Below are 57,671 nucleotides of genomic sequence, written 5' to 3' on the forward strand. Positions count from 1 at the left end.
GTAAAAATCCACACAAGTTGTTCTTCATAATCTCTTAATGATCTTCTTGCTGATTCGTCACCAGCAAGCTAGGTCGGCTATATTACACTGAATTTCTAAAGTGTCAATCCGTAATTCAAATTAATTTAAACTTATCAAACAAAACCCAATCTTAACACTTCGTGCTAAGTTACTGTTTTATCAGAAGTTTTAATCTTCATTACTGCCGATGGATGTGCATTCTACAGGATTTCACACCCAACACAACCCCTTTTTTTAAATAATTCAGCAAAAAACCAACGACTGTTTATTTATTCTACAAAAAGTGCAGGTTTTTCTATTTTTTGATCATAAAACATACACTCCAAGGAGGTTTATAGTGTTTATTTACTTATAAAAGCTATTTCTGGTGGATTTCAGATTTATATTTTAATTTATCTTTTCTTTAGCAAGAAAAATATAGATATCAAGACTGATAAATTATTTATATTTCCCTTTTATATAAATGCTGAGGAACGCATACACTTCACCAAAATAAAATAATACGAAAATGAGAATGCCTCAATATTCCTCCACCCTTAAACGCATCATAATCCTTCTTCAGCAAAAGACATAAAATAAAAAACCCATCTCACCTGCATAAGCTATATTGAGTGAAAAATAAATTGATATAGAGATACAAGTGATTACATAAACAATTATCAAAAAGGCGACTATAAATAATATTGTGTATTTTTTATACTTATTAAATTTTAGGCATAAAAAAACCGCTTAACGCGGTATCTTTTATCTCGACCATCTTTAAGGAGATGGTCGGAGCAGTAGGATTCGAACCTACGACCCCCTGGTCCCAAACCAGGTGCACTACCAGGCTGTGCTATGCTCCGATTTCAACTTTAAAAGTTGGGGTGAATGACGGGATTCGAACCCGCGACAACTGGAATCACAATCCAGGGCTCTACCAACTGAGCTACATCCACCATCATTTTGATTCTTAACATCAAGCGACCAAATGGCGCGCCTGACAGGATTCGAACCTGTGACCATCCGCTTAGAAGGCGGATGCTCTATCCAACTGAGCTACAAGCGCGTTACTGATGCAAACATCATTTGCCTTGAAGAATTGGTCGGAGCAGTAGGATTCGAACCTACGACCCCCTGGTCCCAAACCAGGTGCACTACCAGGCTGTGCTATGCTCCGATTCATCTCAGCTTTCGTATCGAACATCGTTCGGTACGGTGTGCATTCTAGGCGTGACGCCCGGAGACGTCAACACCTATCTTAAAAAAAAACCTAAAAAACGCGCCAAGCGTTTATTTATCAAGCGCTTCAGACATTTTTTATACAAATTTTAACGTTTTAGTCCGGCACTAAAATTCAACATGCGATCTAGAGGCAGTTTTGCGCGTTCAGCCAGTACAGGATCGACATGTACTTCCTGATCCTTATGCTGTAATACATGCAAAATACCATCCAGCTCATTCATTGCCATCCACGGACAATGCGCACAAGAACGACAGGTTGCCCCTTCCCCCGCAGTTGGTGCCTCAATCAGGATTTTATCGGGAACTGCTTGCTGCATTTTATAGAAGATACCACGATCCGTAGCCACAATTAAACGCTGATGTGGCAAAGTCTGTGCGGCTTTAATCAGTTGCGAGGTACTGCCTACTGCATCGGCAATCTCGACTACAGACATGGGGGATTCCGGATGTACCAACACCGCAGCATCGGGATAGAGTGCTTTCATATTGACAATACCGCGTGAACGGAATTCTTCATGCACGATACAGGCACCATCCCAGAGCAACATTTCTGCACCGGTTTTGCTTTGGATATATCGGCCCAAGTGCTGATCCGGCGCCCAGATAATTTTTTCACCGAGACTATCCAGATGTTCAATAATTTCCACTGCACAGCTAGAAGTCACCACCCAATCGGCACGCGCTTTCACCGCTGCGGAAGTATTGGCATACACCACCACGGTATGATCGGGGTGCGCATCGCAAAAAGCTGTAAATTCATCAACCGGACAACCAAGATCCAGTGAACAGGTTGCTTCCAGGGTTGGCATCAGCACGGTTTTATCTGGAGATAAAATTTTTGAGGTTTCACCCATAAATTTCACTCCTGCCACCACCAACGTAGAGGCTGGATGATCGCGACCAAAACGTGCCATTTCCAGAGAATCCGAAACACAACCACCGGTCAACTCAGCCAGTTCTTGCACTTCAGGATCGCAATAATAATGCGCCACCAAAACGGCATCCTGTTTTTCCAGCTCAGCCTTGATTTGTGCAAATTTGTCTAATTTTTCCTGCTGGCTCATTTGATGTTCTTGAGGAACGCCTAAACGATCTAAATGCGCCTGCACAATCGACTTTGCTTCATTGGCTATTAATTTGGTCGCACTATTCATAACAACTCTTACTCTACCCTAATTATCCGTTATGACACGGACATTTACCCTACACCCTAATCACAATTGGCAAAATGCCATTTTTGACCAGTCATTAAAAATCATAAGATATAAAAAAAGCCCCACAACGGAGGCTTTAGAAACGATCTGAATTATGAACGATAATCTGCATTAATCTTGACGTAATCATAAGACAGGTCACAGGTATAGACCGTGTCTTTCGCTGTACCACGTCCAAGATCAACACGAATCGTCATTTCAGCTTGGGCCATCACACCTGCACCAGCTGCTTCAGTATAGTCTGCCGCCGCACCACCATCTTTACAGATTTGTACATCATCTAACCAAACCTGAATTTTTGCAACGTCTAAATTCGGCACACCAGCATAACCAATCGCTGCCAGAATACGCCCCCAGTTTGGATCAGAAGCAAAAATCGCAGTTTTAACCAATGGCGAATGTGCAATGCTATAAGCCACATCACAGCATTCCTGAATATTAGCACCACCTTCTACCGCAACTGTAATAAATTTGGTGGCACCTTCACCATCACGCACAATCAGTTGCGCCAAGCGTTTCATGGTACGCATTAACACATCAAGCACGACTGCATAACGTGGATCTTCAGTCGAAGTAATTTCAGCCCCCCCGCCTTGACCTGTGGCAATCAAGATGCAGGAATCATTGGTTGAAGTATCACCATCGATGGTAATGCGGTTAAACGACACATTTACTGTTTCTGTTAATAACTGCTGAACCAGTTCACGGCTGATTGGAGCATCGGTTGCCACATAACCCAGCATAGTCGCCATATTTGGACGAATCATGCCGGCACCCTTGGAAATACCGGTCATGGTATAGGTGGCACCATCCAGCTCGAACTGCTCTGAAGCGCCTTTCGGTGTAGTATCTGTGGTCATGATTCCCGTTGCAGCATCGACCCAGGCATCATCACGCAATGAGTCTAGCGCAGGTTGTAAACCGCTGAGCAAACGCTCCATTGGCAATTGCTCGCCAATGACACCCGTAGAGAATGGTAAAACTTCAGCAGCCTGTACCCCTGCCAGTTCAGCCAGCTTGGCACAGGTAGCTTCTGCATTTGCCATGCCTGTAGGGCCGGTTCCTGCATTGGCATTGCCGGTATTGATCACCAGGTAACGCGGATTCCCTACCTGTAAATGCGCTTTAGATACATGCACAGGGGCTGCACAGAAGGCATTTTGAGTAAATACCCCTGCAACATTGGAGCCTGCAGCCAGTTCAAATATCACCAGGTCACGTCGGTTCTGATAGCGCACATAGGCTTCAGCCGAACCAATTTTAACCCCTTTCACCACATGCATCTGTGGCATAGATACGTCACCAACTGCCATTTTAAAGTCCAATATTGAAGTTTCGGAAAAATACAGCTTAGTTGATCTGCAACAAAAAATCGAGCCAAAGCCTGAGTCAGCTTGAGATTTATGATGGATTTTCACAATAAAAAACCAGTCATCAAGACTGGTTTCTGCATTTTAAAAAATCGGAGATTTTAATTTTTCGCAAGTTGCCCTGCTTCATTTAATAAAGCCTGCTTCGCTTGCTGCTGACTCGCGGCAGAAAGTGCCGGATTAGATGCCACAATACGATCTGCATTGGCCGCATTGGCCGGTGCGATCGCAGCGGTCTGCAACACAATCGGGCGATTCTGATTGGCAAAGGTATAACGAATCCCGGTACGCGGGCTGGCCACGGTCACTTGTTCATCTGTACGTTGTACTTGAGCTGTAGTAGAACCCACTGCTTGCTGAACTTTATCAAGTGTCGTGGTGGCTGCAGTTTCTGCAAAACTTAAAGCAGGCATGGCCAAAGCGGCAATCATGAGCGTTTTTAATACTTTTTTCATTCAGGTTATTCCACTTTTCGGTGTTGAATGAGCCATTAAATACCATTTAATCCGCAGGACTGCAAATAGTATTCAGTTTCTGAAAAATCTTTATACATAAAAAATCAGAGCCATGTGGCTCTGATTTTCAATATCGCTTAGATTCTGCCATGACACTGTTTATATTTCAGGCCTGAACCACATGGACAAGGTGCATTACGGCTTGCCGGCGCTTCAAAGACTGGCGCTACCGGATTTGCCTCAGCATTTTGTTCAGTCGTATTTTCATGTTCATCTGCCAGTAAACCGTCGAACTCATCATGAGATAACTGCAAACGCATTGCCTCAGCCTGTGCCAGCTGCTGCGCTTCCATTTCAGCCAGCTCTTCAGGTGTTGGAACATGAATACGCGATAAATCTGTAACGACATCCGATTTGATGACACCCAGCATATTCACAAACAGGTTATAGGCTTCTTTTTTATATTCCTGCTCTGGATTTTTCTGTGCATAGCCACGTAAATGGATGCCCTGACGCAAGTAATCCATCGCTGCCAGATGTTCTTTCCAGTAACGATCCAGAGAATTCAGCATAAAGTGACGTTCAAGCGATGCTGCAGATTCCGCACCCATTTGTTCACGACGTGAACGGTAACGATTCAGTACTTCATCGCTAATACGCACCACCAATGCCTCTTCATCGAGACGACGGTCCTGTTCCAGCCATTGTGCGATAGGAAGATCCAGTGACATGTCTTCACGCAAGGCCAATTCCAGACCTTCAATATCCCACTGGTCATGAATCGACTCAGGCGGAATATAATTGGCAATTACACCCTGCATCACTTCACGGATCATTTCTTCAATATAATCTTGCAGCGAATTTTCTGCCAGAATGTCATCACGCTGACTATAAATAATCTTACGCTGTTCGTTATTCACGTCATCGTATTTCAGCAAGTTCTTACGAATATCGAAGTTACGTGCTTCGACTTTACGCTGTGCATTCTCAATCGAGCGAGACACCATTTTGTGTTCAATCGCTTCATCTTCCTGCAAGCCCATGGCACGCATCATACCCACCACACGGTCACCGGCGAAAATACGCATCAAGTCATCTTCAAGCGACAGGTAGAAACGCGATACACCCGGATCCCCCTGACGGCCTGCACGACCACGCAACTGGTTATCGATACGGCGTGATTCATGACGTTCAGAACCGATAATATGCAAGCCACCCGAATCCAGAACAGATTGATGATTAACATCCCATTCCGCTTTCAGACGCGCTTCGTCATCGCTTGTCGGATTTTCAATTTTGGCCAGCAATGCTTTCCAGTTACCACCCAGCAGAATATCGGTACCACGCCCCGCCATGTTGGTAGCAATGGTTACGGCACGCGGCGCACCAGCTTGCGCAATAATATCCGCTTCACGTTCGTGCTGTTTGGCATTCAGTACTTCGTGGGTAATGCCCGCAGCTTTCAGCTTATCGGATAGAATCTCAGATGCTTCGATGGTTGCCGTACCAATCAAGATTGGCGCAACACCGGCTTCATGCACACGCTGAATTTCTTGAATAATCGCGTTATATTTGCCTTCACGATTTAAATAGATTAAATCGTTCTGGTCATCACGGATCATTGGACGATGGGTCGGAATCAGCACCACATCCAGACCATAAATTTCTTTCATTTCCGCGGCTTCAGTATCAGCAGTACCGGTCATACCCGATAATTTTTTATACAGACGGAAATAGTTCTGGAATGTTGTGGTTGCCAGGGTCTGGTTCTCTGGTTGAATTTCCAGACCTTCTTTGGCTTCTACCGCCTGATGCAAACCTTCAGACCAACGACGGCCCGGCATGGTACGACCGGTATTTTCATCAACGATAATCACTTCACCATCATTGATGATGTATTGCACGTTACGTTGATATAAATAATGGGCACGAATTGCCGCAGTCACATGATGCAACAGATTCAGGTTCGACGCTGAATACAAGCTCTCGCCTTCTGCCAACAAGCCCATTTCAATCAGTTCACTTTCAATGGTTTCAAAACCCACTTCAGTAATTTCAACTGAACGCTGTTTTTCATCAATCCAGAAGTGACCGCCATCCGGCACTTTCTCTTCTTTCTGTGCCTGTAATTTTGGTGGAATATTATTAATGGCTGCATAAAGCTGTGAAGAATCTTCACTTTGACCGGAAATAATCAGCGGAGTACGTGCTTCATCAATCAGGATCGAATCGACCTCATCAATAATCGCATAGGTTAAACCACGCTGCTTTTTCTCAGCCAGCGAGAACACCATGTTGTCACGCAGGTAATCAAAGCCAAATTCGTTATTGGTACCGTAGGTAATATCGGCACGATAAGCTTCCGCTTTTTCCATCGGATTTTGCATGGAATAAATAATCCCGATGCTTAAACCCAAAAATTCAAATAATGGACGGTTGAGCTCGGCATCACGTTGTGCCAGGTAATCGTTCACGGTAATGACATGCACACCCTGACCGCTGATGGCATTCAGGTAACAGGCCAAGGTACCCATCAGGGTTTTACCCTCACCGGTACGCATCTCTGCAATTTTACCTTCGTGCAAGGTAATACCACCGATCAGCTGCACGTCATAATGACGCATGCCCATGACCCGCTTGGCGGCTTCACGACAGACTGCAAATGCTTCAGGCAATAATTTATCGAGGTTTTCACCCTTATTATATCGTTGTTTGAATTCTTCAGTTTTTGCAGATAAGTCTGCATCGCTAAGGGTAGATATCGTCGGCTCGAGCACATTAATCTTGTCTACGATTTTACGCATGCGTTTGAGTTCGCGCTCATTTTTGGTACCGAAGATTCCTCCGATCAGACTTGCCAACATGAATAGACTCTCTAAATCTTGCTTGTCAAATGAATATGTTCTTAGTCGTTATTATGGTGCTAGAAATTTGAACTACAAGGGTTTTGCTATAAAACCGCTGAAAAAAATCTGATCCTGAGTTCTAGCCCCGAGATCTAAGGCAAAGTAATGTAGCAAACTTTAGCTGTGCAATATAGTCAATTAGACGACTGATTTGTTTGATTCTAGATAGATAAAACAAATCACTTATGCTATTTATTCATAAAGAAAGCTAAAAACACTATTTTTAATCATAAAAAAATTAGTTCATATTAAATCTCATCTCTACATTAAAAGACCAATTGAGGCAAAAAGATGAGTTTACGTCTAGGCGACACCGCACCGAATTTTGAACAGCAATCCAGTGAAGGCCTGATTAATTTTTATGATTTTCTGGGCGATAGCTGGGGCATTTTATTTTCACATCCGGCGGACTATACGCCGGTATGTACTACTGAACTTGGTTATACCGCAAAGTTGAAAGATGAATTTGAAAAACGTGGTGTCAAAGCCATTGCCTTATCGGTTGATGATGTTGAATCGCATCATGGCTGGATTAAAGACATCAATGAAACGCAAAATACCACGGTCAATTTTCCGATCATTGCCGATCAGAATCGTAAAGTGTCTGAACTATATGACTTTATTCACCCGAATGCCAGTGAAACGCTCACAGTTCGCTCTTTGGTGGTCATCGATCCAAACAAAAAAGTCCGTTTGATTATTACCTATCCGGCATCGACGGGTCGTAATTTCCATGAAATCTTGCGTGTGGTGGATTCATTGCAACTCACCGACAGCCATAAAGTCGCAACACCTGCCAATTGGCAGCATGGCGATGATGTGGTGATTGTGCCATCGCTAAAAGATGAGACTGAAATTGCACAACGTTTTCCTAAAGGGTATACCGCGGTCACGCCTTACCTGCGCTTAACGCCACATCCTGAGTGAGGATCAGCAAGGCACTGCTTCGCCCTGAGGAATATATTCCGCAAGAAGACGAGAAGCTACGCTTCGAGTGACACAAATTAAAAGGACTCCTTTTTAATTTTGCGCAACACAAGTGAAGTGCGCAGTAATAGATAAGCAGAGCACTGCTCTGTTCATAAAGAATATGTATAAGTACATCCACTCTTAACGTTGATGTATCTATATAAAAAGCAGCAAGATTAAAACTGAATTTCTAACCCGAATGACGTGCCGGTTTCGAAGTTCATCACCAGCCTATCTTTAGATAGGCTTTTTTAATCCTGAGAGTTTTGTCACCTTTTTAATTTTTGCTCCCCAATAAAAATGGATCCAGGCATAACCTGAATCCATTTTAAACCAAAGTACAGTAATACGCTGTCTTAGTTACGCTTATCTAAAGGCACCCAGTCAATCACCCAGGCAGATTTCATATTCAGACTGTCATCTGCAGCGATTTTTTTACGCGAAGCATCAGCAGTTTCCCGATCCTTTGATGGACCGACCATGATACGAATCCCTTTAGAGGTTGGACTCTTGGTCACTTTATAACCCTTGGCACGCAGTTTTGCCGCAACCGCATCTGCATTGGCTTCATTGGCTGCCAGTGCGACCTGCACCATCCACTGCTTGTCACTTTCACCTTCCAGCAATTTACGTGCCTGCTCAGCTTCTGCTTTCTTTTTGGCGTCTTCTGCTGCCTTTTTCTTGGCTTCTTCAGCCTTACGTTTGTCTTCGGCTTTACGTTTTTCTTCGGCGGCTTTACGTTCAGCTTCTTTCTTCTCGGCTGCCTTACGCTCTTCCTCAGCCTTACGTTTTGCCTCAGCCGTCTTACGTTCTGCTTCGGCTTTTTGCTGTTGCTCCAATTTACGTTTTTCTTCAGCCGCTTTGCTTTCAGCGGCTTTACGCTCCGCTTCTTTCTTGGCCGCTTCAGTTGAACTGTTGGCTTTTTGCTGCTCAAGCTTCTGCAGGGCTAGCTTTTTGTCTTGTGCAGCCTTTTCTTCAGCCAAGCGTTTCTGTTTGGCCTGTTCGTCTTCGACCAGTTCTGGTGGAATATTATCCGAGCTTTGCTGTCCCATACGATGCGCATTAAGTGCAGCATATTCTTCAGCCGCTTTACGCGCCGCATCTGCTTCTGCCTGCTGCTGCATCGCTAAAAATTCAGCTGCACGAGCCTCCTGCTCTGCCACAGATTTTTCCCGATCACGGCGTTGCTGTTCAAGTAAACGCTTTTCTGTTTCCACATCGACCGTCAAGGAACCCAGCGAATGATTCACTGCATCCTTCGTTTCCACTTCAGCAACCTGTGCCGGTTTCTGCTGACGGTCCTGCTTGATTTCATCTTGACCTTTCAGGAGTAATGCTGCCAATAAAACACCACCACCGAGTAAAACAACACCGCCCATCCAGCGCTGTTTGTTATTCATTGACATTCTTCCAAATACTCCCATACCGCTTCTAAGGTATGAAATGATCCACATACCAAAATCAGCTGATTATTATCTGTTTGATCCAGTGCTGATTTAAAAGCTAATTTCACATTGTCAAATTGTTCTACCGCCTCACCGCCTAGAGCCTCAGCTAAAACTGTGAGCTCTGCCGCACGTGGGACGGATAATGGTGCAATTTTCCACAATTGAACCGTGTCTTTCAATAACTTGGTGACAGAATTTATATCTTTATCTGCCAACATTGAAAACACACAAACGATATTTTTATAGTTTTGATTGTAATTTAAATAGTTTCGCAACTGTTTCAGCAGAAACTCGACCCCATGCGGATTATGTCCGGCATCAAAAATCACGGTTTTATTCTGGATTTGACAGACTTCAAAACGTCCCGGCAACTTTGCAGTCTGAATCCCTTGTGCAATCGCCTGCTGACTGACCGTTAAACCGCTCAGCAAAATTGCAGCCACAGCGGTGGAAATATTATCCAGCGCCAACGATCCTGTAGGAAGTTTTAAGGTCGTACCCGAAGAGGCAAAGGCCCAAGACTGGCCATCTGCACATGCTTCATAGAAATAATCACGATTCACCGCATATAAGGGCGCGTTGCATTGCTGAGTTTTAGCTAAAATGGCTTGTGGAATCTGTTGCTGTCCACCAAACACCACCGGAATATTCGGCCGGATAATTCCGGCTTTTTCAAAGGCAATTTTCTCGATGCTATCACCGAGCCAATCGGTATGATCCAGACCAATATTGGTAATCACTGCTACATCTGGATTAACCACATTAACCACATCCAGACGACCGCCCAGACCGACTTCCAGCACCCAGACATCACATAACTGATCTTTAAAAATCACAAAAGCTGCCAAAGTGGTCGCTTCAAAGAAAGACAGGCTCAAATCACATTCGCGACGAGCCTGATCCACCTGAACAAAAGCATCCACCAACAACTGATCTTCAACTTCAATGCCGCGCAGTTTTACCCGCTCATTGAAACGGTACACGTGTGGAGATTGATACAGTCCGACCTTGAAGCCTTGTGCATTCAAAATCGCAGCCAGTGTGGTGGTGGTTGAACCCTTACCATTGGTTCCAGCCACCGTCAGCACTTTGGCCGCCGGACGTGTCACACCGAGCTTTTCAGCCACCGGAATAACCCGTTCCAGACCTAAATCAATACCCGTAACGTGAACATGGCTCCAATAATCGAGCCATGTACTTAAAGAATCTGTTGCTAGCGGTGCTGTGTTCAATGCAGGTTCATCAATTTCGTAACAATACGGTAAACTGTATCACGTAATGCGTGACGGTGAACAATCTGATCGATTACCCCATGATCAAGCAAATATTCCGCGCGCTGGAACGGTTCTTCCAGTTTTTCACGGACAGTTTGTTCGATCACTCGTTTACCGGCAAAGCCAATCATCGCCTTCGGTTCAGCCAGATGTACATCACCCAGCATCGCCAATGATGCAGTGACACCACCGTATACCGGATGCGTCAATACCACCACATAAGGCAGGCCTGCTTCTTTTAAACGCTGGATAGCAGCCGAAGTACGTGCCATTTGCATCAAGGACAACATGCCTTCCTGCATACGTGCACCGCCTGAAGCAGCAAAGCAGATCAAGGGCTGACGGGCTTCAATCGCACGCTCTGCCGCCTGAACAAAACGGTCACCGACCACTGTCCCCATAGAGCCGCCCATGAAATCGAATTCAAATGCACAGGCAATCATTGGGACATCTTTTAGCAGGCCTTGAATCACGACCAACGCTTCGGTTTCGCCGGTTTTCTTTTGCGCTTCTGCCATACGCTCTGGATAAGCTTTGCTATCGACAAACTTTAACGGATCTTTAGCCTTAAACTCCTGACCCAGTTCAGTCTGTACCTGGTCAAAGAACCAGTTCAGGCGATCACGGGCTTTCATGCGTAAATGCTCATCACACTGCGGACAAACATAGGCATTGAATGACATCGCGGTACGGGTCACCAAAGCATGACATTCAGGACACTCGACCGTAGGCTCGGTAAATGTCGCTTTATAGATCGTTTGCTCATCAGGTACATGAATGCCTGGAACAATGCGTTCCGTCCATGGGGTCGATGGGCTCAGAATTTTGCCTGATTTCACGGGTTGACTCATACTATAACTCATCGAGCGCTGCTCGAAGCTCCTTGACTTTATTCACCGTCGCAATAACGGCTTGTTCTGGTGCAAGCGTTGCAAACTGCTTTACAAACGCACTTCCCACAATAACTGCATCGGCAGCAACACCCATCGCTTTCGCAGATGCAGCATCGCTGATACCGAAACCTACGCCTACAGGAACATCAGTCACAGCTTTAATCTTTTGAATGCGGGCAGCGGCTTCAGAGACATCTAAAGTTGCTGCACCGGTCACGCCTTTCAAGGATACATAGTAGATAAAGCCAGTGGCCTGTTTCGCTACGTGTTGAATACGTGCATCGGTTGAAGTGGGTGCCAGCAGGAAAATCTGATCCATGTCATATTTTTCCAGTACTTCACCCAGACTTTGTGCTTCCTCTGGCGGTAAGTCCACCAGCAGCACGCCATCTACTCCACATTCGTAAGCATAAGCCACAAACTTTTCATAGCCAATCACTTCGACCGGATTCAGATAACCCATCAGCACCACAGGTGTTTCGCGATCTTTCAAGCGAAATTCTTTCACCATGTGCAGTGCGTCCAAAGTATTGGTACCGCCTGCCAGCGCACGTTCAGCCGCTAAAGCAATTACGGGACCATCTGCCATCGGGTCTGAGAAAGGAAGACCCAGCTCAATCACATCGACACCCGCCTCTACCATTGCATGGAGCAAAGGTACAGTGACCTCTGGATGCGGATCACCAGCCATCACATAAGAAACTAAAGCTTTACGCTGTTGAGATTTAAGTTGTTCAAATCGTGTGGCTAAACGTGACATAGGGCTGAGCTTTCCTTAACGTGTTTCAAACTTGAGGCATTGACTATGTAAAAATACAAGACGTCGCATTGTAACGCTATTTTTTGTCCAATGAACAGTCTGCGATACCGACCTCGAGTATTTCATTTCCTGTACGAAGATTTCAAAACAATTCGGAAGGGTCTATTTACGATTATTTTGATTTTTTTCACAATGATCAAAGATGCCTAATTTTGCTATTAGCTAAAATCCTGAATATTTAGATAAACTTATTTTTATCATGCAAAAATTAATAAAAATGCAGATGTTAGCGCATTCATTTAAAGTTTTCTGAAATTGCAAAACCTGCTTTATACTAGTCCTATTCTCTTACTTTTTTATCTCCTATGCAGACTGATTCTGAGGCTACAGTGCAGGCACGCGCCATTGCACTGCTGCCGCTTATTGTATTTTTAACCCTATTTTTGGGTAGCGGGATCTATCATTCCCTGATTGGAACCGAATTTGCGTTCTATCAGGTGAAAGCGCCTGTTGCTGCCCTGCCTGCGATTATTTTGGCTGCATTGGTGTATCGCGGCAAACTCAATCAGGGCATTGAAGCCTTTCTAAAAGGGGCCAGTCATCCGAACTTAATTTTGATGTTTATGGTGTTTATGCTGGCCGGTGCCTTTGCCAGTGTCAGCAGTGCGATTGGCAGTGTGGATGCCACGGTACAACTGGGCCTGTCGATTATTCCGCCTGAATTTATCTTGCCGATGCTGTTTATCATCTCGGCATTTATTGCCACGGCGATGGGCACCTCCATGGGCACCATTGCAGCTTGTGCCCCGATTGCCTTTGGTTTTACCCAGGTCACCGATATTAATGTGATCTACGCCATTGGTGCAGTCGTAGGCGGTGCCATGTTCGGTGACAACCTTTCCATGATTTCAGATACCACCATTGCAGCCACCACCAGCCAGCGGGTGCAATTACGTGACAAGTTTAAAGTCAATGTCTGGATTGCTGTACCGGCCTCTATCAGCACCATTGTGATTTATATTTTAAGTACAGGCAGCTCCAGCCCCGTAGAATATAAAGATTTTAACTGGTTACTGGTCTTACCTTATATTGCGGTCTTTGTTTTGGCTTTTAGTCGCCTGCATGTCCTCGCAGTACTGACCATTGGTGTTTTGCTTTCGGGTCTGTTCGGTCTGTTTGCGACGCCTGAATTTAACCTGCTCAAGCTGAATACTTCGATTTATGACGGCTTTGTCGGCATGTTTGAAGTGGCATTACTGTCCATGTTTCTGGCGGGTCTGTCAGCGATCATGCAACGTGAAGGTGGTTTACGCTGGCTAATCGAGCGCATTTATAGCCTGACCCGTCTGTTTAAAGTTGGGCAGCAAAGGGCCGGCGAAATCGGGATCAGCTTTCTGGTGGTATTTTCAAATATCTTTGTGGCCAATAATACCGTCGCAATTATTCTGTCGGGTGATATGGCACGTGAAGTCGCCAAAGAATACGGCGTGGATCCCAAGCGTTCTGCAGCACTGATGGATATTTTCTCCTGCGTGGCACAAGGTCTGATTCCTTATGGTGCACAGTTGCTCCTCGCCTGCTCGATTGCAAAAATCTCACCGGTTGAACTGATTGGCGGCTTGTACTATTGCTGGATTCTGGCCATCTTCGCAATTGCTGCGATTGCGTTGAGATTCCCCAACCTTAAAGCAACCGCTTAATCTCTGTATCATCCTCACATCAAAAAGCGATCTGATTGGGTCGCTTTTTTATTGCTGTGCATGCTTTAACTGTTTCTTGCGCTGGAACAAAGTCTGTCCGGTGGCTGCTTTATAGGCGCGGGCCAAGGCCGACTGGTCGGAATAATCCAGCGCTTCAGCAATCTCGCTCAGACTAAGCCCCTGCTGTAACAAAATCTCACAGCGTTTGATGCGCTGCTGTTGCAGCAGTTTTTTAAATGAAGTTTGATATATGCTGAATAAGCGTTGCAAGCTTCGGGTCGACATCCACAACTGCTGGGCAAGCTGCTCAATTTTGATCGCCTGTTGCCTGGTTCGCAACTGTTCGGCAATGATTTGCTGTGCTTGCTGCAAGGTATTTTCAACAGGTGCTTTTGCTGCAATCGCCTGTTCCGCCTGAAGAGTCAGCAACTGCAACAGCATCGGATCTGCCTGCTCAGACCCATGACCTAGCCCCTGTACATCCAGTTCCAGAGCATAATAATCTTGAGAAAACTGAACCTCACAGGCAAAGAATTTTTGATAATGCATTTGTGCCATTTCAGCTGCATGAGCCAGTCGTACACAACGCAATAAAAGTGGCTGCTCTTGCAAAATAACCCGTCCCAGTTGCACCATTGCTGCCATGGTGAGCTCATTTAACAAATTATATTTTCCATCTAAATAGTCCCAATAGAGTTCCATACTGTGTTCATGCTGCTTCAACTGTAAAGGCACGAATTCACTGCCATCAATCACCAGCCGCTGAAAGCGCATGCTATAGCCGATCATTTCCGCGACACTACTGCTACGTGAAACCATATAACCCAGTACACCAAAATGCTCAGGACGAATGACCTGCACGATTTCAAAAATCAGCTGCGGACAGTTCAGATGTTGCCGGGTAGTTAAAATAATATGATTCAACAATTCCAAAGGTACTTGTGTATCAAAAGGCTGATCGATGAGGGTCACAAGCGAGTCATGCACATCTTGCAGAAAGTCGGCAGTTAAGGGTTCAATCCCCAAATCACGCAAATAAGTCGCCCAGAGCTGAAGATAACCATTGGATATTTTTATGTCTTGCATGTGCGATTCTCGCTGGCAGCTATAATCTGACCAGTTTTATTTTCATTTGGCATAAAATGTATAAAAATTGGCAAGCTCTGTCAAAACAATGGCGAGATTCGCCGACATACTGTCAGCATCGTCACAAAAAAGAATCTACAAGATGAACGCCATATTAAAATCCGCCCTACAGCCTGTGGTTCGCACCCAACTTGATTTTAAACTGGATGAAATTCCACGTTACTGGTTCGGCGGCGACCCCTTCATGACGCGCATGTTCGATGCCCTGAGCCTGACCTTTCCAGACGGCGAGCGCTATTTTATTCAGAGTGTCCGCCTGTTCCGCGATCAGATCCAAGACCCGGAGCTGCAACAACGTGTCGCGGATTTTATCCGCCAGGAAGCCCAGCACGGCATCGCGCATGACAAAATGAATCAGTTGATGCGCGAGCAAGGCATGCCTGTAGACCAATTTATTGAACGTTTAAATAAAATTTTCAATTATGATCTGAAGCACCGTTCACCCCAGTTTAATATTGCCATTACCGCTGCGGCAGAGCATTTAACGGCGCTTATGGCAGAAACTTTTTATGGACAAAAACAGACCCTGAAAGATGCCCATCCTTTTGTACGGGCATTATTGGCCTGGCATGCCATTGAGGAAATGGAACACCGCGATGTAGCTTTCGATGTGATGAAAAATGTGGCTAAAACCCCAGAATTTACCCGTCGAGCCACCTTAGTCAGCACGACCATTTTAATGTTTAGTTTTACCGTCTACCGTGCCAATGTCATGCTGAAACATGATGGCTTTAGTCTCTTGCAACGCTTGCAGATGAATCTCAAGAGCTTACCCTGGTTTTTTGGCCCAAAAGGCACATTGACCCGAATGGGCAAACAGTATCGAGACTGGTTTAAAAAAGACTTTCATCCGAGTCAGCACCCAGTGATTGCCCAATACGAGGTCTGGATCAACACCCTAAATGAAACCGGCGATCCGATTCAAGCCGGTGAAGCCTTCTGGCAGGCCGCGAAAGACTAAACGTGAGCATCGCTTAAATCAAAAAACCTTCATTAACTTGAAGGCTTTTTGATTTAAGATGATTTACCATTTGGCATAATGCTGCTCAAGCAAGGCATATTCATTCAGTAAAATAATTTCCTGATCATCCTGCTGAATGGTGCCACAGACTTTGGCCTGCCACTGGCTAAACTGGCTGCCGACCAGACGCAAATTCAGATTTTCATAACGTCGCCAGCCTGTGCTTACAGTCAGATTTAGCTTTTCATCTAGCGATTGAATCGTCCATTGAGTTTCGGATGCCTGCTGAAAGAGCACATCAGCCAATGGATAAATTTTTCCGTTGATCCACAAACAGTTTTCATTACCAAAGCTTTCGTTAACACCGGATGCTAAATTAATTCCAATCCGCTGATTGGTCGCATCCCAAAAGTTACACGACAACCAAAACCAGGCAGTTTCTGGACGTAGAAAACCACAGGTGTCATCCAGCAAGGCAAAAGTTCGTTCGTTAAATTGAATCTTTTGTTTTTGTTTATTTAGAAAATAGCCTTCACAACCTAAGGTCGTGAGCTTTTGCGTATAAGTCCAACCATTAATACCAGTTGGGCTACACATACTTAAAGGATCGGTTCCTGCACAAAAGATTCGTGCACTGAGCTGAATTTCGCCGTATTTACTGACCTTGATATAGCGCACACCGTTGGCATGCTGAATATCGACCTGAAAAGGCGATTTATGAAAATAACTGTGATTGAATAATGGTTGTTCATCCAGCACAGTATGGCGAGACAGGAAATTAATCGCATTCCATTCCAGAACGTCATTGGTCATATGGTTGTAGACATAGACAAAACTGTGCCCTGCCCATGCAATATCGGCAATCGCCAGCCCAATGGTATAATGTTCGTGCTGAATACTACAAAATTTGAATTTCTTATATTTTAGATGCTTACGCCAGCCTGACAGCACCTGACCATAAGGGTTCTTGTATTGATATGCCTGATAGTCAATACTTTTTGGAAGTTCCTTGAAACGTCCATAGTGCGGTTGTCCATTTGCCTGAATTAAATCCATTTAAGATGTTCCATCTCAGTCAAAAGCTGTTTTTCCTTTCCGGTATTATGCAGATTATTGAACTTTGATAAAGATTTTTTTTAAGTCACTCGTCGAATCCTGACACTCAGCCACGCTATAGCCCTATGCTTCAGTTTTAAATCGTGAGATAGGTATTTTCCCAGCGATTCGCACTAAAATGTCCCTCCACCAGCTGTACATATCGGCCATACACCTGATCAATCGCAATGCAATCATCGACATCCAGCACCCGGTCAGTATGCTGTTTTTGCCAGTGCTTGGCGAAATAAGCTTTACCGCGCTGTTTTGCCACCATGGCATTCTGTGCCACCACCAGCACATAACGGTGCAGCTCACCAAATTCACGTGGATCATAACCACCTAAATTAATCAGCCAAAGCTTTTCGGCAGCCTGATTCGGGGCAGCATCGCTAAATTGAACGTGATAATTTTTGCCCTCGAACTCCAGTCCATTAATTTGCGCCCAGGCATCAATATGCAGCCCTTTTTGCTCGGCAAACCAGGCATTTTTCAGTTGAGGATAGGTTTCTTCCAGAGTTTCGCCTACTGCCAGTACCACATCATGAACTTCTGTATTGGCACGGGCATGACGGCCACCAAGCATCACAATAAATAAACTGGGCATTCGATTTCCTTATTTCGCTGCAATTTTAAGAATGATTTGATCAATACTTAGAAGTATATCGCAAAGTAATTCCATGATATTGAGGTGGCGATTCGTCAAGGCAAACTTCCTCAATTGACCCGAAGAAACTGCCCCGAAATAGCATCTGATCACTCAACATTCATTTGTATTTCGGAATCATCACGATCCCGCCCAATGCTCAAAAACTCATCTTCAGTGAATACAATCTGGTAGCATAAAATTTCCTTCCAGCACCACAATGATTTCTAAGCGCAGAAAATTATTTTTTTGTACAAAATACAAACACAGCTAAACCATACAAATCTGTACAAATTTTCGCCCAAATTTCAATCTAAAAGCATATTTCGTTGACTGAAATGCGCTGAAAGACGATACTCTCAATGTTTTTATTTAAGCAAATCGGTTCAATGAGGCTGGACCAAAAGTTCGGCCCTCAGAAACTCAATCCAACGCAAGGGGCTATATATGGCTGGTGGAAAGTCAACTATCATTTACACACTGACCGACGAGGCGCCATTACTGGCGACTTATTCTCTGCTGCCGATCATTGAGACCTTTACTAAGCCAGCTGGCGTTGAGATCGTCAAAAGTGACATCTCTGTAGCTGTGCGCGTGCTCTCTGAATTTACAGATTACCTAAGCGAAGAGCAAAAGGTGCCTGACACTCTAGCTGAGCTAGGTCGTCTTACACAAGATCCAGACACGAACATTATCAAACTCCCAAATATCAGTGCTTCTGTTGGCCAGCTAACAGCGTGTATCAAGGAACTCCAGTCTAAAGGCTATGCCCTTCCTGACTATCCTGAAAACCCGGCCACTGAAGAAGAAAAAGCAATCAAGGCACGTTATAGCAAATGTCTTGGTTCAGCAGTAAACCCGGTACTACGTGAAGGTAACTCAGACCGTCGTGCACCTGCTGCCGTTAAAAACTATGTGAAAAAACACCCGCACTCTATGAGCGAGTGGAAACAGTGGTCTCAAACTCACGTTTCACACATGGACGAAGGCGACTTCTACCATGGCGAAAAGTCGATGACTTTAGACCGTGCACGTAATGTGAAAATGGAATTGATCACCAAGTCTGGTGAAACCATCGTTCTTAAGCCAAAAGTTGCGCTTCAAGATGGCGAAATCATTGATTCAATGTTCATGAGCAAAAAAGCGCTTTGCGATTTCTATGAAAAAGAATTAGATGATTGTAAAGAAGCTGGCATCTTGTTCTCACTTCACGTGAAAGCAACCATGATGAAAGTTTCACACCCGATCGTATTCGGTCACTGTGTGAGAATTTACTACAAAGACGCATTTGAAAAACACGGCAAGTTATTTGATGAGCTTGGCGTGAACGTAAACAACGGTATGGCTGGTCTTTATGAAAAGATCGAAACTCTACCAACCTCTGTACGTGAAGAAATCATTGCAGATCTACATGCTTGCCAAGAACACCGTCCTGCGCTTGCGATGGTTGATTCTGCCAAAGGCATCACGAACTTCCATTCACCAAACGACGTGATTGTAGATGCTTCTATGCCTGCAATGATCCGTGGTGGCGGTAAAATGTGGGGCGCTGATGGCAAACCTTATGACTGTAAAGCCGTCATGCCTGAATCAACATTCGCACGTATTTACCAGGAAATGATCAACTTCTGTAAGTGGAATGGCAATTTTGATCCACGTACAATGGGTACAGTACCGAACGTTGGTTTGATGGCACAAAAAGCGGAAGAATACGGTTCACACGACAAAACTTTCGAGATCTCTGAAGCGGGTATTGCTAACATCGTTGATCTTGAAACTGGCGAAGTGTTGATGTCACAAAACGTGGAAGAAGGCGATATCTGGCGTATGTGTCAGGTGAAAGACGCACCGATCCGCGACTGGGTGAAACTTGCGGTAACTCGCGCGCGTAACTCCGGCATGCCGGCAATCTTCTGGCTTGACCCGTACCGTCCACACGAAAATGAACTGATCAAGAAAGTTGAAAAATACCTGAAAGATCACGACACTGCCGGTCTTGATATCCAGATCATGTCACAAGTACGTGCAATGCGTTATACGCTTGAACGTGTTGCGCGCGGTCTAGATACCATTTCTGTAACAGGTAACATCCTGCGTGACTACCTGACTGACTTGTTCCCGATCATGGAATTGGGTACATCTGCGAAAATGTTGTCAATCGTGCCGTTAATGGCGGGTGGCGGCATGTATGAAACAGGTGCAGGCGGTTCTGCGCCTAAACACGTACAGCAGTTAGTTGAAGAAAACCACTTACGCTGGGATTCACTCGGTGAATTCATGGCGCTTGCAGTTTCTCTAGAAGAAATGGGTATTAAAGAAGGCAATGACAACATCAAGTTACTTGCTAAAACTTTAGACCGTGCAACTGGAAAATTGCTAGATAACGACAAGTCACCTTCTCGTCGTACTGGCGAACTCGACAACCGTGGTAGCCATTTCTACCTGGCGAAGTTCTGGGCTGAAGAACTTGCTGCTCAAGACGAAAATGCTGAATTGAAAGCGAAATTTGCACCACTTGCAAAAACTTTAGCTGAAAATGAAGAAAAAATCGTTACTGAGCTTGCTGAAGTTCAAGGCAAATCAGTAGACATCGGTGGTTACTACGCTGTTGATCAAGAGAAAGTAAATGCAGTGATGCGTCCAAGTGCTACTTTGAATGCAGCACTTGCTACGATCTAAGCTTTTGCAGAACTGACTCAGTCAGTGATGTAGAAAAACCGGCGTCTAGGCGCCGGTTTTTTATGTCTGATTGATGTATCAAAGTTATTCAATTAATCTATTTTTCGCTATAGATATAAATCATCATCTTACTGACAAAACCACTCAAATTCAGTCAAAAACCATTTTAAGAAATGATGAAAATAAATACTTTTAAATATACAGACAATAAAAAACCCCAAGACTGAATGTGCTTGGGGTTTTCTAGAATTTTGGTCCGAGGGTCAGAACCATAAACATGATCTTAGTATTTGATTTTTAATATATTTAAAAATTCAAACACCCAATTATATCTGTATTGGTATCTTTATTTGCAAAGATGCTATACAACTTTGACCTATGGTTAAGTCATTAATCTAACGATAAATTACCAACAACTCAAATGATCAAATTACAACCACTTAAATTCCTGCGCCTTTAAATATCCTTACCATCAATGATGTTCCCCTCATCATCCATATACATCCCATCAGATAGATACATTAAGCCGCCTGGATATTCAGAAGGATCACCAAAGATTTCCAACAATTCTTCGTTGGCTGAAATGGAGTCCATTACAACTTTCAGAGAGAATTCCTTCTCATCAGAGTTAAAACGGTTGTAATCAGCAACCGAATATCCCAGTGCTTCTAGCTCACCATCGGTCACTACCCCCAATTTATGCTTCAAGCGACCTATTGAATGAATCCACTTTCGATCATCTTTAACAAAAACCTCTCCACCGTATGCTTCAGGGTCTTCAAAGGGCTCGTAGCCATTTTCGATTGCACGTTGCTTGCTTAGTTCAAGCCATTCAGGAACATATAGTGCCATTTTACTCTATCTCCAACTTCGGCAAAGACTTCACAATCTTCATGGTTTCAAGGCTGACCGTGATCACACGCAAGAACAGCTCAAGCGGATACGCTGCATTGTTCATCGTTTCGATTGCCCAGTCATTTGCATCGTTGATGATACCGCTGTCTTTGTGCGTAGAAACGCCCTGACGCTCCATTACCCACTCAAGTGCAGGCTTACCATTCACCACGTATTCATACGCCTCTAACGGGATATCCTTGACCGTTACGCGCTTGTTGTAAATGACTGTACCCTTCTCGCCCTTCTTAACGAACTTCATTTTTTCGACATAGAAGTCTTCATCGCTCAGTTGGCTGTACGGCGTGCTGCCGGTGTCTAAAGTGGCTTTGTATGGCTCTACGGTTTCGTAGTTGAGATGCCAATGTGCGAGGTCACGACCTGCTTTAGAGAATGCCCAAAAGTCCTCTGCTTTCTTTACACATGGAATACGTGGTAATTCTTTGCTAAGGTTATCCGCATAACGCTCTCGGTAATCTTCATCATGTAGCAAGCCATAAACATAGTAGAAAATATCCTCCTTTGTGATCTGCTCGTTTGGATACGCCGTTTGGAAGTGCTTTAAGCCTTCGTCACTGATGCCATCTTTGCGTTGGTACTTGGTTTCACTGACAGTTAAATCAAGAGAGTTATCGAATAGATCGCCAGCGCCGACACTTTTTTCTTCCGTTACTTCTTCATAGAGATAAAGAGGGAAACATTGACCATTTGAATGCAACTGGACATCAGGAGTTACATTTGTTATCAAGCATGAAAAGCTTTTTGAAGCTCCCAATCCTGTTAAACTAATGGCTAAGTTATAATCATTTCCTAAAGTAAATAATTCTGGAATCTTATAAGGTCTGTGATTGAGGGTTTTATCAAAATAAAGCCATGATTTGGTGAATGGTCGATATAATGCCTTTCTAACTTTTGATGAATTTAACTCTAACTTATCGGCTCTTACAAACGAATCTATTAGGCTGCTAGACCAACTAATGTATTTAGGATTTTTACCTATAATTTCAACGGCTTTATTGGTTTTTTCTTTCTTATCTAATCCAATTAAACTTATGGAATTTTTATCCAATTCTGAGTTGTAGTAACTTATTGTCTTTTCAACATTATTGAGCAGATGTGCCTTTGATGCGTTATAAACCCATGCATCACGATTCGATTGTAAGCCGCATGAATAATTTTCAAACAATAATATATTTGTTTTGTTTCTTTTGTCCCCTAAGCTAATAAACTCCCCAAAGCTATTATCACGTTTATTCAGCCAATCCCCGTGTTCATCAGGGGTAATCATTGTCCAGCCCTTAGCCGCTGCAATGCCTTGTAGACTCTTAAATTCAGCAACCTTTTCTAACTTTTCTTCACGGCTCAGGTAGTCGCCAATATCGTGAAAATAGATTTGCCCTTGCTGTTCTGCTTTGGGATTCTTCACTAAAAGTGAAATGGCGATAGGCGCACGGCTACCACTGCCAAAAATTTTGCCGCCTTCCTGACGTGATTTTTCGCCGGAAGTACGTTGATTACCGCGTAAATGGAAAATATACAAACTGCTAAATTCTTCAACTAGGCATTTACGCAAGCCATCTGCGGTATTGGCATCCACAAAGCCTGCATTGGTGACAAAGCCAATCACCCCTTGTGTTTCTATACGGTCACTTGCCCAGCGAATTGCACGGATATAGGAGTCATATAAGGCATTCTTATTGGTCGCCACCGAGCGATCAGCATAGGTCTGACGAATCTTGTCATCCAATGCCGGATATTTTACGTTCGCATTATTGTCATTTGCAGAATCTTGCCCTGCTGAGTAAGGTGGATTACCAACAATGACTTGAATAGACAATTCCATCTGACGCTTACGACGCGCACTGTTGTCTACAAGGACTTGATCAACCAAATCTTTCTTTTCGTACATTTGGAAAGTGTCGGTTAAACAAATACCCTCAAATGGCGTGTATTCATCAATAATTTCGCTGTGATATACCGCTTCAATGTTGATGGCTGCAATGTAGTAAGCCAACAATACAAGCTCGTTGGCATGAATCTCATTTTTGTATTTGTAGGTAAGTTGCTTCGGTGGAATTAAGCCACTTTGCAATAAGCGAGTGATAAATGTTCCTGTACCCGTGAATGGGTCGAGTACATGGACACCCTCATCCGCAATACTTTTGCCAAACTCTTGTTGAAGCACATCATTGACGCTGTGTAAGATAAAATCCACCACTTCAACAGGCGTATAGACGATACCTAAACGCTCGGTCATACGTGGGAAAGCGTTACGGAAGAACTTGTCGTAAAGCTCCACAATGATCTTTTGCTTACCTTCCGCGCTTTCAATGCCCGACGCTCGCATTTTCACGCTGTCATAGAAGCGTTGTAATGCTTCGGTTTCGCTATCGAGTTGGTGCTGATCTAAGACATCCAGTACCTTTTGCATTGCAACTGCCATCGGGTTATGTGCGGCAAAGCTGTACTCATCAAACAGCGCATCAAAGACTGGCTTGGTGATGAGATGCTGTGCCAGCATTTCAATGATTTCAGCATCCGATACGGCATTGTTCAAGTCGTCACGGATTTCATTGGCAAACGCTTCAAACACGGCACGTTCGGTTTCGCATTCAGGACGGCCTAAGATATCCGTAATGAGCTTGATATGCGTTTGTGCAATTTTGGAAATGTCATTTGCCCAGTCTTCCCAATGGTGGCGATTACCGACTTTTTGAACAACTTTAGCCACGATGGCGCGCTCAATCTCACCTGATTCAAAACTGAAAGACTGTTGAACATCTTCAACTTCATCTTTTTTCTTCTTGGTTGGTGTACCAATCGTTGTACCGCCTTTACCTGCACCTTTCTTTTTCGCTTTAGCCGCAACTTTGTCCGTGATGGCAATGACTTCCATCTTGGAACGGTCAATGCCCGTTAAGTCCATCTTGTTAATCATGGCATCAAAACGGTCATCGTGTGAGCGTAATGCGTTCAGCACTTGCCACACCACTTTATAGGTCATGTTGTCATCAAGGGCTTTATTCGCGTCCACATTCGGTGGAATCACGACAGGTAAAATCACATAGCCACGCTTCTTATTTGGCGCAAGGCGCATGACACGACCAACCGACTGCACCACATCAACTTGTGAGCTGCGCGGTGTCAGGAATAGCACAGCATCAAGCGCAGGAACATCGACACCCTCAGACAAGCAACGGACGTTACTTAACACTCGGCAAATTGGACGCTCTTGTCCATTTTCATCAAAAACTGGCTCAGGCGTTGCTTTGAGCCAATTCAGTTTTTCTTCTTTCTTATCTGCCCCCATGCCCCCATCGACATGCTGCGCTTCACAGATCAGGCGATGAGAGATTTCATTGCCTTCTTTTGCTTCTGCATCTTGGTAGGCTTCAACAACAGTTTGGAAGATATTTGCGATACGGGTGGAGCTAACTTGGTGTTTGCGCGCTTTCGCCGTTTGGTCAATCACTTGACAGAAAGCCAATGCGCGTTGCATTGGATTAATATCTTCTTCAACGTCCGCATGAATGCCCTGTTTAGACAATGCCTTCCAACAGCCAACAATGCGCGCCGCATCATCGACTAGAATTTCACTGTTCTCCGTGATGGTATTACCAATCTTTTTAATGATTGTGTCTGAATCAACCGTCAATACAATGACTTTATAATCGACCAACAGGCCACGCTTTACCGCTTCCGAGAAGTTGATTGTATAGAGCGTTTCACCGAATAGCTTTTCATTATCCATCGAATACAGTGTGTAATCGGTGGCATTATTCTTCACGTCATCAGAGAAAATACGCGGTGTTGCCGTCATGTAGAGGCGCTTCTTACCGAGGATAAAACCGCCGTCGTGAATTTTCACGAAATTCGAATCCAACTCACTATCATGCGTTGAACCAGTTGTACGGTGGGCTTCGTCACAGATGATGAGATCAAACTCATGCATTTGATGGTCATTCTGAGCATCACTGACCGTCTGAATAGAATGATAGGTCGAGAATACGACTGTCATGTGATCGTCGTCGTGGTGCTTTTTAACATTGTCCGCTAACTTTTGAGCGTCAGTTGTCGCAGGATACTGCAATTCGTGTTGAAGTGTCGTAACTGCATCAATCGCCGTCGCATTTTTCTTCTTACCAACTTCTGTGTCTGAACATACCGCATAGCTATGCAACGGTGTTTTAGACTCTTGCGTCCACTCAGTCAATGTTTGCGACAACAAGGACAAGCTAGGTACAAGGAACAATACGCGCTTGCCTTTTCCTGCGCATTCTTCAGCGATTTTAAGGCTTGTAAAGGTTTTGCCTGTACCGCAAGCCATGATGAGCTTACCGCGCTCTAACTTCTGGTCATACAAGCCTGCTTTCACGTTAACAAGTGCAGCTTTTTGATGGTCACGAAGCTCTTTTTTCGGCTTGAATACAACTTCTTTCTTTTCCGCAAATAGTGTCCAATCAATCGCGCTTTGTTCTAATGTTTCAAGATCAATCTTGGTAACAACTGGGTCTTGGTTCTCTAAAGTCGCTAAAGCATTGTCTGACCATGCGTGTGTCGTACTGACAATGATACGGCGTGCAAAGTAGGTTTTAGATGCCGCCGATAGGAAACTGTCGATTTCTTTTTTAGAAACTGTACGGTCTGCATCATACAGCTTGCATTGAATAGCGTGGAACTCGCCGTCTTTGGTTGTTGCGACAAGGTCAATGCCTGTATCTTTGCCCGACAATCCTTGTTCTTTTGCCCATTCGGTATAGGTCTGTACCGCCGCGAATAGGTCGGCATAGAATGGTTCATTTTCAAAATACTTGATGCAAAGTAACTCGAAATAAGTGCCTTTTTCTCGTTCTGTTTTCGCTGTTGTTCTATAGGTGTTGATTAAATCAAAGAAAGACGACATGACCCAAAGCTCAAAAATGTGCAGTTTGGGTCTTATCTTAGATAAAAACTAATGAAAATCCAAAGACTATTCATTGGAGTCATCTAAAAACCGCTTGATGATTGAGGTTGTTTTCACAAACCGTGCCGAAGCAAGCTCTACATATTGATCATAAAACCATTTTTTATTCTCGCTTAACCAACATCGTCCAGGTATAGAAGGCATGATTTGAATAAACTGTGGCCCATCTTCTATATAAATACTATATTCATCAATGAACTTGATGAAACCTCTACCTGTCGTAAAATCATTTTCAACCCAAACATGAGCATCTAACAATTGCTTTGCAGCCATACTTAACTGCTCTCCAGCTAATGAGAAATCCTGTATCCCCATCACTTGACCATATTCAGTGACTGATATTTCTGCCATTAACTTTAGACCTTCTTCGTTAGCGGCTTCGCTCTGTTGAATATACTTATCAATGTCAATCATACACAGCAGTTTGAATGCCAATTCCGTAATACCTACGTCAAACTTAATCGGGCATTTCTTGCTTTTCATTATTCATCACTCTCAAAAGACCGAAAACTTAGCAAAAGACATTCAAATCAGATATATTTTTTACAAAACAATAACTTACATAAAGTCAGCACTGACTTACTACTGTAGAAAATTTACTGCAACAACCGCACAACTAATATGCGCGTAGAAACGTTAAAATATATAGCTATAGAAGCTCACCATTTGCGTTCTAAGCGCGCCTAAACACCAAACCGACTCGTATTACCACCTTAATTAAAAAACGCCAGAATCGTGTTAAATTAACTTTAAACAAATATTAACTTAGGGTGCTAGGAGATGGACGAAACCGAGTATTTACTAGCAACTCAAGCCAATGCTGAACATTTGAAAAAATCAATCGAACAACTTAATAACAGCAAAACCCAACCGCATGATTTAATCGAAGAGACTGAGGAAACTGACGAAGAGTAATTTCATGATTTGCGGTTCTCAAAAACCTAAAGCATCTATCCTTTGTATAAGGATATTGCTAGGAACCGCCGATCGACAACTGCAACACATAGATTGTTTGTTTTTTCACCTAGGACATCACTCAAATTTTATTCGCTAAAATTATTGGTCACAGTAGTACAGCTCGGAGCTTGATGATCTTGGATTAGGGTGTGAGATTTTGCGAAGCGGTAGCGGAGGCAAAATCGAGCTTGGGTAACAATTAAATATTCGATCAGGGTTTGAGGATGAGGTTTGGCGTAGCGGCAGCGGAGGCAAACCGATTGGTGGAAATTTTCGTAGTTTTTGTAATTGTAGTGGTTAATATTAAGGTAATAGTAATACCTAATGTTATTAGAAGACTTTTATTCTTAAAACTCAGCCCAAACCCTTTGATTTAAAGGGCTTGAACCAAATCACTCACTCACTAAAAATCACCGATTTTTGCGCACTCGGAATTTATCAGCCAAAGCTTTGACCTCTAATCTCTTGCGCTCATTTAGTAATCCATAGCTTTCAATCTCGTCCGATAAAAGACGTTTATGTCTGCTTGAACTTTTAACAAGTGGTTGCTCTTGACCGAATGGCTGAACTAAATCACGATAGTTTTTACGGTAAGCTTCCGTCGCTCTATTGCTCAACTTAGTGAAAGTTAATTGTTTAAAACCATGAGTAATCATCAGAGGTAGATTATCCAAACCGCAATCAATCTTGGCTTTTTCAAAAAACGTTTTACGAAGAGTGACCTCAGCCCTTAAACGATGCTGACTCGATGGCAATGGTGTTCCATTCTTATCAGTTCGCTTAACATACATTCTAGTGCAAAACTCTTCTCCACGATGATCGCCCGTTGCTAAGTTATAGCCATCTTCTAACAGCATATATAACTCATGCGGTGATTCTGGAACTTCTCTTACCGTACCTCTAGTCTTATAAACACGCATTCGATTCACGACTGTTGGGTACTTTAACGACTTATGTAACGCAATTAGTAAGGCTGAATTTCGAGCATCATAGCAATCTAGCGATAATTCAATCGCTTCAATACCCATATCTTCGACTTTACACCCATACTGATTTGTTAGCAGAGTTGTAATGAGCTTTAATGACTTACGATTTTCTACATCATGCAGGCGAATGGTAAATGACGCTCCATCTTGAATTACCTCACTACTCTTAGCCACATAATGTCTAACCCCCGTATGACGTGTGAAGAAGGCTTTGATGTGACGACGAGCACCACCACTCCCGAAATGCTCCCAAACTTTCGGATCAACTGTAAATTTGAGATCCAACCAATCAATGACTGCATCAAACCTTGTCGCAAGGAAGGCTTCAGTATTGATGTCACCATAGATTTTAACTTCTTCTGCTTCAGCCCCCTGAACGGCAGGCGTTAGAGATTTTTGATACTCTTCCAAATTTGCCTTTACCTCATCAAACGATGAGGAAGTAGTCATTTCAAATCCCGTGGCTTTCGGCTTTACAGACTTTGATTCGTCTTTTTCCTTGACGGACTCAGCTAGGCTTTTTTCCAGTTCGAGTGCACCATCGCTTTTGAAAGTTGATTCACAACCGAAAGGATTAGCAATCCAAACAAAACCATTTTCATCATAGAATATTGTGCTGTACTGAAATGATCTTTTAGGTGAATTCGAGAACAAACTTTCATCGAAACCGTAATCAATTGTTGATTCGAGCAAATCATCCATCATCTGCTCTAATTGCTGTTCAACAAGCAATTCGTAGTTAATAGTATTCATCATGTTCTTGATCATCCATGTTGGATAATAAAAAGCCAGCCAAATATCAACTTGGCTTGGCTTTGAATTATCGAATTTGTATTTAAAAAGGGAGTGGTCGCCCCTTGCAATGTATGTCTACAGCTTCATGTCCAACTTGCAGTTGGATATATCGGCTTCCTACGGAGGAATATCCATCGCCCGACTTACATTTTTACCAACGAAGTATCCATACCTCGCCGATGAACCCTCTGTCGAAAGACAGTCAGGTGATTTGGCATTGCGCCACTGAGTGAGATGCTTCATTTCGCATTCCTTCAAGAATTTTAAGAACGCCTATCTCGTAGGCAAACCATTAATTTGCTTTGAAGTTTGTTCGTGAGTGCTTTGAAGTTGAATGTTTAGCTGTTTGATCGTTTACTGTTTAATCGTTTGGCTTCTGCAACTCCGTAGAGCTGTATAACCTTTTTGCTTTCACATTTATAACATTAGCTGTAATTTAGCTATAATGTTGTTTCTTTTGATTTTCATGCCATTTGATCAGGTCTTGATAATCAAAATATACGGCCGCCTGCCTCGATGGACCGCTTTTTAACGCTCTTGGGAAGTCTGGGTCATTTAACATCAATTTCCGCAATCCTTCTCTAGTCACATCAAGCATGCCACACACTTTATTCATCGAAAGGCGTAGAGGTTGAATAGTATCCATGCTAATTCATTCCTTAAATTACAGATGAAAATACTCGTATCTACATTATAGTTAGGGGTGACTTACTCTTTCTGAAAAAACACGTTCGAATGATTATTTTTAAATCATTCGAACTTTTTTGATCAACTTGCGTTCAACATTGCCATTTGAAACTTGATGAGCTTACCGTATTTAAAGCTTTGGATACCGTTACGTACATCGGACAATAATCGGTCTCTAAACTCCTGTGGTGAAACATACTTTGTCTTGTTTTCATCCAAGTAATCGCTCCACCATTGCATGAGAATTTTACGCTCTTCTAAATATTCAACGTGGTGCGTGTATGCCCATTCGACTTCGTTTTCACCCTTGTGACTCATTTGACGTTCAATCGCATCTCGATCAAACAACCCACTCAAAGCCAATGCCCCACGTGCCATACCTCTAAAGCCATGCAAACACACCTCTGTCTTGGTGTCGTATTTCATGCGAGTTAAAGTCTTATTTACAGTGTTTTCACTAATGAACTTGTTTAAATCATGATTTGCAGGAAATACATGCTGTCCCATACCGCTATATTGTCTCACCTCCATGAGGATGTCTTTTACCTGACGTGACAAAGGTACGACATGCTCTTTCCGCATCTTTGCACCACGATGCGAACTTGGGCACCCTTTAACGGGTGTGCGTACTGCGGGTATCGTCCAGATGCTTTTATCGAAGTCAAACTCGTTCCAACGTGCGAACATCATTTCACTTGATCGTGCAAAAGTATGGAGCGCAAACTCGGTGTATAACTTAGTTAAAGGAACGCCCGTGTCATTCTTCAGACGTGAAAAAAACTCAGGCAACCGATCTAAAGGTAACTTAGGATAATGTTTTTCCTCTTTCTTCTTCGTCAAACCGCCTTTCAAATGCACGGCGGGACTTTCAGGGATATAACCTTTACTAACCGCGTAAGCAAAAATGGCAGATAATCTGCGTTTGACCTTATCGTAAACCTCACCAAATCCTGTGGTCTCAATATGCTCAAGAACACGGCTAAGGTCACGTGGTTTGATCGAATCAATCAGCCTGTCACCAATAACAGGAAAGACATACATTTCAAAGTTTCTAAGCGATTTAGCAATTGTTGATTCTTGCGAACCTGATGACTGTGCATAAGCTTCATGCCACTCTCTAGTGATACTTTCAAAATCTGCTCTATCATTGAGCACTTCTTCTTCACGCTTCATCTCATCAATTGGGTCGAGACCATTTTCAATTTGGGATAAAAATTGAAGACGTTTGTTCCGAGCATCATCTATAGAAATCAGCACACCTTTAACACCTACTTTCGAATAATCCCCAATTGTGATTACGCCATCTGTAGGACGACCTTTAGCATTAAGGTATTTTCTTCTTCCATAAATAAACTGCCAAGTCTTCGTACCTGACGGTCTAACGATCAAATAAAGACCATTTCCATCAGCAAGTTTATTGTTTACAAGCTTACCCTGTGAATTAAGTTTAGGTTTTGCTGAAGTACACTTGGTATCAGTAAGTTTTTTAACGATTTTTGCCATGATAAAGATATAAAAATTAAAAGATGCCTTGTATCTTTAATCGTATCTTTAAAACTTTTGGATGTGTATAGGTATGAGTTGGCATATAGAAACAACAAAGCCCTGAATTATCAGGGCTTTCGAAGCTTATATGCTATTGGTTGGCATATAATTTTATATCTGTGGTCCCGAGGGTCGGACTCGAACCGACACGTCATCTCTGACAGCGGATTTTGAGTCCGCCGCGTCTACCAATTTCACCACCTCGGGAGTGGATGAAAGGTATAATACGCGATTTCTCGGCACTGTCAACGCAGAATATTTACATTTGTTTATTTTTAAAACAAATGGCATTTTTTCGTTTTAAAATCGAGCAATTCCCGCCATAAAAAAGAAAAAAGTTTATACTAGCCGCAGTTTTTTTAGCGTAAATCATCATGCAACTTTCTGATTTTAATTTTGATCTCCCCGATGAGCTGATTGCTCGCTATCCTCTGGAAACACGCAGTGCCTCTCGCCTGCTGCACCTCGACGCACACGGTCAATATCACGACCATCAATTTACCGACATTCTGGACTTGCTTGAAGACGGCGACTTACTGGTATTGAACGACACCAAAGTCATGAAAGCACGTCTAAAAGGCAAACGTGCCTCAGGCGGCGCGGTAGAAGTGCTGGTTGAACGCATGATGGATCAGTTCATTGCACATTGTCATATCAAGGCCAGCAACTCACCGAAAGCCGGTGCAGAACTGTTTATTGGCCCAGATGCAGTGAAAGTGACCGTGCAAGGTCGTCATGAAAACCTGTTTATTGTGGAATTTTCACAGCCGATTTTAGATGTCTTAGACAAATATGGCGCCCTACCTATTCCGCCCTATTTCAACCGTGAAGCAGAAGAAATTGATACCGAACGTTATCAAACTGTGTTTAATGATCCAACCAAGCTGGCCAGTGTCGCAGCACCTACGGCTTCTCTGCATTTCGATGAAGACTTATTGAAAAAGTTAGCAGCCAAAGGGATTCAGACCACCTTTGTCACACTACATGTTGGCGCAGGTACATTCTTACCAGTCCGCACTACCGATATTGAAAATCACATCATGCACAGCGAATGGTGCCAGGTGTCCGATGAGTCGATGGAACTCATCAAAACAACTAAAGCGCGTGGCAATAAAGTCATTGCCGTTGGTACAACGGCTACCCGTGCCACAGAAAGTGCGGCGCAGGCCAATGGCAGTGAGCTGAAAGGCTGGACCGGTGATACCCAGATTTTCATTTATCCGGGTTATCAGTTCAAAGTGGTCGATCGTCTGATTACCAATTTCCATTTACCGGAATCTACCCTGTTAATGCTGGTTTCTGCCCTATCTAATCGTGACAACATTCTGAATGCTTACAAGCATGCAGTAGACAGCCACTATCGCTTCTTCAGTTATGGCGATGCCATGCTGATTGATCAGGCACAATAGCGAGAATAGCTGCCCATGCCGATCGAGTCTGTACAACAGTCCATTCATATTCGCCGCAAGAAAAATGCAGTGGTGTTTCAGAATATTGCCCGGCTGTGGGATTTGGGCCGTCAAGCCAAGAGTCATCAAGACCTGCTGGACGGATTGCATCCCTGGAATGGCCCGATAACGCTAAAATTTGAAAATAATCTGCCATTGGCGCTGGCTGGTATTGGTTTGTTGCTCATCGTCAGCATTTTTATTGCACCGGAAAATATCTGGATTCAAAGTGGCGTTTTTCTGGGCGGCCTGCTGCTGTTCTGGGCCTATCTTTGCTATGAGCAGCAGCAACCACTAGATGAAGTTATTGGTTTTCTGGAAGATGTAGCACTGACCAAAAAATATCAGCTTGCCTTTCAGCAACAGCCACAGCATATTTCAATTCCTTTAAATCCCCTGCATTTTATTGGACATTTAAAACGTTTATTCCCCTTATTCAATCAAGGTTCTTTGAGTAATGAGATTACACGTTATGCCAGTACGATATGGGAAGATGAAAACGGCCAACAACATCAGGTGCTGCTGTTTCAATATCATTATATTGATGAAGTACAGGTTCGCAACAAGCAAGGGCAGCCGGTTAAATTAATGCAGGTTCACAAAGACCTGTGGGGCGTATTTGTCTTTGATATCCAGATTCAGGGACTGGCGGTCACGACTTATCGACGTAAATTTTATTATCCTTATAGCCATCCCTGGCATAGTAGCGATATTCGTACCAATCAACGCTTAAGCTTTTATGGCAGTGATCCGATGCAAACCGCCAAATTACTCAGTCCGGGTTTTGTACTGCGTCTGGCCGATTTTTTTGCACAGCGTCAGGGGGATTTACTATTTCATCCGGAAAATCGGATGCTCTGCTATCTGGGGCCTCATGATTTATTTCAGGTGTCGAGCAAGCATCGTCATATCAATGATATTTCGACATTGCGCGGCCATCTCAGAACGTTTAAATTAAGACAACTCGAACAGTTACAACATGATCTTGTGCAGTTTTTAAAATAACTGCTTTTTTTTAAATCAATATTTTCAGAATATAAATATGAATTGGGGAGATCTCGCATGGGATTTTTGGTTTTATGTTTGATCATTATTGCACTGATTGTGCTGATCATTATGATCCGCAACAGTATTGTCCGTCATCACAACGCGACGATTCGCGCCTGGTCGGATGTTGCCAGTTATGAACGGCAGAAACTGAAAATTCTGGATGGGCTGCAGCCGCTGGTCGAGCAATATTCTTCTTTTGAAAAAGGCACACTGGAAAAAGTCACCGAACTGCGTCAGAACATCATGAATTTAAATATCAACGATGCCGATATTTCTCAGTTACAGCGTATTGAAAGCCTGAACAAACAACTCATGCATAGCCTCAATGTAGTGGTTGAAAACTATCCCGAGCTAAAAGCCAATGACATTTATCTGAAAATGATGGCTGAAATTGAAGAACAGAATGAAAATGTCGGTGCGGCAATTACCATTTATAATCGCAATGTGGAACTGTTTAATAACCAGATCCAGATTTTCCCACACAATGTGATTAATAATATGCTGTTAGGAAAAAAAGCAGTTCGCCCCTTTCGCGATCAGAGCGCAACCCAGAGTTTTGACTATCGTCCAAATTTTCACTGAGCAACTATCTCATCTGATCGACTTTCTCATCCTGGCGTACTCAACTTATAATAAAATGCCCCAGGATGAAGCTACACCTTTATAAAACCAATAAAATAAAGAATAAAAATTATGCTGAATTATGTAGAGCGCTTAGAGCAGACGCTGGTGGAAGAATTTTATCCGCTTTATGACCATTATCAGGACGATGGAATCTATGCCTGTAGTCTGGTCTTTGACGAATTTTTACTGCTGGATGATCTGGCTATTTCGACTGAGTGCAGTATTTTTAAAGATCCGGAAGATCAGCGGCAATATCTGGCTGAACAAGATCGCTGGAATGTCCCAAAATGGCGTTATCGGGCACAAGCTGCGCCCGACTCTGGACTGATCCCGTTCAAAACTTTGCTGGCCGATTATTTTAAAACCCAGCATAGTTTTGGTCATCCGCTATTGGGACAGCAACAGCTCCACAAAACACATCTGGACTTATTACTGCACACGTTTAAACAGACCAAATATCGCCTCTCCGAAGCCTATGGTCTGGATCTGGGCAATATACTTTTTTTCCTGAGCCTGCCAAACCAGGCCGAATTTGAACGCCGATCTGCACTGGAACTCAACCCAGAAAGCGCCTTATTGCAAAACTTTCTAGCCTCCCGACATGCCCAGCCTTTTTCTGAAATCAGCAAGCGATTAAAACTCTCGCAAAATGACAAGGACATTCTGATTGATCTGGAACAAATGCTGGTGATGGAGCCTTATGATTATCTGCAAGTGGCGCAAGATGCCCATTTGCTGACCTTGGAATCCTACTTTATCGACAGCAATATCTATATCCAGAAACTGATCCAGCATATCGCTGCCATGGCCTCTGAGCCGGATGGCAGCTGTGCTCTTAGCCGGGAAGATATCCAGCAGCGCTTGCAACAGTTTTCTGCAAATTCGACTATTTCACCTGATCTTGCATTTATTCAACGATAAATAAAATTACAGAGCGAATGCTCTACAATGCTGGCGTTTAGCGTAAGAATCAAGGAAAATAGCGCCCTTTAGCTATGAACTAGCAGCGAACTGTTTTTTCGCCTGGATGTGGAACTCCTATGAAGTTTGAAAAATTAGGTCAGTCGGGTCGCGCCCGTCGTGGTCGTTTAACGCTTGAACATGGTGTGGTTGAAACCCCGATGTTTATGCCTGTCGGCACTTACGGTACGGTGAAAGGCCTGTTGCCGCGTGATATTAAAGAGATCAAGTCTCAAGTCATTTTGGGCAATACCTTCCATTTGTATTTACGTCCAGGACTCGATGTGATTCGTGAACATGGTGGCCTGCACGAATTTATGAAGTGGAATAATCCCATTTTGACCGATTCCGGTGGCTTCCAGGTGTTCAGTCTGGGCGCAATGCGTAAAATTAAAGAAGAAGGGGTCACCTTCCGCTCACCCATCGATGGTTCAAAAGTATTTTTATCGCCTGAAATTTCAATGGACATTCAGCACACGCTGAACTCTGACATTGTGATGATTTTTGATGAATGTACGCCCTACCCTGCGACGCATGAAGAAGCGCAAAAATCCTTGCAACTGTCTTTGCGCTGGGCGAAGCGCTGTAAAACCCAACATCACGAGGTTCTGAAAAACCGTAATGCACTGTTTGGGATTATTCAGGGTGGCATGTATGAAGACTTACGTGAAGAATCGTTAAAAGGCCTGCTTGATATTGACTTTGATGGTTACGCGATTGGCGGTCTGTCCGTTGGCGAGCCTAAAGAAGAAATGATCAAGGTACTGGATTATCTTCCAGAACAAATGCCGGCAGATAAACCGCGCTATTTGATGGGGGTCGGCAAGCCTGAAGATATTGTGGAAGCGGTGCGCCGTGGTGTCGATATGTTTGACTGCGTGATGCCAACCCGAAATGCACGTAATGGTCATTATTTTGTCACAGATGGTCTGGTACGGATCCGTAATGCAAAATATCGTCACGATCAAAGCCCGCTTGATCCACATTGCGATTGCTACACCTGTACCAACTTCACTCGTGCTTATTTATTCCACCTCGAAAAATGTGGGGAAATGCTTGGTTCGATGCTCGGTACCATTCATAACTTGCGTTATTACCTGCGCTTGACTGAATCCATGCGTGATGCCTTGGACAACGGTACATTTGATGCGTTTGTGCAGGACTTTTATGCCCGTCGTGGCCTGGAAGTACCCCCTTGCCCGCAAGATTAATCCATCAGCATTTGCGCTGAGGAAAAAGACAATGTAAATTGCAAGAATATGTCAATTTATTATCAAGTTGATCACCAGTTTTTTTATTTTAGGAAAATGTAATGAGCCTTTTTATTTCGACTGCTCACGCTGCAGGTGAAGCTGCACAACAACCCAGCATGATGGCGAACCTTTTGATGATTGCGGTTTTTATTGCAATCTTCTATTTTTTGATCTGGCGCCCTCAATCTAAACGTGCCAAAGAACATCGTGCTTTGGTTGAAAGCCTTGGTGTTGGCAGTGAAGTCGTTTTTGCAGGCGGATTAATGGGCAAAATCACCAAGATTGAAGGTGACTTCGCAGTGGTTGAATTGAACCGTGGCGTAGAAGTTAAAGTTCAGCGTGCGAGTGTGATTTCAGTCCTTCCTGAAGGCACTTTAAATAACCTTTAATCAAAAATAGTCGTGCCCTTGCACGGCTTTTTCATTTTAAGAAGAAAATAAATGCGTTACCCAGCATGGAAATATGTACTGATTCTAGTTGTACTAGTCATCAGTACCTTATATGCCCTGCCAAGTTTGTATCCAGATGAACCTGCTGTACAGATTTCGGGTGCCAAAGCCGGTACTCAAATTGATGCAAGCATCGTACAAAAAGCAGAGCAAATTTTAACAACTGAAAATATTGCCACCCATGACAATAGCTTTAGCAACAATGCTGCCTTATTACGTGTAGATTCAAGTGAATTGCAACTTAAAGCCAAAGAAGCTTTACGTCGCGGATTAGGTGATGATTACGTGGTTGCATTGAACCTTGCCCCGACCACGCCGGAATGGCTACAAAAAATTGGTGCCAAGCCAATGAAGCTGGGTCTGGATTTACGTGGCGGTGTTCACTTCTTACTCGAAGTGGACATGGACAAAGCGATTGCGCAGCGCATGGAAACCTCTGCGACAGACCTACGTCGTCAGTTGCGTGATAACAACCTGAAATTTAATAGCCTGAACTTAAGCAGCAACACCATTGTGGTGCAGTTTGCCAGCAATGATGATCGTGCTGCAGCGATGGACTTCTTGCGCCGTAATGGCAATGAGTTTACCCAGCAGGCTGTTGCGACTGATACCGGCTCGACTTTACGTTTGACTTATACTGATGTACGTAAGCAAGAAATCGAGTCTTATGCAGTTAACCAGAACCTGACCACGTTACGTAACCGTATTAACGAGTTGGGTGTGGCAGAAGCATTGGTGCAAACCCAAGGCAGCAACCGTATTGTGGTTGAATTGCCGGGTGTACAGGATACTGCAGAAGCAAAACGTGTCTTGGGTCGTACTGCGAACCTCGAGTTTCGTCTGGTTTCTGACCTGAATGATCAATATATTGATCCATATACCGGTCAGGCGACTGGCACATTGCCACCAGGTACAGAAGTATTCGCTTATGAATCCCTGGACAGTGGTCGTCAGCTGCTTTTGAACCGCAACCGGATCTTGACTGGTGAACGTGTTCAGAATGCATCTTCTGGCTTTAGTCAGGACACCGGCGGTGCTGAAGTCAACATTACGCTAGACAGCGCAGGCGGCAAACTGATGTCGGATGCGACCCGTAATGCGGTTGGCAAACGTATGGCGGTACTGTTCATCGAGAACAAACAGCGCATTAGCTATGTGGAAGACCCTGCGACCGGTACTCAAACTGAAGTTCGTACCCCATATACTGAATCTGTCGTGATTAATGCTGCAACTATTCAGGCGGTACTCGGCTCTCAGTTCCGTATTACTGGTCTGGATTCTCCGCAGGAAGCTGCTGAACTTGCCTTGATGCTACGTGCAGGTGCTTTGGCTGCACCAATGTACTTTGTCGAAGAACGTGTGATTGGTCCAAGTCTGGGTCAGGAAAACATCGACAAAGGGGTACTTTCAACGCAAATCGGCTTCATTCTGGTGGCGATCTGGATGGTGGTATTCTTCCGTCTGTTTGGTGTGATTGCCAACTTTGCTCTGGTCTTTAACCTGGCCATGCTTCTTACCGTCATGTCATGGATTGGGGCTTCTTTAACCCTTCCTGGTATTGCCGGTATCGTGATTACCATCGGTATGGCGGTCGATGCCAACGTACTGATCTGTGAACGAATACGGGAAGAGATGAAATGGGGTGCCTCGCCGAAACAGGCGATCGTGGCGGGTTATGATCGAGCCTATAACACCATTTTTGACTCGAACCTCACCACCTTCCTGGTTGCATTCATTCTGTTCGCGATTGGTACAGGTCCGATCAAAGGCTTTGCCGTGACCCTGATGATTGGTATCGTCTGCTCGATGTTTACTGCCATTACAGTAACCCGTGCCGTGGTACAGATCATTTATGGCAAAAAACGTAACTTGAAAAAGTTGAGCATTTAAGGAGATCGATGATGACTGAAAATACTCAACTGAATCAGAAACAGTATGGTCGCCCTGAAGACGAACGCGTCATTCCGTTTATGAAGATTGCTTTGCCTGCGGCATTGTTGTCTATCTTCTTAACGGTTGCGAGTCTGTTCTTTATTGCCACTAAAGGTCTGAACCTGGGTCTGGACTTTACCGGTGGTGTAGCAGCCGAGCTGAACTATACCAATCCGGTCAAACCGGAGGATGTTTCCAAGGCACTGAGCCAGGCTGGCTTCAACGATGCCGTGGTGCAGACTTTAGGTTCAGAACGCGACCTGATGGTACGTATGCCCGTTCAGGAAGACATTGAAGCTGAAGACCTGACTAAAGCGGTCACAGCAGCGGTTCAGCTGCCAAATAATGCGGCAGAGGTACCGAAGCTTGATGTAGTCGGCGGACAGGTGGGTAATGAGCTGTATGTCCGCTCTGGTGGCGCGGTGGCACTGGCACTCTTGCTGATGCTGGTCTATGTCACCATCCGCTTTGAGCTCAAACTGGCGATCGGTGCAGTACTGTCGCTATTCCATGACATCGTGGTGACCCTCGGGATTTTTGCCATGACGCAGTGGCCATTTGACCTGACGGTACTTGCGGCACTCCTTGCGATCATTGGTTTCTCACTGAACGATAATATCGTGGTCTCTGACCGTATCCGTGAGAACTTCCGTAAGATTCGGGGTGCAGAACCGCTTGAAGTGATTAACATTGCCCTGACCGAAACCTTACGCCGTACCATTCATACCTCTATGACGCTATTGCTGGTTGTTGTTGCAATGATGCTCATGGGTGGTGATGGCCTGAAATGGTTCTCGATTGCGATGTTTGTCGGCGTTTTTGTCGGTACCTACTCTTCAATCTATATCGGGACTGGATTTGCACTTTGGCGTGGTTTAAACCGTCAGGACTTTATCGTGCAAGTCAAGCCAGAATTTGAAGACGAAAACCAGATTCCCTAATCTGAGATCTCATTTTCATCGTTCAGCCCGTCCTAGGATGGGCTGAATTATTTCTGCTGTTTGAATGTTGAAGTAGCCGGCAGAATCGCAATCACTGGATGGATTTTTTCAATATCTGTTTTTTGGAAAATGACTTTCCGATTTTCATCCAGACTTCGAAATTCATAAACATCCTGAGCTTCGCCCAACTCTTCTAAAATGAGCTGCAAGCCGTTGACCAGATACACACAGCACATCCCAAAAACTGGCAACTCTTTATCACAAACCAGCCACCAGTCCGGTTTCAGAATGGGAAAATAATAGTGCTCTGCCACCTGAATCGCATAATGCTGTGCTTGCAGATGAAAAATATCTTGATTGAACGAAACCATAGAATCTATGGGATTGAGTTTAAAGGCCTGCTGCTGTACCACCTGCATCTGAAATAAAGCGACCTGTTCTATAGCTGTAGCAAGTTCAATCTTCGGTTCGACCGTCTGATCCAGAATTAAATGAGCTAAGCCAAGTTGCTGTTCCAGTTCCCTTGCCACCTTCTCTCCGATCTGGCGTTTGCTATTCAGTAACTGCGCGATATAAGCAGCAGACAAGCCAAAATGCTCACAGATCTCTTTGCCGGTTTTAAATTGCTGGGTGTCAATCAGCTGATCAATCACTTTTGTCAGATGATGTCGTCTTCGTTCAAATATTTCTGGCGCACTCATATCGGTCTGTTGATCTGTTTTTATCCATTTTGTTCAAATACCTTACAATAAAAAAGCCCACAATTGAATTGCAGGCTTTCTTCAGCTTAGAAATAAAGAATTAAGTGCCCTGTACCAGACGGCGGGCGCTGATAATGCCCGGCTGCTGTTCAAGACGCGCCAGCAGTTTGGAAAGTTGCGCCAGACCTTTAACTTCAATCAATAGCTTCATATTGGCAATACCGTCCGCTTCCGAAATAGTATTGACCTGACGGATATTGATCTGGTCGGAAAAAATCACTTGTGTCAGATCTTTGAGCAGACCACGTCGATCATAGGCTTCCACCACAATCTGTACGCTCTGGCCACGTGTTGGCTGCATTTCCCAGTCGGCTTCTACCGCACGTTCAGGCTCTTGGGTGATCATGCGCACATAGTCCGGACAAGCCACCTTATGAATGCTTACCCCACGATTCAGGGTGATATAGCCAGCGATCGACTCACCATGCACCGGTTGGCAACATTGCGCGACATGCAGCTCTACGTTATCCAGCCCGTCAATCAGAATACCGTGCGCTGACAGCGTATGACTGGCACGCGGATTCAGCGCTGGCTTCAGCACCAGCTCAGGTTCATCCTGATCCAGATGCATATGACGATTCACCTGATTAATCAAGGCATGCAGGCTGATATCACCATTGACCAGATTCACCAGAATGTCATCACCGGTTTTGACATTAAAATGATTGCAATAATCACTCAAATCGATTGATTTTGGATGAATCGCCAGACGTGACAATTCTTTATTCAGCACTTCACGGCCGACTTCCAGGTTTTTACTGCGGTCCTGTTGACGGAACCAGTGGCGCAACTTGTCGCGCGCACGTGCAGTCTTGATATAACCCAGAGAGTTAACCAGCCAGTCCCGATTCGGCTCACGGTCTTTTTTGGTCAGAATCTCGACCTGTTCCCCGGTTTTCAGGGTATAAGTCAGTGGCACATAGCGCTGATTGACACGCGCGGCATAGCATTTGTTACCAACTTCGGTATGCACATGATAAGCAAAGTCGAGCACAGTTGAATCACGCGGCAACTCTTTGATATCACCATCACGACTAAACACATAAATTTTTTCGAAGCCTTCGAAGTCTTGAATATGTTCGAAGTTTTCGATTTCATCTTCTGCTTCTTTATGTGCACTGGACTCATTGCGTTCCTGATAATGCTCGAGAACTGCGCGTAAAGAATGCAAACGATGATTAAAAGAATGATCGGTGGTTTTCGAGCCTTCTTTATAATTAAAGTGCGAACACACCCCCAGCTCTGCTTCTTCATGCATGCTGTAAGTACGAATCTGCACTTCAAGTGATTTGTTCTCGGCAATTACAGCCGTATGCAGGGAACGATAGCCATTGGCTTTTGGATTGGTAATATAGTCATCAAACTGATGCGGAATATGTCGCCAGATCTGATGTACAATCCCTAAACTGTGGTAACACTCCGGTACGCTCTTGACCAATACCCTTAAGGCACGAATATCATAGAGCTGGTCAAAACTCAGGCTCTTGCTTTTCATTTTTCGATAAATCGAATAAATGTGTTTTACGCGTCCGTTAATTTCAGCTTCGATGCCATATTCAGACAATTCATTGCGTAATTTATCAATCACGAATTGAATATATTGCTCTCGCTCTAAACGTTTTTCATTCAGTAAAGAAGCAATTTCTTTATAACGTTCTGGCGCAAGATAACGGAAGGCCAAGTCTTCCAGTTCCCACTTTAACTGGGCGATGCCTAAACGGTGCGCCAGTGGTGAGTAGATCGTCAGAATTTCTCGGGCAACCCGCTCCTGACGTTCACGCGAGGAATTGGTCAGCTCACGCAAGGCATAGGTACGCTCTGCCAACTTCACCAGAACCACACGCACATCTTCAGTCACTGAAATCAGCATTTTATAAATGCCGGACAGATGTTCACGCTGATTATTATCGAAATGGTCTTCCAGACGTTTATTTTTTTCGATCAGTTCAGACAGTTTACCCATGGCCAGCGTGCCCTTGACCAGGCTATGCACTTGCTCGCCAAACTTCTCTAACACTTCAGTCAGTGGCATGACGCCTTCACGCACCGAACGATAGAGCATGGCCGCGGACAGGGTATCTTCATCGACATGCAGATGTGCCAAAATATCCGCCATCTCAATACCGGTATAAAAGGTATTGGAACGATGCTGAACCGTACTTTGCAGCTCTCTTTCTAATGTTAAGTGGGCGACTTCTTCGAGCTGCTGTAAAGGTGCCCCATCTAATATGCCACGAACCCGATCCAACCACTCAGTCAGATCGTGGTGTGCTTGTTCGGCATGTTCTACAGTCGTCTCCTGTGACAACTCATTGAGTCGTCCAGGGAGTTGCTCACGTACTGTGACCATACCCTTCTCCTACTTGTAAATACATCATTTCTTCAATCGTTCATTTAATTTTCTTTTTCGAACAATGCAATCGATTCAACATGCCCAGTATGCGTGAACATATCCATCACTCCGGCTTGAGTGAGGCGATAACCCTGTTGTACCAAGAGCCCTGCATCTCTTGCGAGTGTCGCAGGATTACATGACACATAAACGATTCTTTTTGCGCCAAACTGAGGAAGATAATGCATGACTTCTTCTGCGCCAGCACGTGGCGGGTCAATCAATAATGCATCAAAACCTTGATTTGCCCAAGTCTGGTGCGAGAAATCTTTGGTTAAATCTTGTGAATAAAAAGCAACTTGGGCAATACCATTATTTTTGGCATTTTCCGCACCGCGTTGCACCATTTCTTCACTCCCTTCCACCGCAATCACCTGACCGGATGTGCCTACACAGCGTGCCAGTGCTAGAGAAAAGTTTCCTAATCCACAAAATAGATCCAGAACCCGCTCACCCTGTTGCAACTGTAGCAAATTACATGCCAGCGCTACCATTTGCGGATTGATAGTCGAATTCACCTGAGTGAAGTCCACAGGATTAAAACCGAATTTCACATCAAAGTCATCAAGACTATAGTGCAAGCGCGCCGCGGCATCTGGAGCATCAATTCGCGAGAGTGTATCTTTGCCGGCAGGCTGCACATACAGTTGCCAGCCTTTCTGTAACGTAAATTCGCGCAATTGGTTGACATCAGCCACTGATAATTTTGCAGTTTCACGCACCAGTAAGGCAATATCCTGATCCCCCATGGCCAATTCTATATGACCAATGTCAGCCTTGCCATTGAGACTTTGCAGCAATTGTTTAAGGCTTGTAAGCGATCCAAATTCACGATCCAGAATCATGCAGCGATCAATCGAGGTTAATTTATTGCTTTGATTCTCACGAAAACCCACCACCAATGTGTCTTTAGCCGGCAGATAACGCACTCCGATCCGGGCTTTACGGCGATAATCTTCACGCTCGGAACGTAGCGGTGCAAGCCACTGCACAGGCTGGATGCCAGCAAAATGCTGTAAATGCGATTTCAGCACATTCTGTTTTAGTTCAATCTGTGCATCGGCTGCGATATGCTGCATATTACAGCCGCCACAGACCCCAAAATGTGCACAGATCGGCTTGACGCGAATTTCGGAAGCTTCGCTGAGTAATTCAAGACTGTCAGCTTCTTCCAGTTTTTTAACTTCACGGGTAATGCGAGCACGCACGGTTTCACCGGGCAAGGCATAACGGATAAAGACTTTCTTGCCGTGTTTATGCGGTGGATGATCCGGGTGTGAACCATAATGAGCGATGCCACGTCCCTCATGCGAAAGTGACTCAACCTGAAAAATGTACTCGGGTTGCTGGGTAGGACGTGTGTGTGCTCGATGCTTCATGAAAACCTAGGATGTGGGAGTTGGAAAATCAAAACGGGTAAAGTCAGTTCTTTGTGACGTTTCACGCCAAACCGATAAAAAGTCCGCATGCTGCGGTTGGGTATGCAAATATTGAATCGTACTGTGCAGCAAATGCTGATAATCCGGCAATAACAGCTGTCCTTTTAACAACAGCCAGCGGATATAGACCAGCCAGGTATTCAGCACATCGCCTTCACAATAAGAGGTCAGTTCGGTCCATTGCTGATTGCGGACATATTCAGGAACCCGATAGGCCCCGTCACCGCGTTTACCCGGATAACCCAGCAAATGTGCAACATCGTCCAGCTTCTGGAAATGACGCGCATGGAACATGGCCATCACATCCATTAAGTCGACATGACGATGATGGTAACGATTCTGGTAGTTATTATAACGCTTTTGCGTGTCAATTTCGCCCTGATCGAATAGACTCGGTGCAGAGAGTCCATGATACATGGCACGGTATAAAATCACCGGTAAATCAAACTGTGAACCATTCCAGCTGACCAGCGTCGGATGACGCTTATCAAAAATCGATAAGAATTTTCTTAAAATTTCCGCTTCAGAATGCTGTTCCCGGCTAAAAGAAAACAGCTTCATGCCCTGCTCATCGATCCATAAACCGGAAATACAGACAATTTCATGCAAGGGCGGACGCTGAAAATCAGAGCCTGAATCCTGACGGCGCAGTTTGGTCAGGGCCTGATCCAGATCTGCTTCAGGCAGGTCCAGACCAAATAAATGCGCGCCTGATTTGAGATCGGTTTGGGTTTCAATATCGAAAGTTAAAACAGGCAGGCGCATAACACAGTGCTCAAATAATTATTCAGAATCTTGCACAGAGAATAACCCTGTAGACAAGTAACGGTCACCACGGTCACAAATAATACACACAATGACAGCATCCGGATGTTCTTCCGCCAATTTGATGGAAGCCCACACCGCACCACCAGACGAAGTACCAGCACTGATGCCTTCTTTCTGCGCCAGCTTGCGCATGGTTTTTTCAGCTTCAATTTGTGGAATATCAATAATACGATCCACGCGACTGCGGTCAAAAATGGTCGGCAGATATTCTTCCGGCCAGCGACGGATTCCGGCAATGCTTGAACCATCAGATGGCTGTAAACCCACGATCTGAATCTCCGGATTCATTTCCTTCAGATATTTCGAGACACCCATAATAGTGCCGGTTGTACCCATAGAACTGACAAAGTGGGTAATCTTGCCACCGGTTTGCTGCCAGATTTCAGGACCTGTAGTCAGATAATGTGCTTCGACATTATCCGGATTACCAAACTGGTTCAGTACCAGACCCACGCCATCATTTTGCATTTGAGCGGCCAGATCACGTGCACCTTCCATGCCTTGTTCTTTGGTGACTTCAATCAGCTCGGCACCATAAGCACGCATCGCATCCTTACGTTCCTGACTCATATTGTTCGGCATGATCAGCTTCATTTTATAGCCACGCATCGCTGCGACCATCGCCAATGCAATCCCCGTATTTCCGCTCGTTGCTTCAATCAGGGTATCACCCGGCTTGATCTGTCCACGCTTCTCGGCCTGCATGATCATATTATAGGCCGGACGGTCTTTGACCGATCCTGCCGGATTATTGCCTTCGAGTTTCGCGAGTACTGTAGCTTGAGTGTGACTTGCCAGACGCTGTAAACGCACCAGTGGCGTTTTGCCGACATAGTGGTCTAACAAAAATTCATCTGCTTGAAAATCGGGGGTGGTATTACTCATTGTGTGCACCTATATCGAGGTGCGGCTATTGTATGAAAAAATGCTTTTCCCTGCATCCATTTAGCACTGCTTTTTCAGGAAACTCTCTAAAACGGACTCAGTATCCCGCTATAAACTTCATTTTCCTGTGATTTAGCAAGATCAAGCAGCTCAGCTGTGAATATAAAAGCGTTATTTTCAGCCCCGGACTTTCAGACGACTGAAGTCTTCATCGCCCGCTTTTCACTGTATTTCAACAATCATTTAACTGAAATCTCTTGTATTTTTAAAGGTTGATCTGAACCCTTATAAAAATAATGCTTAAATTTTAACTGTCGATTTAAAGCATGCTAATATGCCAGACATAAAGAAAATACTGCTTAAATCATGTCAACGATCAATAAAAAGCTGTTTAAACGCCTACACTTAAATCACGCCTATGGACAGTTGATTGCGCTGATTTTTGTGCCGATTACTATTTTGGCCTGTGTTGGCGCGATGCTGGTGTTGACTGAAACCTCGAATGCCGCACGTGCCCAGCAAAAGCAGATGGCGATTGCCATTATGACGCGTTTTCAAGGCACGTCTGAGTATGCACTGGATATTTTAAGCCTGTATCCATGGCAATATGATCAGGCCCACAATGCCATGCAGAATATGCTCAATGAAAAGCATCTGGTTCGGGCAGCCATTCTGGATGACAGTGGCAAGAATCGTTTAGGTATCGGCTTTCAGGAACAGGCCGCTTGGCCCGATTTTGATAAAAGCGGTAACTTTATTGGCCCGATTCTGTATAAAGACAATCATATTTATGCCATTAAAGTGAATGAAAACAGTTTCTCTAAAGGCTGGCTGGCAATTGAACTGGATAATCAGCCGCTGGCCATTGCCCGCTACCGGGTATTGATCGTATTGATTGCAACGGGTCTATTAACCTTATTATTGTTATTACTCTGTCTGAACTTTTACTCACGGCGCTGGATTGCACCGATGTATGAAATTCGCATGCAGTTGCAACGCCTGAATGCCGATACCCTCGGCCAGCATATGGTGATTAACAGCACCGGAGAGCTGCGTTTACTACAACGGGATATTGCCAATGTGGTAAAACGTCTGCATTTTAGTTTTCTGGAACTGCGCGAACATACTGAACAGACTGAAGATGATTTACGTCGTACTTTAGATACGCTCGAAGTACAGAATATTACTTACCGTCAGGCACGTGACCAGGCGATTTCAGCCAACCAGGCCAAGTCGGTGTTTCTGGCCAATATTTCCCATGAACTGCGTACCCCGCTCAACAGTATTGATGGCTTTATTCATCTGCTCTTGCGTCAGGGCAATCTCAGCAATGAGCAAAGTCTATATTTGCAGACTATTCGTAAATCTTCCGCACATTTACTGGCGCTGATTAATGATGTGCTGGATTTTTCCAAAATTGATGCCGGCAAACTGGAACTGGAAACCGCAGCTTTCGATCTGGAAGAAGCCATTTTTGATGTGATGGACATGCTCTCACCCCTGGCGGCACAAAAACATATTGATATGGCCTTCTACTACGCAGACAGCGTACCGAAACATGTGATTGGCGATGCGCTACGCTTTAAGCAGATTCTGACCAACCTGATTTCCAATGCGATCAAATTCACGCCGGATGGCGAAATCATCGTGCGGGCACGTATGGAACATGAGGGGATCGATCGATGTGTCTTGCATTTTAGTGTACAGGACAGCGGCATTGGCCTGAGTGGTACCGATCGTAAAAAATTATTCGAGTCTTTCTCACAGGGCGATACTTCGGTCACCCGTCAGTTTGGCGGTACAGGGCTGGGGCTGGCCATTTCCAAACAGCTGGTCAGCCTGATGCATGGCCAGATTGGTTTTGAAGATAATCAGGAACGTGCCCCAACCGAAAAAGGCTCAACTTTCTGGTTTACTGCACAATTCCTGGTCGATGAAGATACTGTAATTGAACATCCAGATTTCAATGAATTGACAGTGGTGTCTTATCTGGCCCATCCGGCAACCGCGAACGTCTTGCGTCATTATCTGGAAAATTATCAGGTCAAGCATATTGAATGCGCATCGATTCTGGATCTGTTTAGCCGCCTGAATCATCTACAGAATTCTGAAAACACCTGGCTCATCGTCGATCATAGTGGCGACAGCGAAGTCCTGTTACGCGAGATCCGCTCGCGTTATCAGGGTCATTTGGCCGTATATGGTTATCAGATGCAACTCGATCCAAGCATGCTGAACGACCATCGTGCCCGTGCTCTGCATCAGCCACTCAGCCGTAGTGCCTTGATTCAGCTGCTGGGCAATCAACCGGTCTTCGATCAGGAACAGCATGAAGACTTTAATGGTCAGGGCCTGCATATTCTGGCCGTCGATGATCATTTACCCAACCTGATTGTTTTGGAAGCATTACTCGCTGAACTGAATGTCACCACCAGCAAAGCCCTGAGCGGACAGGAAGCGATTGATATCATCCAGCGCCGTTATGAGCAGAAACAGCCAGCTTTTGATCTGGTCTTTATGGATATTCAGATGCCGGTGATGTCGGGAATTGATACCACACGTGCGATTCGCTCACTGGAATCGACCTTTGAAAACCATAACCGACTGCCGATTATTGCCCTGACTGCACATGCGCTGTCAGATGAAAAACATAAGCTGCTGCAAAATGGCATGGATGATTATGTCACCAAGCCGATCCAGATCGAGCAGATTGTGCAGATTCTGACCCACTGGACCACCGAACATTTTAAACGGCTTCCAGTGCTGGAACGCGCCCATGTGATTGATGCACTGGATCCGAATATTCTGGACTGGCAGCAAAGCCTGCAACTGGCAGCCAATAAGGAAGATCTGGCAGTAGACCTGTTGCGCATGCTGGTCGACAGTTTTGCCGATGAACTCACTGAAATGCAGCAGTTAATTGAACTGGAAGATTTCCCGCAACTGGAACATGTCTTGCATCGTTTATATGGTGCAACCCGCTATGTCGGCGCACCGACTTTGCAGAAAGTCACGGGCGGATTTGAACAGTTCGTTTCAACCCTGCGTAAAGAACGTCGCAAGGCCGACGAAAACTTTGTTCAAGACGTGCTGAAACATTTTGATGAACTTAAAGCCGTGGTCGAACAAGTTGAACAGGCCGCCCAGCAAATTCTGAAACAACATTTGAATTAAAACTTGAAGCTGCTCAGTCCGTGACTTAGAAAGTATGACTGAGCTGTCATGTAAGCTCACGGGCCGCATGTTATGCTCGGCTCAGGAAAATAAGGAAGAATGCCATGTCACTCGTGCGCTTGGAAAAAAATAACGGCATTGCCACAGTTACACTGAATCGCCCGGATAAACGCAATGCCATGAGCTTTGCCCTGCTGCGTGAACTGGTTGCGACTGCGCAGAAAATCAAAAAAGATAAAAGTATCCGTTGCGTCATTTTAACCGGTGAAGCGCAGGTGTTTAGTGCCGGCATTGATCTGGCCGATTTAAATAATCCTAAAAATCGTGCCTATGCGGCCTGGGAGTTAATCCGTCCGGGTCAGAGCCTGTTCCAGAAAGCCTTTCTGGTCTGGCAGGAATTACCGGTGCCGGTGATCGCTGCGATGCAGGGCTTCTGTTTTGGCGCTGGTATGCAGCTTGCTCTGGCCGCAGATATCCGTATTGCACATCCTGATACCAAAATGTCGATTATGGAAACCCGTTGGGGACTGGTACCAGATATGGGGCTCAGCCGTTCGCTGAAAGGCCTGATTGGGATTGATCTGGCCAAAGAACTGACCTTGACTGCCCGGATTTTTGACAGTGCCTATGCCAAAGAGATTGGTCTGGTTACCCATGTGGATCAAGAGCCGTTGGCACGCGCACAAGCATTGGCTGAGGAAATGCTGCAACGCTCTCCGGATGCCCTGATGGCCTCTAAGTTTGTACTGGATGCCATGCAGCATCATCCCAACAAATCATTACGTATGGAAAAAATCTGGCAGCTGAAATTATTGCTAGGTAAAAACAGCCAGCTGGCTCGCAAAAAGGACAAGAATCCGGAAGTCCAGTTCGTGCCACGCCAATATAACTAAATCGAGTTAGAGTCCAAGCAAGGAATAAGAAAAAGCATGCAGTTAAATCGCGATACTAAGATTGCCTTTTTGGGTATGGGCCTGATGGGAAGCCGGATGGCGACCCGTCTACTACAGGCAGGTTTTCAGGTCGCGGTATGGAACCGCACCCCGGCAGCTTGCCATCCCTTAATCGACTTGGGTGCAACTGCGCTGTCTTTGAATCAGATTGCGGATTATCCAGTGATTTTGACTTGCTTGGCAGATGATCAGGCGGTGCAATCGGTCTTTGAGCAGATCGCACCGTATTTGGTTGCCGATCAAATCATTGTGGATTTTTCCAGCCTTTCGGTGCAGCAAACTCACGCGCTTGCAGCACAAGCACAGACCAGACAGGTGAGCTGGATTGATTCCCCAGTTTCAGGCGGTACCGCAGGTGCTGAACAAGGCAGTCTGGTGATTTTTGCCGGTGGTAATGCCGCAATCATTGAATATCTTGACCCAATCTATGCAGCACTTTCACAGCGCGTCACCCGTATGGGCGACACCGGTACTGGTCAGGCGACCAAAATTTGTAATCAGCTCATTGTCGCAGCCAATAGCACCCTGATCGCGGAAGCAGTGGCATTGGCGGGCCTTGCAGGTGTAGATACACGCCTACTGGCACCTGCCTTGGCGGGTGGCTTTGCCGATTCCAAACCTTTCCAGATTCTGGCGCCACGTATGGCCACACAAACTTTCGAACCGGTGCAATGGAAAGTGCAGACCTTATCTAAAGATCTGAACAATGCCGTGCAACTGGCCCAAAGCTTTGACCTGGATGTTCCGGTCGCGACTCAAGCTTTAACGCAGTTACATACTCATCAAGCTCAAGGCTTTGCCGAAGCAGATCTAGCTACTGTAATCCAGCAGCTGAAACACTCATAACGCTTGATTTATGCAGCCCTGAATATTGAAGAGACATACATGATTAAACTTGCCGTCAATCTGTCGATGATTTTTACCGAAGTACCGCTTATCGAACGCTTCGCGCTGGCTCGTGCACAGGGCTTTAATCATGTGGAAATCCAGTTTCCTTATGAGCTCACGATTGGCCAGATTCAAAACCAGCTCAGCACGCATCAGCTGAACTTGTGCCTGATTAATGTACCCGCAGGCGATTTAATGCAGGGCGGTCATGGTCTGGCTGGCATTCCAGGACAGGAAATCGAGTTTCGTCATGCTGTTGAGCAGGCCATCCAGTATGCCACGGCCTTAAATGTACCTCGGGTCAATATTCTGGCAGGCAAACAGCCTCTGGATTGTGACCTGTTGCCCTGCCTGAATACGCTGGCAAGTAATCTGAAAATGGCCTGTTCAATGCTGCTCGAGCATCAAATTGAACCGGTCTTTGAAATGGTCAATGGCACCGATATGCCACGTTTTTTGATTCAAAATGTTGCACAAGCTCAGGAAATGCTGGAAGCAGTCAATCATCCAGCCTTAAAAATGCAGTATGACTGCTATCACATGGCGATGATGGGCGAAGATGTACTGGAAAGTTTAAAAGAAAATATTCACCTGATTGGTCATATCCAGTTTGCGGATTGTCCGGGACGACATCAACCCAATACGGCGTCCATTCAATATCATGATATATTTCAGTGGTTAAAACATAGTCAATATCAAGCTTATGTCGCTGCCGAATATAAGCCGATGCAGCATTCCAATGACTCCTTTGTCTGGAAAGCTGAGTTCTTTCCGGAGCATGACTGAGTGGACTGCGGCTTCATTTGAAATTCAGCACTAAAACCGCTATATTAGACCATGCATAATTGTTAGGAAATTACACACCCCATGAATTTAGAACCATCGCCCAGCGCTTCTAATTCTCACGATCTTACTATGAATTCAAATTCTCAAGCTGTACAGGACTGCTTAAAAGTCGTACATGCTGCACTTGAAGATGTAAAAGCAAAAGAAATTGTTGAGCTTGATGTCAGCGGTATCAGTAATGTGGCTGATGCTATGGTCATTGCAAGCGGCACATCGACACGTCATATCAAATCACTGGCCAATAACGTTGCTGAAGAAGCACGTAAAGCTGGCTTCCGTCCGCTTGGTATTGAAGGCGAACGTGATGCTGAATGGATCCTCATCGACCTCGGTTATGTAGTGGTTCATTGTATGCTTCCAACAGCGCGTAAATTCTATGACCTAGAAAGCTTATGGCGCAATCCTGCAGATACAAACTCTGTAGCGTAAAATCGAATATTCAAAAAAGCGACCTGTGTAGGTCGCTTTTTTATTGCCTGTTCATCGGACTTTATAAGCGTTAATACAACTCAAGCTACAGCTATTTTTCTTTAATTTTCATCTTGTCTTATGCACCGATTTGATGGGTATTTTAGGATAAATTCATCATAAACATAGACGTTCGATGACCGCTCAATCATCTTTTTTCCAAAATATAAAATAAAAAATCCCCCTTTATTAAAGGGGGACTTAGGGGGATTTAAATGATTAGTGACCCGTACCATTAATCGCTTTGGTCATATCTTCCACCACTTTCTTGGCATCACCGAAGATCATCATGGTCTTGTCGTTATAGAACAAGTCATTGTCCAGACCTGCATAACCGGTCGCCATTGAACGTTTGATTACCATAATAGTACGTGCTTTATGCGCTTCCAGAATCGGCATGCCATAAATCGGCGATGTTGGATCATCTTTGGCTGCTGGGTTGACAACGTCGTTTGCACCAATCACCAGCACCACATCCGTTGCCGGGAAGTCAGAGTTGATCTCATCCATCTCTAAAATATCTTCATACGGCACATCAGCTTCAGCCAGCAATACGTTCATATGACCTGGCATACGACCTGCCACCGGATGAATTGCAAAACGTACGGTTACGCCCTGCTCTTTTAAGATGTTCGCAAGTTCTTTGACCGCATTCTGTGCACGACCTTGCGCCATTCCATAACCCGGTACAATCACCACGCTGTCCGCATTTGACATGAGGAAGCCCGCATCATCTGCTGAACCAGAACGGTGGTTACGTTGTACCTGCTCACCCGCACCTGCTGTCGGCGCAGCTGTACCGCCCATTGCGCCACCAAACAGAACGTTGATGATTGAACGGTTCATGGCTTTACACATGATATAAGACAGAATCGCACCTGAAGAACCGACCAGTGAACCTGCCACAATCAGCATGTTGTTTTCAAGCGTGAAACCAATCCCGGCTGCAGCCCAACCAGAGAATGAGTTGAGTAGCGAGACCACCACCGGCATATCACCACCGCCGACAGGTGCAATCCATACCCAGCCAAAGACCAGTGCAAGTGCTGTCATTGCCCAGAATGCGGTCATATTCCCTGTTGAGAAGAACATGAAACCAAACACCAACATGGCAATAAAGATGATGGCCTGAACAGGTTTTACCCATGCGCCAGAAATGGTTTTTGCCCATTTCTTCGCAGCCAGTTTTCCATAAGCAAAGACTGATGCTGTAAAGGTAATTGCTCCGACGAAACAACCCACGAACAGTTCAAATAAATGAACACGGCTCATTTCATGAAAATTGACGCCATTGGCAGCCAAAAGGTCTGGACCGAGTTCAATCAGTTTGTTGTTATGAATAATTGCAGCAATCGCAATCAAGACCGCAGCCAGACCCACCAATGAGTGCATCAGTGCCACAGTTTCTGGCATTTGGGTCATAGGGACAGTACGCGCACGGACAATACCCACCACCGCACCTGCTACCATTGCGCCCACAATCATCCACACTACAGGATTATCTGCAACAAAGAAGGTGGTCAATACTGCAATCGCCATGGCGATCATACCGTAACGGTTACCTTGAATTGCAGTTTTAGGACCTGATAAACCACGTAGCGTCAGGATAAAAAGAACGGCACCAATCAGGTAGAACCAATCCGCATATTCTCGAATCATTTCCATGGATTAACCCTCTTTTTTCTTTTGCTTAGGTTTAAACATTTCCAGCATACGTGCAGTCACGGCAAAGCCACCGAAAATATTGATACTGGCCAGGAACACCGCGATTGCACCCAGCACGCTCACCACGTTAATGGTCTGGAAATCCACGCTGCCTTCAACGCCGATCACCGGCAGACCAACGGTCTGGATCATCGCACCGACAATAATGATCGATGACAAGGCATTGGTGACCGCCATCAACGGCGTATGCAATGCTGGTGTTACCCCCCACACCACGTAGTAACCTACGAAAATGGCAAGGACAAAAATCGTAATTGTTTCAACCATGAGTCTTCTCCTTAACCACGTTTCAGCAGCACTTGGCCGGCATGAGTGACAAGTAGGGCTTTTTGAATTTCTTCTTCTGGATTCAGGACAAAATTCTTGTCGGCATCAAACAGCGTTTCGACAAAATTAAACACGTTACGTGCATATAAAGCCGATGCTTCAGTCGAGACTGTCGAAGGAATATTGGGAATACCGAGAATTTTGACACCATTGTCGGTATGGACTGTTTCACCGCATTTCGAACCTTCAACATTACCGCCCGATTCCACTGCCATATCTAAAATGACTGAACCCGGTTTCATTTTCGCAACTGTTTCAGCACGGATTAAACGCGGTGCATCACGGCCGGGTAAAAGCGCTGTGGTAATCACAATGTCAGCATTTGATACGGCTTTATCCACAATGGCAGCCTGATCGCGGATGTATTCCTCACCCGGCATCCAGCCATAACCATTCTTGGCCGCATCCGCCGCTTTTTGCTGCTCTTCGGCAGACATCGGCACGTCCAGCCATTTACCGCCCAATGATTCCACTTGATCTTTTGCTGTTGGACGCAAGTCTGTGGCTTCCACAATAGCGCCTAAGCGTTTTGCAGTGGCAATCGCTTGCAGACCCGCGACACCGACCCCCATGATCACCACACGGGCCGGTTTGACCGTCCCCGCAGCCGTCATTAGCATCGGGAACATGCGCTGGTATTCAGCCGCAGCCAAAAGCACCGATTTGTATCCTGCAAGGTTGGCTTGAGAAGACAAGACATCCATGTTCTGCGCACGAGACAAGGTCCGTGGCAAAAGTTCCAATGCAAATGCAGACACGTTCTGTGCCGCAAATTGGTCAAGCTCAGTATTACGGTAAGGATCAAACATCGCCACGATGGCGGTGTTCGGATTGAGTTTTTGAATTTCCTCACCTTTCGGTGCACGAACTTTTAAAATCAATTGACTGCCGGTGTAGGCATCATCCGTAATTTTGGCACCAACTTGTTCATAGGCGCTATCGATATAGGCAGCTTTAAGCCCTGCACTACGTTCGATAATCACGCTATGTCCTGCGCTGATCAATTTCTTTACTGTCTCTGGCGTCGCAGCGACGCGATTTTCACCGACAACAGTTTCGGCTGGAATTCCGATCTGCATGAGCGTTCCTCAAGCTAATTTTTCTTAAGTAAACATCGCTTAAACGATGCTTCCCCTCAGGATGTGTTCTTGTTGAATTTTTGGATTCTAATCAAACTGTTTGAAATTACTACCTACTATTTATTTAATAAATGCCTATATATTGAACTGATGATTCATAAAAATGTTGCTGTACTGGTGCGTGGCTTATATACGCCAAATATTTATATTTGATTATTTTATAAACGATATTCATTCACCTGAATGAAAACCTGAAAATGCGCTCGGCTGATAAGCCGCCTACTTGAGATTTTTTTTGTTACATTGATCTTTCTGACCAAAATTCCTGTTTTGGTTCTTTATGCTACCCGTTTCTGAATAGGTCTCTCTGCTAAGGACAGCGGCACTTTAGCTCTCCAAGTTTTCTAAATTTGACTTTATTGACAAATAAAGAACTTATTCCCGATAAGCTATCTGATCTGTAAAGTAATACCTTTTATTCAATTTAGTTATGATTTAACACCCATCGAGCTAGGGTTGAATTGATGGATGTGACACAACGAGATCTGTGGGTCTAAGGGTCACTTATCTCTAAAATGATCAGACCAAGAGGAACAAAAATCTTGCTGACCATTTATTATATTAATGTCATAAACCGAATAAGTGACTAAAATAAAGTTTATGCACCATATCTGCGCATAAAATGAGAGCCATTATTTAATTTTTTTCATTTTCAGGGGATTTTCCGTTCTTTCTTTGTCCTATGCATTGTAATAAAGCCAGCTATTGATCAAAAATCTGGCAACCTGATTATTCCTGACTGGTTTTCTAAGATCTTTTCATTGAGTCATTGTAATATTTTTCTACTTTTAAAGCCTAAAGTTCTCACTTATAGTGCCTTTCATTCCTGCATCAATGCGCTGCTTGTTTTAAATTCTCCTCGGCTTAGATAAGGTTGCTGCTATGAACACGCCCCTCGATATCAGTCAAAACAAGCCCTTATTATGGCTGATGGCGATTGCCTGTGGTTTATGTGCCGGCGCCAACTATTATTGCCAGCCACTGATTTCATCGATTCAGCAATATTATCAGGTGCCGGAATCACAAGTGGCACTCACCGTTACCTTTGCTCAAATCTCTTATGCATTAGGCCTGCTGTTTATTGTACCTTTGGGCGATATGCTGAATAAAACCAAGCTGATTCCCTTTCTCATGCTGGGTGCAGCTGCAGGTTTATTTATTTGTGCCAGTGCGATAAACCTGCCGATGCTGTGGGTTGGCACCATCATTGCCGGACTGTTTTCCGTGGCTGCACAGATTCTGATTCCCTTGGCCACCATGGCAGTCAAACCGGAAAAAACTGGAGAAGTAGTGGGTTTCCTGATGAGCGGCTTGCTGGTCGGTATTCTGCTCTCGACCAGTATTGCGGGATTATTGTCCGACCTGTTTCACTGGAAAATGATCTATATCGTCAGTGGCATCAGCATGCTGGCTTTAAGTTTTTATCTGCGAGGAAAATTACCGAGTCTGCCACGCCTAAGAATCAGCTATGCAGCGATTTTCAAATCTATGGCGAGCTTATTAACACATGAACCACGACTGGTCTTGCGCTCTCTTACCGGTGCCTGTGCTTTTGCCGCCATGAGCATGCTGTTCTCGACCATTGCCCTGCTGCTGACCCA

At 44.6% G+C, this 57,671-nt stretch carries 44 protein-coding genes and 5 tRNA genes (1 of these 49 running past the window's edge); 19 read left to right on the top strand and 30 right to left on the bottom strand.

The features are described 5' to 3' along the window. Positions 1-789 precede the first annotated feature (789 nt). The 8 genes from FTU42_RS12025 to secA all read right to left on the bottom strand — a co-directional run bounded on the left by FTU42_RS12025 (position 790) and on the right by secA (position 7,148). Positions 790-866, bottom strand: a tRNA-Pro gene (locus tag FTU42_RS12025). Between the two features lie 17 nt (positions 867-883). Further along, positions 884-959, bottom strand: a tRNA-His gene (locus FTU42_RS12030). A 33-nt stretch (positions 960-992) separates the two neighbouring features. Continuing rightward, positions 993-1,069, bottom strand: a tRNA-Arg gene (locus tag FTU42_RS12035). Positions 1,070-1,103: 34 nt separating this feature from the next. Beyond that, positions 1,104-1,180, bottom strand: a tRNA-Pro gene (locus tag FTU42_RS12040). 151 nt (positions 1,181-1,331) lie between these two features. After that, the gene (gene nadA / locus FTU42_RS12045) at positions 1,332-2,399 is read right to left on the bottom strand and encodes a quinolinate synthase NadA (protein WP_159516630.1); all 1,068 of its coding nucleotides are present in this window, start codon (positions 2,397-2,399) and stop codon (positions 1,332-1,334) included. Between the two features lie 152 nt (positions 2,400-2,551). Beyond that, the gene (gene argJ, locus FTU42_RS12050; protein WP_074383508.1) at positions 2,552-3,772 is read right to left on the bottom strand and encodes a bifunctional glutamate N-acetyltransferase/amino-acid acetyltransferase ArgJ; all 1,221 of its coding nucleotides are present in this window, start codon (positions 3,770-3,772) and stop codon (positions 2,552-2,554) included. 158 nt (positions 3,773-3,930) lie between these two features. After that, entirely contained in the window at positions 3,931-4,284 is a 354-nt protein-coding gene (locus tag FTU42_RS12055) for a hypothetical protein (RefSeq protein ID WP_005098054.1), read from the bottom strand. A 137-nt stretch (positions 4,285-4,421) separates the two neighbouring features. Further along, positions 4,422-7,148 carry a preprotein translocase subunit SecA gene (secA, locus tag FTU42_RS12060; protein ID WP_180083448.1) on the bottom strand — a complete coding sequence of 909 codons (2,727 nt, stop codon included), beginning with the start codon at positions 7,146-7,148 and terminating at the stop codon, positions 4,422-4,424. A gap of 333 nt (positions 7,149-7,481) precedes the next feature. Here secA and FTU42_RS12065 point away from each other — a divergent pair, with 333 nt between their 5' ends. Continuing rightward, complete coding sequence (locus FTU42_RS12065; RefSeq protein WP_179999638.1) at positions 7,482-8,117, top strand: peroxiredoxin; 636 nt, start codon at positions 7,482-7,484, stop codon at positions 8,115-8,117. Positions 8,118-8,515: 398 nt separating this feature from the next. On the opposite strand, the gene FTU42_RS12070 is transcribed toward FTU42_RS12065, so the two are convergent. Genes FTU42_RS12070 through trpA form a run of 4 tightly spaced genes read right to left on the bottom strand, consistent with a single transcriptional unit; the run spans position 8,516 to position 12,534 of the window. Continuing rightward, entirely contained in the window at positions 8,516-9,565 is a 1,050-nt protein-coding gene (locus FTU42_RS12070) for an SPOR domain-containing protein (protein ID WP_373683527.1), read from the bottom strand. Then, positions 9,556-10,839 (bottom strand): bifunctional tetrahydrofolate synthase/dihydrofolate synthase, encoded by a 1,284-nt coding sequence (gene folC, locus FTU42_RS12075; protein ID WP_180083449.1) that lies wholly within the window; start codon positions 10,837-10,839, stop codon positions 9,556-9,558. The genes FTU42_RS12070 and folC overlap by 10 nt, the downstream gene beginning before the upstream one ends. Further along, entirely contained in the window at positions 10,836-11,732 is an 897-nt protein-coding gene (accD, locus tag FTU42_RS12080; RefSeq protein WP_034608357.1) for an acetyl-CoA carboxylase, carboxyltransferase subunit beta, read from the bottom strand. The genes folC and accD overlap by 4 nt, the downstream gene beginning before the upstream one ends. 1 nt (position 11,733) lies before the next feature. Continuing rightward, the gene (gene trpA / locus FTU42_RS12085; protein ID WP_005098062.1) at positions 11,734-12,534 is read right to left on the bottom strand and encodes a tryptophan synthase subunit alpha; all 801 of its coding nucleotides are present in this window, start codon (positions 12,532-12,534) and stop codon (positions 11,734-11,736) included. 365 nt (positions 12,535-12,899) lie between these two features. Between trpA and FTU42_RS12090 the strand changes: the two genes are divergently transcribed. Beyond that, positions 12,900-14,234 (top strand): Na+/H+ antiporter NhaC family protein, encoded by a 1,335-nt coding sequence (locus FTU42_RS12090; protein WP_180083450.1) that lies wholly within the window; start codon positions 12,900-12,902, stop codon positions 14,232-14,234. A 48-nt stretch (positions 14,235-14,282) separates the two neighbouring features. Here the strand turns inward: FTU42_RS12090 and FTU42_RS12095 are convergent, their stop codons facing one another. Continuing rightward, positions 14,283-15,320 (bottom strand): AraC family transcriptional regulator, encoded by a 1,038-nt coding sequence (locus tag FTU42_RS12095; RefSeq protein WP_159516634.1) that lies wholly within the window; start codon positions 15,318-15,320, stop codon positions 14,283-14,285. A 142-nt stretch (positions 15,321-15,462) separates the two neighbouring features. Between FTU42_RS12095 and FTU42_RS12100 the strand changes: the two genes are divergently transcribed. Then, positions 15,463-16,341: a metal-dependent hydrolase gene (locus tag FTU42_RS12100; RefSeq protein ID WP_180083451.1), complete on the top strand. Its 879-nt coding sequence runs from the start codon at positions 15,463-15,465 to the stop codon at positions 16,339-16,341. Between the two features lie 63 nt (positions 16,342-16,404). On the opposite strand, the gene FTU42_RS12105 is transcribed toward FTU42_RS12100, so the two are convergent. Continuing rightward, positions 16,405-17,397 carry a DUF2804 domain-containing protein gene (locus FTU42_RS12105; protein WP_180083452.1) on the bottom strand — a complete coding sequence of 331 codons (993 nt, stop codon included), beginning with the start codon at positions 17,395-17,397 and terminating at the stop codon, positions 16,405-16,407. A 136-nt stretch (positions 17,398-17,533) separates the two neighbouring features. Beyond that, entirely contained in the window at positions 17,534-18,043 is a 510-nt protein-coding gene (locus tag FTU42_RS12110; protein WP_100329831.1) for a DUF1543 domain-containing protein, read from the bottom strand. Positions 18,044-18,529: 486 nt separating this feature from the next. Here FTU42_RS12110 and FTU42_RS12115 point away from each other — a divergent pair, with 486 nt between their 5' ends. Continuing rightward, positions 18,530-20,761: an NADP-dependent isocitrate dehydrogenase gene (locus FTU42_RS12115; RefSeq protein ID WP_005168597.1), complete on the top strand. Its 2,232-nt coding sequence runs from the start codon at positions 18,530-18,532 to the stop codon at positions 20,759-20,761. A gap of 456 nt (positions 20,762-21,217) precedes the next feature. Here the strand turns inward: FTU42_RS12115 and FTU42_RS12120 are convergent, their stop codons facing one another. From FTU42_RS12120 to FTU42_RS12130, 3 genes are all read right to left on the bottom strand, one after another. Beyond that, the gene (locus FTU42_RS12120) at positions 21,218-21,613 is read right to left on the bottom strand and encodes a hypothetical protein (protein WP_180083453.1); all 396 of its coding nucleotides are present in this window, start codon (positions 21,611-21,613) and stop codon (positions 21,218-21,220) included. 1 nt (position 21,614) lies between these two features. Then, positions 21,615-26,558, bottom strand: coding sequence for a type ISP restriction/modification enzyme (locus FTU42_RS12125; protein WP_180083454.1), 4,944 nt, complete (start codon positions 26,556-26,558; stop codon positions 21,615-21,617). Positions 26,559-26,624: 66 nt separating this feature from the next. Continuing rightward, the gene (locus tag FTU42_RS12130; protein WP_180083455.1) at positions 26,625-27,101 is read right to left on the bottom strand and encodes a hypothetical protein; all 477 of its coding nucleotides are present in this window, start codon (positions 27,099-27,101) and stop codon (positions 26,625-26,627) included. A gap of 297 nt (positions 27,102-27,398) precedes the next feature. Here FTU42_RS12130 and FTU42_RS14930 point away from each other — a divergent pair, with 297 nt between their 5' ends. Continuing rightward, positions 27,399-27,533, top strand: coding sequence for a hypothetical protein (locus FTU42_RS14930; RefSeq protein ID WP_257225514.1), 135 nt, complete (start codon positions 27,399-27,401; stop codon positions 27,531-27,533). Positions 27,534-27,985: 452 nt separating this feature from the next. Here the strand turns inward: FTU42_RS14930 and FTU42_RS12135 are convergent, their stop codons facing one another. From FTU42_RS12135 to FTU42_RS12150, 4 genes are all read right to left on the bottom strand, one after another. Beyond that, positions 27,986-29,317: a hypothetical protein gene (locus FTU42_RS12135; RefSeq protein ID WP_180083456.1), complete on the bottom strand. Its 1,332-nt coding sequence runs from the start codon at positions 29,315-29,317 to the stop codon at positions 27,986-27,988. A gap of 475 nt (positions 29,318-29,792) precedes the next feature. Beyond that, positions 29,793-30,002 (bottom strand): transcriptional regulator, encoded by a 210-nt coding sequence (locus FTU42_RS12140; protein WP_171338985.1) that lies wholly within the window; start codon positions 30,000-30,002, stop codon positions 29,793-29,795. Positions 30,003-30,124: 122 nt separating this feature from the next. Then, the gene (locus FTU42_RS12145) at positions 30,125-31,546 is read right to left on the bottom strand and encodes an integrase arm-type DNA-binding domain-containing protein (protein WP_180083458.1); all 1,422 of its coding nucleotides are present in this window, start codon (positions 31,544-31,546) and stop codon (positions 30,125-30,127) included. Between the two features lie 162 nt (positions 31,547-31,708). Further along, positions 31,709-31,795: transfer RNA gene (locus FTU42_RS12150), tRNA-Leu, on the bottom strand. Between the two features lie 167 nt (positions 31,796-31,962). Here FTU42_RS12150 and queA point away from each other — a divergent pair. The 8 genes from queA (at position 31,963) to secF (ending at position 40,245) form a co-directional block, all read left to right on the top strand. Further along, the gene (gene queA, locus FTU42_RS12155) at positions 31,963-32,997 is read left to right on the top strand and encodes a tRNA preQ1(34) S-adenosylmethionine ribosyltransferase-isomerase QueA (protein ID WP_074383516.1); all 1,035 of its coding nucleotides are present in this window, start codon (positions 31,963-31,965) and stop codon (positions 32,995-32,997) included. 15 nt (positions 32,998-33,012) lie between these two features. After that, positions 33,013-34,041, top strand: a complete 1,029-nt coding sequence (locus tag FTU42_RS12160; RefSeq protein ID WP_074383517.1) for a hypothetical protein — start codon at positions 33,013-33,015, stop codon at positions 34,039-34,041. Positions 34,042-34,098: 57 nt separating this feature from the next. Further along, on the top strand, positions 34,099-34,668 hold the full coding sequence (locus FTU42_RS12165; RefSeq protein WP_005098074.1) for a LemA family protein: 570 nt from the start codon (positions 34,099-34,101) through the stop codon (positions 34,666-34,668). Positions 34,669-34,779: 111 nt separating this feature from the next. Beyond that, positions 34,780-35,631 (top strand): DUF4303 domain-containing protein, encoded by an 852-nt coding sequence (locus FTU42_RS12170; RefSeq protein WP_180083460.1) that lies wholly within the window; start codon positions 34,780-34,782, stop codon positions 35,629-35,631. 119 nt (positions 35,632-35,750) lie between these two features. Further along, positions 35,751-36,881 (top strand): tRNA guanosine(34) transglycosylase Tgt, encoded by a 1,131-nt coding sequence (tgt, locus tag FTU42_RS12175; RefSeq protein WP_005098076.1) that lies wholly within the window; start codon positions 35,751-35,753, stop codon positions 36,879-36,881. Positions 36,882-36,982: 101 nt separating this feature from the next. Then, complete coding sequence (gene yajC, locus FTU42_RS12180) at positions 36,983-37,312, top strand: preprotein translocase subunit YajC (protein ID WP_005098077.1); 330 nt, start codon at positions 36,983-36,985, stop codon at positions 37,310-37,312. Between the two features lie 51 nt (positions 37,313-37,363). Next, positions 37,364-39,262, top strand: a complete 1,899-nt coding sequence (secD, locus tag FTU42_RS12185) for a protein translocase subunit SecD (RefSeq protein ID WP_005168609.1) — start codon at positions 37,364-37,366, stop codon at positions 39,260-39,262. Between the two features lie 8 nt (positions 39,263-39,270). After that, a complete protein-coding gene (secF, locus tag FTU42_RS12190; RefSeq protein ID WP_171255744.1) occupies positions 39,271-40,245 on the top strand; it encodes a protein translocase subunit SecF in 975 nt (324 codons plus the stop codon). Between the two features lie 47 nt (positions 40,246-40,292). Here the strand turns inward: secF and FTU42_RS12195 are convergent, their stop codons facing one another. The 5 genes from FTU42_RS12195 to cysM all read right to left on the bottom strand — a co-directional run bounded on the left by FTU42_RS12195 (position 40,293) and on the right by cysM (position 46,550). After that, entirely contained in the window at positions 40,293-40,946 is a 654-nt protein-coding gene (locus FTU42_RS12195; protein WP_159516640.1) for a hypothetical protein, read from the bottom strand. A gap of 100 nt (positions 40,947-41,046) precedes the next feature. Continuing rightward, positions 41,047-43,356, bottom strand: coding sequence for a bifunctional (p)ppGpp synthetase/guanosine-3',5'-bis(diphosphate) 3'-pyrophosphohydrolase (locus FTU42_RS12200; protein ID WP_005098082.1), 2,310 nt, complete (start codon positions 43,354-43,356; stop codon positions 41,047-41,049). A gap of 44 nt (positions 43,357-43,400) precedes the next feature. Continuing rightward, on the bottom strand, positions 43,401-44,777 hold the full coding sequence (gene rlmD, locus FTU42_RS12205; protein WP_005098083.1) for a 23S rRNA (uracil(1939)-C(5))-methyltransferase RlmD: 1,377 nt from the start codon (positions 44,775-44,777) through the stop codon (positions 43,401-43,403). A 6-nt stretch (positions 44,778-44,783) separates the two neighbouring features. Then, positions 44,784-45,602, bottom strand: coding sequence for a 3'-5' exonuclease (locus FTU42_RS12210; protein WP_005098085.1), 819 nt, complete (start codon positions 45,600-45,602; stop codon positions 44,784-44,786). A gap of 18 nt (positions 45,603-45,620) precedes the next feature. Continuing rightward, positions 45,621-46,550, bottom strand: coding sequence for a cysteine synthase CysM (cysM, locus tag FTU42_RS12215; protein ID WP_005168623.1), 930 nt, complete (start codon positions 46,548-46,550; stop codon positions 45,621-45,623). A gap of 366 nt (positions 46,551-46,916) precedes the next feature. On the opposite strand from cysM, the gene FTU42_RS12220 reads away from it, so the two are divergent. From FTU42_RS12220 to rsfS, 5 genes are all read left to right on the top strand, one after another. Continuing rightward, a complete protein-coding gene (locus FTU42_RS12220) occupies positions 46,917-49,724 on the top strand; it encodes an ATP-binding protein (RefSeq protein WP_180083462.1) in 2,808 nt (935 codons plus the stop codon). Positions 49,725-49,828: 104 nt separating this feature from the next. Further along, the gene (locus FTU42_RS12225; protein ID WP_180083464.1) at positions 49,829-50,617 is read left to right on the top strand and encodes a crotonase/enoyl-CoA hydratase family protein; all 789 of its coding nucleotides are present in this window, start codon (positions 49,829-49,831) and stop codon (positions 50,615-50,617) included. 36 nt (positions 50,618-50,653) lie between these two features. Further along, positions 50,654-51,523 (top strand): NAD(P)-dependent oxidoreductase, encoded by an 870-nt coding sequence (locus FTU42_RS12230; RefSeq protein WP_180083466.1) that lies wholly within the window; start codon positions 50,654-50,656, stop codon positions 51,521-51,523. 39 nt (positions 51,524-51,562) lie between these two features. Beyond that, entirely contained in the window at positions 51,563-52,351 is a 789-nt protein-coding gene (locus tag FTU42_RS12235; RefSeq protein ID WP_180083468.1) for a hydroxypyruvate isomerase family protein, read from the top strand. A gap of 81 nt (positions 52,352-52,432) precedes the next feature. Then, entirely contained in the window at positions 52,433-52,840 is a 408-nt protein-coding gene (gene rsfS / locus FTU42_RS12240; RefSeq protein WP_005098092.1) for a ribosome silencing factor, read from the top strand. 258 nt (positions 52,841-53,098) lie between these two features. Here rsfS and FTU42_RS12245 read toward each other — a convergent pair whose 3' ends face one another. The 3 genes from FTU42_RS12245 to FTU42_RS12255 are packed head-to-tail and all read right to left on the bottom strand — an operon-like array spanning position 53,099 to position 56,010. Further along, positions 53,099-54,544: an NAD(P)(+) transhydrogenase (Re/Si-specific) subunit beta gene (locus FTU42_RS12245; RefSeq protein WP_180083470.1), complete on the bottom strand. Its 1,446-nt coding sequence runs from the start codon at positions 54,542-54,544 to the stop codon at positions 53,099-53,101. A gap of 3 nt (positions 54,545-54,547) precedes the next feature. Beyond that, on the bottom strand, positions 54,548-54,871 hold the full coding sequence (locus tag FTU42_RS12250; RefSeq protein WP_004281642.1) for a proton-translocating transhydrogenase family protein: 324 nt from the start codon (positions 54,869-54,871) through the stop codon (positions 54,548-54,550). An 11-nt stretch (positions 54,872-54,882) separates the two neighbouring features. Beyond that, positions 54,883-56,010 (bottom strand): Re/Si-specific NAD(P)(+) transhydrogenase subunit alpha, encoded by a 1,128-nt coding sequence (locus FTU42_RS12255; RefSeq protein ID WP_074383527.1) that lies wholly within the window; start codon positions 56,008-56,010, stop codon positions 54,883-54,885. A 942-nt stretch (positions 56,011-56,952) separates the two neighbouring features. Between FTU42_RS12255 and FTU42_RS12260 the strand changes: the two genes are divergently transcribed. Beyond that, a protein-coding gene (locus FTU42_RS12260; protein WP_180076379.1) for an MFS transporter crosses the window boundary here: on the top strand, positions 56,953-57,671 show its 5' portion. The gene runs 469 nt beyond the window's last position; 719 of the gene's 1,188 nt are visible here — the first part of the coding sequence; it begins with the start codon at positions 56,953-56,955; its stop codon lies beyond the right edge, outside the window.

Origin of the sequence: Acinetobacter sp. YH12102, assembly GCF_013419125.1 — a bacterium.
Lineage (GTDB): Bacteria > Pseudomonadota > Gammaproteobacteria > Pseudomonadales > Moraxellaceae > Acinetobacter > Acinetobacter pseudolwoffii.

What these genes read in the sequence shown, in the direction of transcription:
- FTU42_RS12140 (WP_171338985.1), bottom strand. Translation starts at nt 30,002, where the DNA reads ATGGATACTATTCAACCTCTACGCCTTTCGATGAATAAAGTGTGTGGC.
- FTU42_RS12200 (WP_005098082.1), bottom strand. Translation starts at nt 43,356, where the DNA reads ATGGTCACAGTACGTGAGCAACTCCCTGGACGACTCAATGAGTTGTCA.
- trpA (WP_005098062.1), bottom strand. Translation starts at nt 12,534, where the DNA reads ATGTCACGTTTAGCCACACGATTTGAACAACTTAAATCTCAACAGCGT.
- FTU42_RS12100 (WP_180083451.1), top strand. Translation starts at nt 15,463, where the DNA reads ATGAACGCCATATTAAAATCCGCCCTACAGCCTGTGGTTCGCACCCAA.
- rsfS (WP_005098092.1), top strand. Translation starts at nt 52,433, where the DNA reads ATGAATTTAGAACCATCGCCCAGCGCTTCTAATTCTCACGATCTTACT.
- queA (WP_074383516.1), top strand. Translation starts at nt 31,963, where the DNA reads ATGCAACTTTCTGATTTTAATTTTGATCTCCCCGATGAGCTGATTGCT.
- cysM (WP_005168623.1), bottom strand. Translation starts at nt 46,550, where the DNA reads ATGAGTAATACCACCCCCGATTTTCAAGCAGATGAATTTTTGTTAGAC.
- FTU42_RS12250 (WP_004281642.1), bottom strand. Translation starts at nt 54,871, where the DNA reads ATGGTTGAAACAATTACGATTTTTGTCCTTGCCATTTTCGTAGGTTAC.
- FTU42_RS14930 (WP_257225514.1), top strand. Translation starts at nt 27,399, where the DNA reads ATGGACGAAACCGAGTATTTACTAGCAACTCAAGCCAATGCTGAACAT.
- FTU42_RS12125 (WP_180083454.1), bottom strand. Translation starts at nt 26,558, where the DNA reads ATGTCGTCTTTCTTTGATTTAATCAACACCTATAGAACAACAGCGAAA.
- FTU42_RS12245 (WP_180083470.1), bottom strand. Translation starts at nt 54,544, where the DNA reads ATGGAAATGATTCGAGAATATGCGGATTGGTTCTACCTGATTGGTGCC.
- FTU42_RS12135 (WP_180083456.1), bottom strand. Translation starts at nt 29,317, where the DNA reads ATGATGAATACTATTAACTACGAATTGCTTGTTGAACAGCAATTAGAG.
- FTU42_RS12110 (WP_100329831.1), bottom strand. Translation starts at nt 18,043, where the DNA reads ATGCCCAGTTTATTTATTGTGATGCTTGGTGGCCGTCATGCCCGTGCC.
- FTU42_RS12130 (WP_180083455.1), bottom strand. Translation starts at nt 27,101, where the DNA reads ATGAAAAGCAAGAAATGCCCGATTAAGTTTGACGTAGGTATTACGGAA.
- FTU42_RS12145 (WP_180083458.1), bottom strand. Translation starts at nt 31,546, where the DNA reads ATGGCAAAAATCGTTAAAAAACTTACTGATACCAAGTGTACTTCAGCA.
- FTU42_RS12235 (WP_180083468.1), top strand. Translation starts at nt 51,563, where the DNA reads ATGATTAAACTTGCCGTCAATCTGTCGATGATTTTTACCGAAGTACCG.
- FTU42_RS12160 (WP_074383517.1), top strand. Translation starts at nt 33,013, where the DNA reads ATGCCGATCGAGTCTGTACAACAGTCCATTCATATTCGCCGCAAGAAA.
- argJ (WP_074383508.1), bottom strand. Translation starts at nt 3,772, where the DNA reads ATGGCAGTTGGTGACGTATCTATGCCACAGATGCATGTGGTGAAAGGG.
- FTU42_RS12210 (WP_005098085.1), bottom strand. Translation starts at nt 45,602, where the DNA reads ATGCGCCTGCCTGTTTTAACTTTCGATATTGAAACCCAAACCGATCTC.
- secD (WP_005168609.1), top strand. Translation starts at nt 37,364, where the DNA reads ATGCGTTACCCAGCATGGAAATATGTACTGATTCTAGTTGTACTAGTC.
- rlmD (WP_005098083.1), bottom strand. Translation starts at nt 44,777, where the DNA reads ATGAAGCATCGAGCACACACACGTCCTACCCAGCAACCCGAGTACATT.
- FTU42_RS12225 (WP_180083464.1), top strand. Translation starts at nt 49,829, where the DNA reads ATGTCACTCGTGCGCTTGGAAAAAAATAACGGCATTGCCACAGTTACA.
- nadA (WP_159516630.1), bottom strand. Translation starts at nt 2,399, where the DNA reads ATGAATAGTGCGACCAAATTAATAGCCAATGAAGCAAAGTCGATTGTG.
- FTU42_RS12105 (WP_180083452.1), bottom strand. Translation starts at nt 17,397, where the DNA reads ATGGATTTAATTCAGGCAAATGGACAACCGCACTATGGACGTTTCAAG.
- FTU42_RS12095 (WP_159516634.1), bottom strand. Translation starts at nt 15,320, where the DNA reads ATGCAAGACATAAAAATATCCAATGGTTATCTTCAGCTCTGGGCGACT.
- secA (WP_180083448.1), bottom strand. Translation starts at nt 7,148, where the DNA reads ATGTTGGCAAGTCTGATCGGAGGAATCTTCGGTACCAAAAATGAGCGC.
- FTU42_RS12115 (WP_005168597.1), top strand. Translation starts at nt 18,530, where the DNA reads ATGGCTGGTGGAAAGTCAACTATCATTTACACACTGACCGACGAGGCG.
- FTU42_RS12195 (WP_159516640.1), bottom strand. Translation starts at nt 40,946, where the DNA reads ATGAGTGCGCCAGAAATATTTGAACGAAGACGACATCATCTGACAAAA.
- FTU42_RS12120 (WP_180083453.1), bottom strand. Translation starts at nt 21,613, where the DNA reads ATGGCACTATATGTTCCTGAATGGCTTGAACTAAGCAAGCAACGTGCA.
- FTU42_RS12065 (WP_179999638.1), top strand. Translation starts at nt 7,482, where the DNA reads ATGAGTTTACGTCTAGGCGACACCGCACCGAATTTTGAACAGCAATCC.
- FTU42_RS12255 (WP_074383527.1), bottom strand. Translation starts at nt 56,010, where the DNA reads ATGCAGATCGGAATTCCAGCCGAAACTGTTGTCGGTGAAAATCGCGTC.
- FTU42_RS12055 (WP_005098054.1), bottom strand. Translation starts at nt 4,284, where the DNA reads ATGAAAAAAGTATTAAAAACGCTCATGATTGCCGCTTTGGCCATGCCT.
- FTU42_RS12090 (WP_180083450.1), top strand. Translation starts at nt 12,900, where the DNA reads ATGCAGACTGATTCTGAGGCTACAGTGCAGGCACGCGCCATTGCACTG.
- secF (WP_171255744.1), top strand. Translation starts at nt 39,271, where the DNA reads ATGATGACTGAAAATACTCAACTGAATCAGAAACAGTATGGTCGCCCT.
- FTU42_RS12220 (WP_180083462.1), top strand. Translation starts at nt 46,917, where the DNA reads ATGTCAACGATCAATAAAAAGCTGTTTAAACGCCTACACTTAAATCAC.
- FTU42_RS12165 (WP_005098074.1), top strand. Translation starts at nt 34,099, where the DNA reads ATGGGATTTTTGGTTTTATGTTTGATCATTATTGCACTGATTGTGCTG.
- yajC (WP_005098077.1), top strand. Translation starts at nt 36,983, where the DNA reads ATGAGCCTTTTTATTTCGACTGCTCACGCTGCAGGTGAAGCTGCACAA.
- accD (WP_034608357.1), bottom strand. Translation starts at nt 11,732, where the DNA reads ATGAGTCAACCCGTGAAATCAGGCAAAATTCTGAGCCCATCGACCCCA.
- FTU42_RS12070 (WP_373683527.1), bottom strand. Translation starts at nt 9,565, where the DNA reads ATGTCAATGAATAACAAACAGCGCTGGATGGGCGGTGTTGTTTTACTC.
- tgt (WP_005098076.1), top strand. Translation starts at nt 35,751, where the DNA reads ATGAAGTTTGAAAAATTAGGTCAGTCGGGTCGCGCCCGTCGTGGTCGT.
- FTU42_RS12170 (WP_180083460.1), top strand. Translation starts at nt 34,780, where the DNA reads ATGCTGAATTATGTAGAGCGCTTAGAGCAGACGCTGGTGGAAGAATTT.
- FTU42_RS12230 (WP_180083466.1), top strand. Translation starts at nt 50,654, where the DNA reads ATGCAGTTAAATCGCGATACTAAGATTGCCTTTTTGGGTATGGGCCTG.